General features: G+C 62.4%; 47 protein-coding genes (2 of these 47 only partly in view). 35 read left to right on the top strand and 12 right to left on the bottom strand.

Features of this window, described 5'->3' with window-relative positions; translation table 11 throughout:
* On the bottom strand, positions 1–1,595 hold the 5' portion of the coding sequence (gene glnE / locus PSH86_RS02695) for a bifunctional [glutamate--ammonia ligase]-adenylyl-L-tyrosine phosphorylase/[glutamate--ammonia-ligase] adenylyltransferase (RefSeq protein WP_109752106.1). It extends 1,345 nt beyond the left edge of the window; the window shows 1,595 of its 2,940 coding nt (coding positions 1–1,595); its start codon is at positions 1,593–1,595; the stop codon falls past the left edge of the window.
* 382 nt (positions 1,596–1,977) lie between these two features.
* Between glnE and aceE the strand changes: the two genes are divergently transcribed.
* From aceE to msrA, 5 genes are all read left to right on the top strand, one after another.
* Entirely contained in the window at positions 1,978–4,623 is a 2,646-nt protein-coding gene (gene aceE, locus PSH86_RS02690; RefSeq protein ID WP_063323231.1) for a pyruvate dehydrogenase (acetyl-transferring), homodimeric type, read from the top strand.
* 11 nt (positions 4,624–4,634) lie between these two features.
* A complete protein-coding gene (aceF, locus tag PSH86_RS02685) occupies positions 4,635–6,275 on the top strand; it encodes a dihydrolipoyllysine-residue acetyltransferase (protein ID WP_109752105.1) in 1,641 nt (546 codons plus the stop codon).
* Between the two features lie 350 nt (positions 6,276–6,625).
* Positions 6,626–8,017: an alkaline phosphatase D family protein gene (locus tag PSH86_RS02680; RefSeq protein WP_305487652.1), complete on the top strand. Its 1,392-nt coding sequence runs from the start codon at positions 6,626–6,628 to the stop codon at positions 8,015–8,017.
* A 194-nt stretch (positions 8,018–8,211) separates the two neighbouring features.
* Positions 8,212–10,905 (top strand): bifunctional diguanylate cyclase/phosphodiesterase, encoded by a 2,694-nt coding sequence (locus tag PSH86_RS02675; RefSeq protein ID WP_109752103.1) that lies wholly within the window; start codon positions 8,212–8,214, stop codon positions 10,903–10,905.
* 118 nt (positions 10,906–11,023) lie between these two features.
* The gene (gene msrA, locus PSH86_RS02670; RefSeq protein WP_109752361.1) at positions 11,024–11,671 is read left to right on the top strand and encodes a peptide-methionine (S)-S-oxide reductase MsrA; all 648 of its coding nucleotides are present in this window, start codon (positions 11,024–11,026) and stop codon (positions 11,669–11,671) included.
* A 122-nt stretch (positions 11,672–11,793) separates the two neighbouring features.
* Here the strand turns inward: msrA and PSH86_RS02665 are convergent, their stop codons facing one another.
* From PSH86_RS02665 to tssI, 3 genes are all read right to left on the bottom strand, one after another.
* The gene (locus PSH86_RS02665; RefSeq protein WP_116834017.1) at positions 11,794–12,633 is read right to left on the bottom strand and encodes a 23S rRNA (adenine(2030)-N(6))-methyltransferase RlmJ; all 840 of its coding nucleotides are present in this window, start codon (positions 12,631–12,633) and stop codon (positions 11,794–11,796) included.
* A gap of 81 nt (positions 12,634–12,714) precedes the next feature.
* Positions 12,715–13,446 carry a DUF4123 domain-containing protein gene (locus PSH86_RS02660; RefSeq protein ID WP_305487647.1) on the bottom strand — a complete coding sequence of 244 codons (732 nt, stop codon included), beginning with the start codon at positions 13,444–13,446 and terminating at the stop codon, positions 12,715–12,717.
* The gene (gene tssI, locus PSH86_RS02655; protein WP_305487644.1) at positions 13,443–15,497 is read right to left on the bottom strand and encodes a type VI secretion system tip protein TssI/VgrG; all 2,055 of its coding nucleotides are present in this window, start codon (positions 15,495–15,497) and stop codon (positions 13,443–13,445) included. Before tssI ends, PSH86_RS02660 begins: the two co-directional genes overlap by 4 nt.
* Positions 15,498–15,763: 266 nt before the next feature.
* Between tssI and PSH86_RS02650 the strand changes: the two genes are divergently transcribed.
* Positions 15,764–16,258 carry a DUF2165 family protein gene (locus PSH86_RS02650; protein WP_109752100.1) on the top strand — a complete coding sequence of 165 codons (495 nt, stop codon included), beginning with the start codon at positions 15,764–15,766 and terminating at the stop codon, positions 16,256–16,258.
* A gap of 220 nt (positions 16,259–16,478) precedes the next feature.
* Here the strand turns inward: PSH86_RS02650 and putP are convergent, their stop codons facing one another.
* A complete protein-coding gene (gene putP, locus PSH86_RS02645) occupies positions 16,479–17,963 on the bottom strand; it encodes a sodium/proline symporter PutP (protein ID WP_109752099.1) in 1,485 nt (494 codons plus the stop codon).
* Between the two features lie 463 nt (positions 17,964–18,426).
* Here putP and putA point away from each other — a divergent pair, with 463 nt between their 5' ends.
* Together putA and PSH86_RS02635 are read left to right on the top strand one after the other, a co-directional pair.
* The gene (gene putA, locus PSH86_RS02640; RefSeq protein ID WP_305487642.1) at positions 18,427–22,380 is read left to right on the top strand and encodes a trifunctional transcriptional regulator/proline dehydrogenase/L-glutamate gamma-semialdehyde dehydrogenase; all 3,954 of its coding nucleotides are present in this window, start codon (positions 18,427–18,429) and stop codon (positions 22,378–22,380) included.
* Between the two features lie 268 nt (positions 22,381–22,648).
* Positions 22,649–24,451, top strand: a complete 1,803-nt coding sequence (locus PSH86_RS02635; protein WP_109752097.1) for an acyl-CoA dehydrogenase — start codon at positions 22,649–22,651, stop codon at positions 24,449–24,451.
* Positions 24,452–24,613: 162 nt separating this feature from the next.
* Here the strand turns inward: PSH86_RS02635 and PSH86_RS02630 are convergent, their stop codons facing one another.
* Together PSH86_RS02630 and PSH86_RS02625 are read right to left on the bottom strand one after the other, a co-directional pair.
* Entirely contained in the window at positions 24,614–24,916 is a 303-nt protein-coding gene (locus PSH86_RS02630; protein ID WP_109752096.1) for a cell division protein ZapA, read from the bottom strand.
* Positions 24,913–25,143, bottom strand: coding sequence for a hypothetical protein (locus tag PSH86_RS02625; RefSeq protein WP_109752095.1), 231 nt, complete (start codon positions 25,141–25,143; stop codon positions 24,913–24,915). The genes PSH86_RS02630 and PSH86_RS02625 overlap by 4 nt, the downstream gene beginning before the upstream one ends.
* A gap of 258 nt (positions 25,144–25,401) precedes the next feature.
* On the opposite strand from PSH86_RS02625, the gene PSH86_RS02620 reads away from it, so the two are divergent.
* The 4 genes from PSH86_RS02620 to selO all read left to right on the top strand — a co-directional run bounded on the left by PSH86_RS02620 (position 25,402) and on the right by selO (position 33,942).
* A complete protein-coding gene (locus PSH86_RS02620; RefSeq protein WP_232201277.1) occupies positions 25,402–27,027 on the top strand; it encodes a methyl-accepting chemotaxis protein in 1,626 nt (541 codons plus the stop codon).
* A gap of 275 nt (positions 27,028–27,302) precedes the next feature.
* On the top strand, positions 27,303–29,045 hold the full coding sequence (locus tag PSH86_RS02615; RefSeq protein ID WP_109752093.1) for a potassium/proton antiporter: 1,743 nt from the start codon (positions 27,303–27,305) through the stop codon (positions 29,043–29,045).
* A gap of 34 nt (positions 29,046–29,079) precedes the next feature.
* Complete coding sequence (gene mscK / locus PSH86_RS02610) at positions 29,080–32,442, top strand: mechanosensitive channel MscK (protein WP_109752092.1); 3,363 nt, start codon at positions 29,080–29,082, stop codon at positions 32,440–32,442.
* Between the two features lie 36 nt (positions 32,443–32,478).
* Complete coding sequence (gene selO, locus PSH86_RS02605; protein ID WP_176688742.1) at positions 32,479–33,942, top strand: protein adenylyltransferase SelO; 1,464 nt, start codon at positions 32,479–32,481, stop codon at positions 33,940–33,942.
* A gap of 224 nt (positions 33,943–34,166) precedes the next feature.
* Here selO and PSH86_RS02600 read toward each other — a convergent pair whose 3' ends face one another.
* Together PSH86_RS02600 and PSH86_RS02595 are read right to left on the bottom strand one after the other, a co-directional pair.
* On the bottom strand, positions 34,167–34,445 hold the full coding sequence (locus tag PSH86_RS02600) for a hypothetical protein (protein WP_109752088.1): 279 nt from the start codon (positions 34,443–34,445) through the stop codon (positions 34,167–34,169).
* 250 nt (positions 34,446–34,695) lie between these two features.
* The gene (locus tag PSH86_RS02595) at positions 34,696–35,601 is read right to left on the bottom strand and encodes a LysR family transcriptional regulator (protein WP_204334279.1); all 906 of its coding nucleotides are present in this window, start codon (positions 35,599–35,601) and stop codon (positions 34,696–34,698) included.
* Between the two features lie 207 nt (positions 35,602–35,808).
* On the opposite strand from PSH86_RS02595, the gene ycaC reads away from it, so the two are divergent.
* Both ycaC and trxC read left to right on the top strand, forming a co-directional pair.
* Positions 35,809–36,435 (top strand): isochorismate family cysteine hydrolase YcaC, encoded by a 627-nt coding sequence (gene ycaC, locus PSH86_RS02590; protein ID WP_109752086.1) that lies wholly within the window; start codon positions 35,809–35,811, stop codon positions 36,433–36,435.
* 175 nt (positions 36,436–36,610) lie between these two features.
* On the top strand, positions 36,611–37,033 hold the full coding sequence (gene trxC / locus PSH86_RS02585; protein WP_232201278.1) for a thioredoxin TrxC: 423 nt from the start codon (positions 36,611–36,613) through the stop codon (positions 37,031–37,033).
* Positions 37,034–37,185: 152 nt separating this feature from the next.
* On the opposite strand, the gene PSH86_RS02580 is transcribed toward trxC, so the two are convergent.
* Positions 37,186–37,956, bottom strand: a complete 771-nt coding sequence (locus PSH86_RS02580) for a ParA family protein (RefSeq protein ID WP_109752084.1) — start codon at positions 37,954–37,956, stop codon at positions 37,186–37,188.
* 340 nt (positions 37,957–38,296) lie between these two features.
* Here PSH86_RS02580 and PSH86_RS02575 point away from each other — a divergent pair, with 340 nt between their 5' ends.
* From PSH86_RS02575 to PSH86_RS02475, 21 genes are all read left to right on the top strand, one after another.
* Positions 38,297–39,025 (top strand): beta-ketoacyl synthase chain length factor, encoded by a 729-nt coding sequence (locus PSH86_RS02575; protein ID WP_109752083.1) that lies wholly within the window; start codon positions 38,297–38,299, stop codon positions 39,023–39,025.
* Positions 39,001–39,810, top strand: coding sequence for a 1-acyl-sn-glycerol-3-phosphate acyltransferase (locus PSH86_RS02570; RefSeq protein WP_109752082.1), 810 nt, complete (start codon positions 39,001–39,003; stop codon positions 39,808–39,810). Before PSH86_RS02575 ends, PSH86_RS02570 begins: the two co-directional genes overlap by 25 nt.
* The gene (locus tag PSH86_RS02565; protein WP_109752081.1) at positions 39,791–40,048 is read left to right on the top strand and encodes a phosphopantetheine-binding protein; all 258 of its coding nucleotides are present in this window, start codon (positions 39,791–39,793) and stop codon (positions 40,046–40,048) included. The genes PSH86_RS02570 and PSH86_RS02565 overlap by 20 nt, the downstream gene beginning before the upstream one ends.
* A 9-nt stretch (positions 40,049–40,057) precedes the next feature.
* On the top strand, positions 40,058–40,312 hold the full coding sequence (locus tag PSH86_RS02560; RefSeq protein ID WP_030140951.1) for an acyl carrier protein: 255 nt from the start codon (positions 40,058–40,060) through the stop codon (positions 40,310–40,312).
* Complete coding sequence (locus PSH86_RS02555) at positions 40,309–40,854, top strand: hypothetical protein (RefSeq protein ID WP_109752080.1); 546 nt, start codon at positions 40,309–40,311, stop codon at positions 40,852–40,854. The genes PSH86_RS02560 and PSH86_RS02555 overlap by 4 nt, the downstream gene beginning before the upstream one ends.
* Positions 40,851–42,530, top strand: a complete 1,680-nt coding sequence (locus PSH86_RS02550; protein ID WP_109752079.1) for an AMP-binding protein — start codon at positions 40,851–40,853, stop codon at positions 42,528–42,530. The genes PSH86_RS02555 and PSH86_RS02550 overlap by 4 nt, the downstream gene beginning before the upstream one ends.
* A gap of 146 nt (positions 42,531–42,676) precedes the next feature.
* Positions 42,677–43,411 (top strand): glycosyltransferase family 2 protein, encoded by a 735-nt coding sequence (locus PSH86_RS02545; protein ID WP_109752078.1) that lies wholly within the window; start codon positions 42,677–42,679, stop codon positions 43,409–43,411.
* Positions 43,408–44,352, top strand: a complete 945-nt coding sequence (locus PSH86_RS02540) for a glycosyl transferase (protein ID WP_109752077.1) — start codon at positions 43,408–43,410, stop codon at positions 44,350–44,352. Before PSH86_RS02545 ends, PSH86_RS02540 begins: the two co-directional genes overlap by 4 nt.
* A complete protein-coding gene (gene hutH, locus PSH86_RS02535) occupies positions 44,333–45,877 on the top strand; it encodes a histidine ammonia-lyase (protein WP_109752076.1) in 1,545 nt (514 codons plus the stop codon). Before PSH86_RS02540 ends, hutH begins: the two co-directional genes overlap by 20 nt.
* Positions 45,870–46,295 (top strand): thioesterase family protein, encoded by a 426-nt coding sequence (locus tag PSH86_RS02530; protein WP_109752075.1) that lies wholly within the window; start codon positions 45,870–45,872, stop codon positions 46,293–46,295. Before hutH ends, PSH86_RS02530 begins: the two co-directional genes overlap by 8 nt.
* Positions 46,292–46,885 (top strand): outer membrane lipoprotein carrier protein LolA, encoded by a 594-nt coding sequence (locus tag PSH86_RS02525; protein ID WP_109752074.1) that lies wholly within the window; start codon positions 46,292–46,294, stop codon positions 46,883–46,885. Before PSH86_RS02530 ends, PSH86_RS02525 begins: the two co-directional genes overlap by 4 nt.
* Positions 46,869–49,208: an MMPL family transporter gene (locus PSH86_RS02520; RefSeq protein WP_305487547.1), complete on the top strand. Its 2,340-nt coding sequence runs from the start codon at positions 46,869–46,871 to the stop codon at positions 49,206–49,208. The genes PSH86_RS02525 and PSH86_RS02520 overlap by 17 nt, the downstream gene beginning before the upstream one ends.
* Positions 49,205–50,362 (top strand): sodium:proton antiporter, encoded by a 1,158-nt coding sequence (locus PSH86_RS02515; RefSeq protein WP_305487544.1) that lies wholly within the window; start codon positions 49,205–49,207, stop codon positions 50,360–50,362. Before PSH86_RS02520 ends, PSH86_RS02515 begins: the two co-directional genes overlap by 4 nt.
* Positions 50,349–51,596, top strand: coding sequence for an NAD(P)/FAD-dependent oxidoreductase (locus PSH86_RS02510; protein ID WP_163855617.1), 1,248 nt, complete (start codon positions 50,349–50,351; stop codon positions 51,594–51,596). Before PSH86_RS02515 ends, PSH86_RS02510 begins: the two co-directional genes overlap by 14 nt.
* Before the next feature lie 10 nt (positions 51,597–51,606).
* Entirely contained in the window at positions 51,607–52,335 is a 729-nt protein-coding gene (locus tag PSH86_RS02505) for a class I SAM-dependent methyltransferase (RefSeq protein ID WP_305487541.1), read from the top strand.
* Positions 52,332–52,814, top strand: a complete 483-nt coding sequence (locus tag PSH86_RS02500) for a DUF3261 domain-containing protein (RefSeq protein WP_109752069.1) — start codon at positions 52,332–52,334, stop codon at positions 52,812–52,814. Before PSH86_RS02505 ends, PSH86_RS02500 begins: the two co-directional genes overlap by 4 nt.
* A complete protein-coding gene (locus PSH86_RS02495) occupies positions 52,811–54,007 on the top strand; it encodes a beta-ketoacyl-[acyl-carrier-protein] synthase family protein (protein ID WP_163855622.1) in 1,197 nt (398 codons plus the stop codon). The genes PSH86_RS02500 and PSH86_RS02495 overlap by 4 nt, the downstream gene beginning before the upstream one ends.
* Positions 54,004–54,471, top strand: a complete 468-nt coding sequence (locus PSH86_RS02490; RefSeq protein ID WP_109752067.1) for a hotdog family protein — start codon at positions 54,004–54,006, stop codon at positions 54,469–54,471. Before PSH86_RS02495 ends, PSH86_RS02490 begins: the two co-directional genes overlap by 4 nt.
* The gene (gene fabG / locus PSH86_RS02485) at positions 54,468–55,196 is read left to right on the top strand and encodes a 3-oxoacyl-ACP reductase FabG (RefSeq protein WP_109752066.1); all 729 of its coding nucleotides are present in this window, start codon (positions 54,468–54,470) and stop codon (positions 55,194–55,196) included. Before PSH86_RS02490 ends, fabG begins: the two co-directional genes overlap by 4 nt.
* Positions 55,196–56,422, top strand: coding sequence for a beta-ketoacyl-ACP synthase (locus tag PSH86_RS02480; RefSeq protein ID WP_109752065.1), 1,227 nt, complete (start codon positions 55,196–55,198; stop codon positions 56,420–56,422). Before fabG ends, PSH86_RS02480 begins: the two co-directional genes overlap by 1 nt.
* 42 nt (positions 56,423–56,464) lie before the next feature.
* A complete protein-coding gene (locus tag PSH86_RS02475; protein WP_003197008.1) occupies positions 56,465–56,911 on the top strand; it encodes a hypothetical protein in 447 nt (148 codons plus the stop codon).
* 150 nt (positions 56,912–57,061) lie between these two features.
* On the opposite strand, the gene PSH86_RS02470 is transcribed toward PSH86_RS02475, so the two are convergent.
* The gene (locus PSH86_RS02470) at positions 57,062–57,337 is read right to left on the bottom strand and encodes a PAAR domain-containing protein (protein WP_109752064.1); all 276 of its coding nucleotides are present in this window, start codon (positions 57,335–57,337) and stop codon (positions 57,062–57,064) included.
* Positions 57,334–57,671: the 3' portion of a PAAR domain-containing protein gene (locus PSH86_RS02465; protein WP_109752063.1), read on the bottom strand. It continues 196 nt past the right edge of the window; the window shows 338 of its 534 coding nt (coding positions 197–534); the start codon falls outside the window, past its right edge; the stop codon is at positions 57,334–57,336. Before PSH86_RS02465 ends, PSH86_RS02470 begins: the two co-directional genes overlap by 4 nt.

Raw genomic sequence — 57,671 nt, 5'->3', positions numbered from 1 at the left:
AGGCGTGGAATGAAGGCATCCAGACGCTCGCGCCCCAGGCGCTGCATGGCGCGCAGTTGCGGGCTCGCGCGCAAGGCAGCCAGTGCCTTGAGGGCCTTGGGTGCATCGACGAAGCCACCGTCCTGCAACTGACGACATGCCGCCTCTTCATCCTGGCTGTCTTCCCACAAGGGCAACCATTCGCCACCCACCACCACTTCGCTTTCCCCGCCCTCCTCTTCATCCGGGTCGGCGATGACCTGGCCGAAATGCCAGGCCACACGCCCGCGCCAGTACATCAATTGCTCGTGAAAGGCCGACCAGTCGGCAAAACCCAGCATGAATGCAATGCGCGCCTGATCCTGTGGGCTGTCCGGCAACATCTGGGTCTGGCGGTCGGCGATGGCCTGGATAGCGTGCTCGGTATAACGCAGGAACTCATACCCCTGGCGCAACTCGTCGACCACCTTGGCCGGCAGATAGCCCTGGCCTTCCAGGGTGCCCAGCACTTTGAGCAACGGCCGCTGCTGCAAGCTCAAGTCGCGACCGCCGTGGATCAGTTGGAACGCCTGGGCAATGAATTCCACCTCGCGAATGCCGCCCGAACCCAGCTTGATGTTGTCGGCCATGCCCTTGCGCCGCACCTCCTGCTGGATCAGTTGCTTCATGGTGCGCAGCGCTTCGATGGCGGAAAAATCCAGGTAACGGCGATAGACGAACGGGCGCAACATGTCGAGCAATTGCGTACCGGCCACCTGATCGCCCGCCACCACCCGCGCCTTGATCATGGCGTAGCGTTCCCAATCGCGGCCCTGGTCCTGGTAATACTGCTCCAGGGCATTGAAGCTCAGCACCAGCGCGCCGGCCGAGCCGTAGGGGCGCAGGCGCATGTCGACGCGAAAGACAAAACCGTCGACGGTCATCGGGTCCAGGGCCTTGATCAGGCGCTGGCCGACACGGATGAAAAACTCCTGGTTATCCAGCGGTCGCTTGACGCCAACGGTTTCGCCGCCCTCGGGGTAGGCGAAAATAAGGTCGATGTCCGACGACAGGTTCAGCTCCACGGCGCCAAGCTTGCCCATGCCCAGGATGACCATCTGCTGCGGCTCGCCGCTGCGCCGTCCGGTGGGCGTGCCGAATTGCTGACTGAGGCGCTGGTACAACCATTGATAGGCTTGGTCGATGCAGGTGTCGGCCATGTCCGAGAGATCGCGACAGGTCTGGACCAGGTCGGCCTGGCGGGTCAGGTCGCGCCAGATGATCCGCACCTGCTGGCGCGTACGCTGACGGCGCAGGACGCGTCCCAGTTCATCCTCGGTCTCGGCGGCCTGTACTGCGGCACCGATCTGTGCGCACATTTCACCGGGAGCCAGGCTGCGGTCCAGTTCGCCGCTGCGCACCAGCTCCAGCAGCATCGCCGGGTCACGGAGACTCTGCTCGATGAAAAAATCACTGGCGGCGGCAACGCGCTTGAACGCATCCCAACGCTCGGGCGTCCAGGCAGACAACCCGTGGTCGTCGTCGAACAAGGCGACCGCGGCACGGAACGACTGCTCGGCCCGACTGACCAATGACTGGAGAATGGCCGGTACTTCGGCAAGCGAGGGCAGGCTCATGGTCTATCCTTGATCGGCGCGGGAGAGGCTGGATGTAGTGTTTTTTCAGAAGACACTACCTGATCGACTGTCGAACAAAGATGATAAATAGCTGAAAATCTGATTTTATTGGCAGCCGGCATCAAGTTTTTACCTGTTCGAGTTGGCTAAAGACCAACAGTAACGATTATTCTCACAACGAAACGAGCGGCCATAAGCCGCTCATGTGTAGTTTTACTACTCGTCTATACATTCGAAAGGCTGAAACGGCCAACGATTTGTAGTAAAACTACACGCCGCCGAAACAACCTTCGGCAATCCAAGAATTTATATCGTCTGCCCACAAGGCCAGTCGCAAACTCAGGCAACCGATTCTGGTAGCCTTTCCGCCCTGGAGCAAGCCATGCAAGACCTCGATCCCGTCGAAACCCAGGAATGGCTGGACGCCCTGGAATCGGTTCTCGACAAAGAAGGCGAAGACCGTGCTCATTATCTGATGACCCGTATGGGCGAACTCGCGACCCGCAGCGGTTCGCAACTGCCCTACGCCATCACCACGCCGTACCGCAACACGATCCCCGTTACCCACGAAGCACGCATGCCTGGCGACCTGTTCATGGAACGCCGCATTCGCTCGCTGGTACGTTGGAACGCGTTGGCCATGGTCATGCGTACCAACCTGAAAGATTCTGACCTGGGCGGTCACATCTCCAGCTTCGCCTCCAGCGCGACGCTGTATGACATCGGTTTCAACTACTTCTTCCAGGCCCCGACCGACGAACACGGCGGCGACCTGATCTACTTCCAGGGCCACGCATCGCCAGGCGTCTACGCCCGTGCGTTCATGGAAGGCCGCATCTCCGAAGACCAGATGAACAACTTCCGCCAGGAAGTGGACGGCAACGGCCTGTCCTCGTACCCGCACCCTTGGCTGATGCCAGACTTCTGGCAGTTCCCGACCGTATCCATGGGCCTGGGCCCGATCCAGGCGATCTACCAGGCGCGCTTCATGAAGTACCTGGAAGCCCGTGGTTTCATCCAGCCAGGCAAGCAGAAAGTCTGGTGCTTCATGGGTGACGGCGAGTGCGACGAGCCGGAATCCCTGGGCGCGATCTCCCTGGCCGGCCGCGAGAAGCTGGACAACCTGATCTTCGTCATCAACTGCAACCTGCAGCGCCTCGACGGCCCGGTTCGCGGCAATGGCAAGATCATCCAGGAACTCGAAGGCGTGTTCCGTGGCGCCCAGTGGAACGTCAACAAAGTCATCTGGGGCCGTTTCTGGGACCCACTGCTGGCCAAGGACGTCGACGGCATCCTGCAACGTCGCATGGACGAAGTCATCGACGGCGAGTACCAGAACTACAAGGCCAAGGACGGCGCGTTCGTCCGTGAGCACTTCTTCAACACGCCTGAACTCAAGGCAATGGTTGCCGACTTGTCCGACGACGAGATCTGGAAACTCAACCGTGGCGGCCACGACCCGTACAAGGTCTATGCGGCGTACCACGAAGCGGTCAACCACAAAGAGCAGCCGACCGTCATCCTGGCCAAGACCATCAAGGGTTATGGCACCGGTGCCGGCGAAGCGAAGAACACCGCGCACAACACCAAGAAGGTCGATGTCGACAGCCTGAAGCTGTTCCGCGACCGCTTCGACATTCCGGTCAAGGACAGCGAGCTGGAAAACCTGCCGTTCTTCAAGCCGGAAGAAGGCAGCGCCGAAGCCCGTTACCTGGCCGAGCGCCGTGCCGCGCTGGGCGGTTTCGTACCACAGCGCCGCGCCAAGAGCTTCAGCGTCCCGACCCCGCCACTGGAGACCCTCAAGGCGATCCTGGACGGCTCGGGCGACCGTGAAATCTCCACCACCATGGCCTTCGTGCGGATCCTCGCGCAATTGGTCAAGGACAAGGAAATCGGCCAGCGCATCGTCCCGATCATCCCGGACGAAGCCCGTACCTTCGGTATGGAAGGCATGTTCCGTCAGTTGGGCATCTACTCCTCCGTCGGCCAGCTCTACGAGCCAGTCGATAAAGACCAGGTGATGTTCTACCGCGAAGACAAGAAGGGCCAGATCCTCGAAGAAGGCATCAACGAAGCGGGCGCCATGAGCTCCTTCATTGCCGCCGGTACTTCGTACTCCAGCCACAACCAGCCGATGCTGCCGTTCTACATCTTCTACTCGATGTTCGGCTTCCAGCGTATCGGCGACCTGGCCTGGGCGGCCGGCGACAGCCGTACCCGTGGCTTCCTGATCGGCGGTACCGCTGGCCGGACCACGCTGAACGGCGAAGGCCTGCAACACGAAGATGGCCACAGCCACATGCTGGCCGGGACCATCCCGAACTGCCGCACCTATGATCCGACCTATGGCTATGAGCTGGCGGTGATCATCCAGGACGGCATGAAGAAGATGACCGAAGAGCAACAGGACGTCTTCTACTACATCACCGTGATGAACGAGTCCTACCAGCAGCCAGCCATGCCGGCCGGTGTCGAGGCAGGCATCGTCAAGGGCATGTACCTGCTCGAGGAAGACACCCGCGAAGCGGCGCACCACGTCCAGCTGATGGGCTCCGGTACCATCCTGCGCGAAGTGCGTGAAGCAGCGAAGATCCTGCGTGAAGAGTTCAACGTCGGTGCCGACGTGTGGAGCGTCACCAGCTTCAACGAACTGCGTCGCGACGGCCTGGCCGTAGAGCGCAGCAACCGCCTGCACCCTGGCCAGAAGCCTAAGCTGAGCTACGTCGAAGAATGCCTGAACGGCCGTAAAGGTCCGGTCATCGCCTCTACCGACTACATGAAGCTGTTCGCCGAGCAGATCCGCCAGTGGGTTCCTTCCAAGGAATTCAAAGTGCTGGGCACCGACGGTTTCGGCCGTAGCGACAGCCGCAAGAAGCTGCGTCACTTCTTCGAAGTCGACCGTAAGTTCGTTGTGTTGGCAGCCCTGGAAGCCCTGGCTGACCGTGGCGATATCGAACCGAAAGTGGTGGCCGAAGCCATCGTCAAGTTCGGCATCGATCCGGAAAAACGCAACCCACTGGACTGCTGAGGAGAATTTTCGTGAGCGAACTCATTCGCGTACCTGACATCGGCAGCGGTGAAGGTGAAGTAATTGAACTGTTTGTGAAGGTCGGCGACCGCATCGAAGCCGACCAGAGCATCCTGACACTTGAATCGGACAAGGCCAGCATGGAAGTGCCTGCGCCGAAGGCCGGTGTGATCAAGAGCCTGAAAGTGAAGCTGGGCGACCGCCTGAAAGAAGGCGACGAGTTGCTGGAGCTGGAAGTCGAGGGCGCCGCCGCGGCGCCTGAAGCGGCCGCACCCGCTGCTGCCCCGGCCGCGGCTGAAAAGCCTGCCGCCGCACCGGCTGCCGAGGCGGCTCCCGCACCCGCTGCTGCGCCTGCCGCTGCCACGGTCCAGGACATTCATGTCCCGGACATCGGTTCGTCGGGCAAGGCCAAGATCATCGAAGTGCTGGTCAAGGCTGGCGACACCGTCGAAGCCGACCAGTCGCTGATCACCCTGGAATCCGACAAAGCCAGCATGGAAATCCCATCGCCGGCCGCCGGTGTGGTGGAAAGCGTCGAGGTCAAGCTGGACGACGAAGTCGGCACTGGCGACCTGATCCTGAAGCTGAAAGTAGCGGGCGCCTCGGCACCTGCCGCGCCAGCCCCAGCCGCTGCGCCTGCCGCCAAGGCTGAAGCAGCTCCAGCGCCAGCCGCCGCGCCTGCGGCCAAGGCCGAAGCGGCTCCTGCGCCTGTTGCCGCCGCGCCTGCGCCAAGCGGTGCCAAAGTGCATGCCGGTCCTGCGGTGCGTCAGTTGGCCCGTGAATTCGGCGTCGAGCTGTCTGCCGTTGGCCCGAGTGGTCCACACGGTCGCGTGCTGAAGGAAGATGTGCAGGCCTACGTCAAGGCCATGATGCAGAAGGCCAAGAACGCACCGGCCGAAGGCGCCACTGGCGGCGCGGGCATTCCGCCGATCCCGGCGGTGGACTTCAGCCGCTTCGGCGAAACCGAAGAAGTGGCCATGACTCGCCTGATGCAGATCGGCGCGTCGAGCCTGCATCGCAGCTGGCTGAACATTCCCCACGTGACTCAGTTCGACCAGGCCGACATCACCGAGCTGGAAGCCTTCCGCGTCGCCCAGAAAGCCGTGGCGGAAAAGGCCGGTGTGAAGCTGACCGTGCTGCCGCTGTTGCTCAAGGCCTGTGCGCACCTGCTCAAGGAACTGCCGGATTTCAACAGCTCCCTGGCGCCAAGCGGCAAGGCAGTGATCCGCAAGAAATACGTACACATCGGCTTTGCCGTCGACACCCCGGAAGGCCTGCTGGTACCGGTCATCCGCAACGTCGACCAGAAGAGCCTGCTGCAACTGGCTGGCGAAGCCGCTGCCCTGGCCGAAAAAGCCCGGAACAAAAAGCTCACCGCCGACGACATGCAGGGCGCCTGCTTCACCATCTCCAGCCTCGGCCACATTGGCGGCACCGGCTTCACGCCGATCGTCAACGCGCCGGAAGTGGCGATCCTGGGTGTTTCCAAGGCCACCATCCAGCCTGTCTGGGATGGTAAAGCCTTCCAGCCGAAGCTGATGCTGCCACTGTCGCTGTCCTACGATCACCGTGTGATCAACGGCGCCGCCGCCGCACGCTTCACCAAGCGTCTGAGCGACCTGCTGGGCGACATCCGTACCATCCTGCTGTAACACCGGGCGGCCCTCCCTTTGCGGAGGGCCATCCGGACCGCTGTTTTCCGAGCGCCACGCTCGTACCTCAACCCCGCCCGTTTGGCGGGGCTTTTTTTGCCTGCCATTCAAGCCAGTCAGCAGGCCGGGCGCTTCTGTGGGAGCGAGCCTGCTCGCGATAGCGGTATGCCAGACATCCCAGCACTTTTCCTACCCCGCAAGTTTTAAATGACTACGCCCCCTATTAGTCATTACCCACAACCTGTGCCCCCTCCCCTCTCGATATTTATGACGCGCGGCGCTTTAGCATCAAACCGCCAAGGCAACTTGATGCTTACCCCCACCGATTACAACTTCGAATGGATTCGAACATGTTCAAACCTACCGTCGGCCCCATCGTCGGCCACACGACAACGGATCACGCTCGGATATTCCTGCGAGGCGATCTCGACAACAACCTGGTATTCGCCGGAGTTCGCCACAGGCGCCAAGGTGATCCCCACTGGTCGAAAGGGCATTTCGTCCAACTGAAGGCCTACCGCGACATGTCCGATGTCATCGTGTTGAAAGGCCTGCAACCCGACACCGCCTACGAATACCAGGCCGGCTGGTTCAGCCCCCTGAGCCCCACCCATACTGTGGAAACCGTCCAGGAACTGCCGCTGCAATGGCCCCGCAACACTTACTGCTTCCGAACGCCGGCCAGCAGAACCAACGCACCGCGCGCTTACATCGTGGGTTCTTGTCGCTACTTGCGAATCGCCGCCCGCACCCCGTTGTTACCCGGGCTTGGGGACCGCACCTTTGCCGGTATCAATCGCATCGTGGCACAGGCCAACCCGCCGATCAGCGCAGTGTTAATGATCGGTGACCAGGTTTATCTCGATGACCTTAACGTCATCGGCCCGGACCGAATCTATAAGAACATTCTCTTCAGGTACCGTGCGGTGTTTACCCAGCCGCACATCAGGAAGTTAATGTCGCGTATCCCTACCTACATGATCCTCGACGACCATGAAATCGAAGACAACTGGCCCGCCAGGAAAACCGTCAACGACGACGTTCTATACGCAAATGCCATGGACGCTTATGGGCTTTATCAGGCCAGCCATGGGCCCGCCCATGAACTGTCGGGCGACGGAAGATTAAACAAGTCGTTAACGCACTACTGGTACGTCCTCACCCACGGCGATATCCAATGGTTCGTCACCGACAGCCGGACGCAACGCAATCTGTCGGCGGACGACCGACGCATCCTCGACGAGGAACAGGAACAGTCTTTGCTCCAATGGCTCATCGACAGCCCCGCCCGGGTCAAACTCATCGTGACCAGCGTCATGTTCTTCCCTGACAGCAAGCACAATGACGGCGATGCCTGGCAAGCCTTCCCCGAACAACGCCTGCGCCTGCTGGAAACCATTCGCCGCCATCGGATCAAAAACGTGGTTTTCGTCTCGGGCGATGTCCACGGCTCCATGACCAGCCGATTGCGTCACAGCGAGGATCCTGATTTCGAGGTCAACACCGTGGTTTCCTCGCCGTTCTACAACAGCAAATTGCTGCCTTTTGCAAAAGCCTCGGATTTTATTTTCCACAGGCCCATGGCCCGCACCAAAAGCGGTCAGTATCGCTATGAACTGACCAGCAAAGTGGTGAGCCAAGACAACTTCGCCCGCCTGCATGTCACGGCGCAGAGCCTTCAAGTCACTTTCCACGACCGGGACGGCGCCCCCTTGCAGAGCGTCGATATACCACTGCAATGACAGGCACTGGTACCTTCCATGGCCTCTGATCGGTCGGCGACTGGAGAAATCCCCTCGTCGGCCGATAAAAGGTTTATAGCACTTGGCCTTCATCTCTCTTGTCAGCCAGTGCCGCAATGATGCAACCTTGCGCCAATCCGTAATAACGAGGGCGTCAGCCCGGCGCGATCAGCATTTTCGAAGCGAGTTTCCCCATGAAAAGCCAACCCGATGCCGCCAGCCGTATGGCGGCCGAGGTAGTGACGCAGTTACCGGTGCCCTCGCGGCTCGGTATGCTGCGTTTCGAACGGCTGAATGAAGCAAGCTGGGCGCTGTTGTTCCTCGACCCCAACTGCGAGCGATACTTCGGCCTGCCGGCGGTAGAGCTGTGCTCGCTGGTCAGTGCGCCCTATGCCAGCCTGATGGAGCCCGAAGCGCGCTATCAGTTGCATGACGCCATCCAGCAGCAACTGGCCCAGGCCTCGCATTACCAGATTCGCTACACGCTACACACCGCCAAAGGCCCGATGAACGTGCTGGAAACCGGTGAGGCCTATAAGCAACACAATCGTCATCTGCTGCGCGGTTTCCTGCTGGCGGTGGACAATTTGCTGCAAGGCGAACCCTCCATGCCGGCCCTGGACCTGGAAACCCAGAATTCACGCTTGCAGATCGCCCTGGAACTGAACCAGCGCGCCCAGCAAGAACAGCTCCAGCATCTGGACCGGGTGCGAGCCCAGCAAGACCTGATTCTGCTGCTGACCCGTCAACGCTACAGCGCCAACAATTCCCTGCTCGAAGCGGCCGAACTCATCACCCGCAGCGCCTGTGACATCTACCAGATCGACTGCGCCAGTATCTGGAACCTGGACGACGGCAAACTGGTACCGATCTCCGCCTACAACCGCGCTTCCCAGGAGTATTTCCTGCCGGAGGTGATCGACGCCAACGACTTTCCCGACTACATGGAGGCGTTGCAGACCTGCCGCGCCATCGACGCTCACAACGCGATGCGCGACCCGCGCACCCGGGAAATGGCCGAGAGCCTGCGCGCCCGCGACGTCAACGCCATTCTCGACGCCAGCATTCGTATCGACGGCCAGGTAGTCGGCGTACTGTGCCTGGAACAGGTCGGCGTCACCCGAGCCTGGCAATCGGACGAAATCGCCTTCGCCGGTGAACTGGCCGACCAGTTCGCCCAGGTCATCAACAACCACAATCGACGAACCGCGACCAGCGCCCTGCACTTGTTCCAGCGCGCCGTGGAACAGAGCGCCAATGCGTTCCTGCTGGTCAATTGCGACGGTGTGGTGGAGTACGTCAACCCAAGCTTCACCGCGATCACCCAGTACACCACCGAGGAAGTCCACGGCCAACGCCTCTCGGAACTGCCGGCCCTGGAGAACCTCAGCGAACTGCTGTTCGACGCGCCATCGGCGCTGGCCCAGAGCAACAGTTGGCAGGGCGAATTCAAGAGCCGGCGCAAGAACCTGGAACCCTACTGGGGCCAGTTGTCGATTTCCAAGGTCTACGGCGACAACCGCGAACTGACGCACTACATCGGCATCTACGAAGACATCACCCAGACCAAGTTGGCCCAGCAGCGCATCGAGCGCCTGGCCTACACCGACAACCTGACCAACCTGGGCAACCGTCCGGCGTTCATCCGCAACCTCGATGAGCGCTTCGCCCGGGACAGTGATTCGCCCATCAGCCTGCTGCTGGTGGACATCGACAACTTCAAGCGCATCAACGACAGCCTTGGCCACCAGACCGGTGACAAGCTGCTGATCAGCCTGGCTCGGCGCCTGCGCAACAGCCTGAGCCCCAGCGGCAGCCTGGCGCGATTCGCCAGTAACGAATTCGCGGTCCTGCTGGACGACACTGACCTGGAAGCCGGGCAGCAGATCGCCAGCCAATTGCTGATGACCCTCGACAAACCCATGTTCGTCGACAACCAACTGATCAGCGTGACCGGCTCCGTGGGCCTGGCCTGCGCTCCGCTGCACGGCCGCGATCCACAGACCCTGATGCGCAACGCCGGCCTTGCCCTGCACAAGGCCAAGGCCAACGGCAAACATCAGGTCCAGGTATTCACCGAGGCGCTGAATGCCGAGGCCAGCTACAAGCTGTTCGTGGAAAACAACCTGCGCCGCGCCTTGACCCAGAACGAACTGGACGTGTTCTACCAACCCAAGTTGTGCTTGCGCAGCGGCCGTCTGCTGGGCATGGAGGCGTTGCTGCGCTGGAACCATCCGGAAAAGGGCATGATCCGCCCGGACCAGTTCATCAGCGTGGCCGAAGAAACCGGGCTGATCATCCCTATCGGTAAATGGATCGCCCGCCAGGCCTGCCGCATGAGCAAGCAATTGACCGCCGCCGGCCTGGGCAACCTGCAAGTGGCGATCAACCTGTCGCCCAAGCAGTTCTCCGACCCCGACCTGGTCGCCTCCATCGCCAGTATCCTCAAGGAGGAACAGCTGCCGGCCCGGCTGCTGGAACTGGAGCTGACCGAAGGCCTGTTGCTGGAAGCCACCGAAGACACCCACTTGCAGCTCGACCAGCTCAAGCGCCTGGGGCTGACCCTGGCGATGGACGACTTCGGCACCGGTTACTCGTCCCTGAGCTACCTGAAGAAATTCCCGATCGACATCATCAAGATCGATCGCAGCTTCATCCATGAGATCCCGGACAACCAGGACGACATGGAAATCACCTCGGCGGTGATCGCCATGGCCCACAACCTGAAACTCAAGGTCGTGGCCGAAGGCATCGAAACCGCCCAGCAGTTGACATTCCTAAGGCGTCACCGCTGCGATGTCGGCCAGGGCTACCTGTTCGACCGCCCGATCCCCGGCGCCGAGCTGATCGAAAAGCTCAAGCGCTACCCCCGCGGGCCGCTCGTCTGACGGCCTTGCCTGCCCCTACGTCCATCCCCTCGTCAACGCTGTGTCTTTCTTAACTAACCGGCATTGGGCACACTGACGGTCTATTTCGCTCAACCCAATCTGACTGAGAGGACTGATGATGGTCTTGCGCTCGGAAATCCTGGTGAACAAAAACGTGCTCCCTACTCAAGAACAAGCCCTGCCTGGCCGTGAAACCCCAATGACCGTGCCGGAAAAACACTTCGTACTCGACGCGCCGCTGCTGGGCCCGTTTGCCATGGACGTGGATTTCGCGATCTTTGGCCTGGGCTGCTTCTGGGGTGCGGAACGCAAGTTCTGGCAGCGCGAAGGCGTGGTCAGCACGGCGGTGGGTTACGCCGGCGGCTTCACGCCAAACCCGACGTATGAAGAAGTCTGTTCGGGCCTTACCGGCCACAGCGAGGTGGTACTGGTGGTCTATGAGCCGGCAAAAGTCAGCTACGACCAGCTTCTGAAAATGTTCTGGGAACTGCACAACCCGACCCAGGGCATGCGCCAGGGCAATGACATCGGTACCCAATACCGCTCGGTGATCTATGCCACCAACCCGGCTCAACTGGCGGCGGCCAAACACAGCGAGCAAGTATTCCAGGCTGAGTTGACCAAGGCAGGCAAAGGCACCATCACGACCGAAATCGAAGAAGCACCGACGTTCTACTTCGCCGAGGCCTACCACCAGCAGTATCTGGCGAAAAACCCGGAAGGCTATTGCGGGATTGGCGGGACCGGCGTGACGTGCCCGATCTGAACCCTCTGTCCTGAAAAAAAGCTTCGCGAGCAAGCTCGGCTCCCACAGGGATTGGTGGCAGTGCGTCCACATGTGGGAGCGAGCCTGCTCGCGATGGCGGCCTTCCAGACGCCATAGGTGCATCAGCTTTCAGCGATCAACCAATCCATCTGCCACCCACCCTGGGTCTGCCCCAGTTTTTTCGACAGCCACGGCAGCAGTTCACGCAACTCCTCCTCCAGCCCCCACGGCGGATTGGCAATCGCCAGGCCGGAGCCATTCAGGCTGTTGGGCGTCGCCAGTGGGTGCACCAGCAGCTCCACGCGTAACAGCTTCGGTGCCCCCGTGCCGGCCAGGTCCTGGTAGAAGCGGCGCAACATCCGCTGGTCCTTCACCGGATACCAGATCGCGGCCACTGTCTGGCGCATCCGGCCAATGGCCTCCTTGAGCGAAGCGGCGCAGCGCTGCATTTCGTCAAGCTGTTCGAAGGGCGGATCGATCAGCATCAGGGCACGCTTCTCCGCCACCGGCAGCAGTGCTCGCGACACATGCCAACCTTCACCCAGGTGTACCGCCACGCGACGGTCGCCTTTCATGTTGTCCTTGAGCAATACACCGTCTTCAGGGTGTTTCTCATTGAGCAGCACACGGTCCTGCGACCGGGTCAGGCGCCGCGCCAGCTCCGGCGAGCCTGGGTAGTAGCGCAACTGCCCGTCCGGGTTCATCTCGTGCAGCACCTTCATGTAATCGGCGGTCAATGGCGGCAGATCGCTCTCGCCCCACAACCGCGCGATGCCTTCCAGGTACTCACCGGTACGGTTGGCCTGGTCACCCTGCAAGTCGTACAACCCGATGCCCGCATGGGTATCGAGGTAAGCGAAGGGTTGCTCCTTGCGCGACATCAAGGCGATGAGGCGGGTCAAGGTCAGGTGTTTGAACACATCGGCGTGATTGCCGGCGTGGAAGGCGTGGCGATAATTCATGGCGGCTCCTGCGAAGGGCGACGAGTTTACCTCGAAGCGCGTCGGACGTCAGGCGTTCGCAGCCCGGCGGACAGGCCACAATCAGCCCAGCTCTCGCACCAGATACGCCAGCAATGGCGCCTTTGATGCTTCAACCGACTCCGATCGCTCAAGAAAGTAGGCAATCTTGCTGCGCAGGACGCTGTCGTCGACGCGCTCGAACAAATACGGATGCTCTTCGCCCAGCCAAGTGAGCAAGTTATCCAACAGACAGTCCGTCGGGACCTCGGCCATTGTCTCCAACAGCGCGACGGGTACCTGCCACCATGGAAAAGCCCGGGCCGCCCGCTGGGCATTTCCCATGATCTCAAGGGATTGCCCGTTGATCAGGCAGCGCGTGATGACTGGCAAGAGTTGCCCGGCCTCCACCTCCGTCGATTGCAGGATCGACCGCACAAAGCGCCCATCCCAAAAACGCAGGAAGACCGGCTTGCCACCCGGCAACAGCACCTGCGTGAGCCCCCGCAAATGTTCGGCAAGGGTCTGCTGGTTCACACACGAAACCGCCAGCCAGCCCCAATCGAGCGAGTCGGTGGCGGCTATCCAATCAAGAAATCCGTTGTCCACGCCGACAAGCCCTACATAGGGCATGACCGATTCCCACTCGGCGTATGGCGTGTCGGCCCAGATCGGACTCGCCTCCGAGCTCATCGAGCGCTTCCAGGCCGACAACACCCCGGCGCTACTGGCGTTGCTGAAGATGGCGAAAAGTTGCTCGCTGGCCTGCAGAGGATGGTCCTCAAGCCAGGCGCGGGGAGATTGACCGCAGCTCATGGTCGCTCCTGGATATCGACAGGTTTGCGAAAGACCGATGGCGCTACGCAGACGCCGCTTCTGCAACGTTCACACTCCTCGCAGAACGGCGCCGAGCCCTGGAAACTGAGGATTTGCGCGAGGGAAAGCGCAGGCGCCGCAGCGACCCGCTTCTCGGCACTGCCTGGCGTACCGGATGCCGCGCTCAAGACCGCCATCGGCGCCCCACCGACCTCGATCGGCACGCTGCTGGAGATCCCGCCGGCCCCGATGCTGATCCAATGGCCGCCGGCCTGGAGGGTCACACTGGCACCCGCTTCCAATACTACGTGTTGGCCGGCGCTGACATGAAACTGCTGGCTCGCACTCAGCACCTGACTGGTGACACGAATATGCCGTTCGCCACTCACCAGCAGATGATCATCCTGCCGGACTTCAGCCCGGCGCCGACCATGGGTAAGGCGCTGTTCATCGGCCTTGAGCTCGTGTCGCGCCGTACCGGTGACGACAATGCTGCGCTCATGATCGACCTGCACCCGCTGGTCATGCAGCACATGCTGGGTCCAGTTTCGCTGGGCCCGCAGGTAGATCTCCTCGGCGCCCTTGCGATCCTCGATGCGCAGTTCGTTGTAACCTCCCCCGCCAGGGCTGCTCCGACTGCGCAACAGGCTGCGGGTCTTGTCCGCCGGCAAGTCCAGCGGCACCGGGTTGGCGCCATTGGGCAGACAACCCACCACCATCGGCTTGTCCACGTCGCCATCGATGAACCCGACCAGGACTTCCATGCCAACCCGGGGGATCATCACCACGCCATAGTGATCGTGGGCCCAACCGGAGGCCACACGCAGCCAGCAGCTGGAATGTTCGTCGTGTTTACCGTCGCGATCCCAGACCAACTGCACCTTGACCCGCCCGAACTCATCGCAATGGATCTCGCTGTCGACCGGCCCGGTCACCACCGCCGACTGATAACCATGGGCCCGCGGCTTTTCGTGATGCAGGGGTGGCCGAAAGAACACGTCCCATGGCGTGGCGAGAAAGGTATTTTTGTAATCCTGGAATTCATCCGGGCCGGCACTGGCGACTTCTTCCAGCACCTGCGGTTGACGACCATGATGGTCGACATGCGTCAAGAGCCAGAGATCATTGAACTGCTCACGAGGATGCTCCTTCATGCACATGAAATGTCCGCTGACGAAGGCGCTTTCATCGCTGCCGCCCTCTGCCACGCGCTGGTCGGCACCATGACGCTCAAGGGCGCGCCGGGTCAGATGCTTGCCGTCGTCACGGGCAGAGAATCCGCCGGGATAGCGATAGTCTTCCAGGGCAGGACGCTGCCGATTATCCAAATGGGTTTCCAATAACAAGCCGGGCTTGCGGAAGTCGTAATCGCGCAACGTTACGGCAGTGGTGCAGGTCTGGAGCCGCACCGCCAGGCGCTTGATCGCCGACTCGTCGGCGACCATGCCGCTGTCCGGCAGGTACAGCGTCGATTCGGGCAGGCGGGGAAACACCGTCTGGTCGTCACCGAACACCAGCAGATGGCCGTCAGGGCGGTGCCTGAAGTGATAATGGATACCGACTTCGGCGCAAATCCGCTCGATGAAGGCCAGGTCGCTTTCGCCATACTGCACACAATATTCGCGTTCGGGGTACTGCCCGCCAAGCGTGAACTGGCAGGCATCCGCCAGGATTCCGTGTTCCTTCAACACCCGGGCGACGATATCGGGCACGCTCAGGTGCTGGAAAATCCGCTGGTTGATGCGATGGCGCAAGTAGGCCAGGCGAGGCACCAGGCTGATCTGGTAACGGGTCAGGCGTTTGCCCGAATCCCCCTGGGCCACGCTGTAGACCTGACCGTGTATGCCACCCTTCCCGCCATCGAAACCCAGAAATGCCTGGCGATGCAGGAGTTCTTCCAGTGCCAGGTCAGACCGCTCACTGACCAGCTCCAGGTCAAAACGATAGGGCTGACTGATGGCTTCCGTGCCCTTGAACTCAAGCACCTTGAGGTCATTCGGTCCGCTGTCGAGCGTCAGCGTGAAAAGCGGTGGGTTGGCAGGCGGGAACATCCGATGTGCCTCTGCAAAATGGAGGTGGGCGATTGTGCATGAGCCCTACGCAAAGCTGATCGACCCTCATTAAAAACAGATTTGCCTTACACCCAAGAAGATAAAGGCATGCGGCATGCGCTGTATTTTCCGACAGACATTCCTTGCGTGACGGCAAACTGAAATCGCCGCACGAACAATCAGCAACTTCCTACAAAGTGACGGGCCTCGGGACTGCAACTGGCCGTGCTAACGTTCTTTCGTCGCAAAAAGCAAAGGACGTACCGATGACGATCCGTTACGCAAAAATCGCAATGATCCTGGCGCTCGCCGCCTTCGCCTTCCTGACCGTGTTCAACAACATCACGGACTACAGCTCCAACTTCAATTTCGTCCATCACGTGCTGAGCATGGACACCACCTTCCCCGACAATGCCGCCCGATACCGGGCCATCGATCAGCCCTGGATGTGGCATGGCGCCTATTGGCTGATCATCGTCGGCGAAGCGCTGACAGCAGGGCTTTTGGGTTACGGCACACTGAAACTGTGGCAGGCACGCCGGGCCGAGGCCTCGGTGTTCGCCCGCGCCAAGGGGTGGGCCGTTGCCGGTCTGACGGTGGGTTTCTTCGTCTGGTTCTTCGGTTTCATGGTCGTCGGCGGCGAGTGGTTCCTGATGTGGCAATCAGAAGTCTGGAACGGCCAGGATGCCGCGTTCAGGTTCTATATGGCGATTTTGGGCGTGTTGATCTTTCTCAACCAGCCTGACACCGAGGTGAAGTGATGCGCGTCCTTTGAAGATCCAGCGTGGGAGCGAACCTGCTCGCGATAGCGGCGTACCAGCTTGCCTGGATGCTGAATGTGACACCTCATCGCGAGCAGGCTCGCTCCCACAGGTAACAGCCGTGGTCGATAAATTCCGCGCATAAAAAACGGCCCGTTTCCATTGGAGACGGGCCGTTTTCATGTTCTTCAAGCGCGCCGTCAAGGCCGCGCTGAAGGTCTTACTGATTCAGACGGAAATCTTTCTCGGCCGCTTCGAAGCGCTGCAGCATACCGGCGGTAGGCGAGCCCATCTTGCTGACAACGTAGATGGCCAGGCTGGCGAAGATGAAGCCCGGGATGATTTCGTACAGGCCCAGCAGCTCGAAATGCTTCCAGACGATCACGGTGATCGCACCGACCAGGATGCCGGCCAGCGCGCCGTTACGGGTCATGTTCTTCCAGATCACCGAGATCAGCACAACCGGGCCGAACGCGGCACCGAAACCGGCCCAGGCGTAGCTCACCAGGCCCAGTACGCGGTTTTCCGGGTTGGCGGCCAGGGCGATGGCGACCAAGGCCACCAGCAACACCATGGCGCGGCCGACCCAGACCAGTTCCAGCTGGGAAGCGTTCTTGCGCAGGAAGGTCTTGTAGAAGTCTTCGGTCAGGGCACTGGAGCACACCAGCAACTGGCAGCTCAGGGTGCTCATTACCGCCGCCAGGATGGCCGACAGCAGGACACCGGCGATCCACGGGTTGAACAGCAGTTTCGCCAGCTCGATGAACACGCGCTCATGGTTTTCGGTCACCGGACCGGCCACTTCAGGGTGCGCCGAGAAGTAAGCGATACCGAAGAAGCCGACAGCCACGGTGCCGCCCAGGCACAGGATCATCCAGGTCATGGAGATACGACGGGCGTTGGCGATGGACTTGACCGAATCAGCCGCCATGAAGCGCGCCAGGATGTGCGGTTGACCGAAGTAGCCCAGGCCCCAGCCCATCAGCGAAATGATGCCGATGAAGGTGGTGTTTTTCAGCATGTCGAAGGACGAAGGATCTTTCGCTTCGATGGCCAGGAACGTGGTGTCCACGCCACCGGTGGCCAGCAGCACGATGATCGGCGTGAGGATCAGCGCGAAGATCATCAGGGTGGCTTGTACGGTGTCGGTCCAGCTCACGGCCAGGAAACCACCGACGAAGGTGTAGGCGATGGTCGCGGCGGCACCGGCCCACAGCGCGGTCTCGTAGGACATGCCGAAAGTGCTTTCGAACAGACGGGCGCCGGCGACGATGCCGGAAGCGCAGTAGATGGTGAAGAACACCAGGATGACCACCGCGGAGATGATCCGCAGCAGGCCGCTGTGGTCCTCGAAACGGCTGGAGAAATAGTCTGGCAGCGTCAGCGCGTCACCGTTGTGCTCGGTCTGCACCCGCAGGCGCCCTGCCACGAACAGCCAGTTGAGGTAGGCACCGACGATCAGGCCAATGGCGATCCAGCTTTCCGACAGGCCAGACATGTAGATGGCACCCGGCAAACCCATCAACAACCAGCCGCTCATGTCGGAAGCACCGGCGGACAATGCCGTGACCACGCTGCCCAGGCTACGACCGCCCAGGATGTAATCGGAAAGGTTATTGGTGGAGCGGTAAGCCATCAGACCGATCAGGACCATGGCTGCGATGTAGATCACGAAAGTGATCAAGGTGGGATTACTAACACTCATGAGTTACGCCCTGGCTTTGTTTTTATGTAGCGGTGGCAGTTGAAAGCGTCGACAACGCGGACGTTGTAGCGACGATTTGCAGTCCCGCGAATTTATGACTGATGTTTCCCCAGGAAAGCCATCAGCCGATGCCCCTCGACTTTCAAGCCGGTTGCACCTTGGCCGCGAATGCTATTCAACAAATGAAATAAGGTGCAACCTGTTTCGCTCGAATAAGTTGCACCTGATCGGTTTTATCGCAGAATCTGTACTTTTTGCTCCTTTTTAGTGCAGTCCATAGCGGTCCGCTAGAAGCCAAAGCACTAAGCCGGTGCAGGATTGACGGGGCAGAATTTGCTTCCAGATGAACTGCCTGTCATTTCAAGAAAAAAAGGGTTGCACCCGGTTGCACCTCAATCATCGCGCAGCTAATCTTGCCGCCAGCTGATGCCACGCCATACGTGGTAAACATGAGGATAAAAATATGGCTACCACCACCCTTGGGGTCAAACTCGATGACCCGACCCGCGAACGCCTCAAGGCGGCCGCAACCTCGATTGATCGCACACCACACTGGCTGATCAAGCAGGCAATTTTCAATTACCTGGAAAAACTCGAGGGTGGTGCAACCCTGACCGAGCTGAACGGTTCACCCCGCGCCGACAGCGATGATGCCGGCGATGTACAGGTCGACCACGCTCACCAATGCTTCCTCGAATTCGCCGAGAGCATCCTGCCGCAATCGGTCCTGCGTGCCTCCATCACCGCCGCTTACCGTCGCCCCGAGCCGGAAGTGGTGCCGATGCTGATCGAGCAGGCCCGCCTGCCGGCGCAAATGGCCGAAGCCACCAACAAGCTGGCCGCCTCGATTGCTGAAAAGCTGCGCAACCAGAAAAGTGCCGGCGGCCGTGCCGGTATTGTCCAGGGACTGCTGCAGGAGTTTTCCCTGTCATCCCAGGAAGGCGTGGCGCTGATGTGCCTGGCCGAGGCGCTGCTGCGTATCCCGGACAAAGGCACCCGTGATGCACTGATCCGCGACAAGATCAGTACCGGTAACTGGCAACCGCATTTGGGCAACAGCCCATCGCTGTTCGTCAACGCTGCCACCTGGGGCCTGCTGCTGACCGGCAAACTGGTCGCCACCCACAACGAAGCCGGCCTGACTTCCTCCCTGAGCCGCATCATCGGCAAGAGCGGCGAGCCGATGATCCGCAAGGGCGTCGACATGGCCATGCGCCTGATGGGTGAACAGTTCGTCACCGGCGAAACCATCGCCGAGGCCCTGGCCAACGCCAGCAAGTTCGAATCCAAGGGCTTCCGCTATTCCTACGACATGCTGGGTGAAGCCGCGCTCACCGAACATGACGCCCAGAAGTACCTGGCCTCGTACGAGCAAGCCATCCACTCGATCGGCAAAGCGTCCCATGGCCGTGGGATTTATGAAGGCCCGGGCATTTCCATCAAACTGTCCGCATTGCACCCGCGCTACAGCCGCGCCCAGTACGAACGCGTCATGGACGAGCTGTACCCGCGCCTGCTGTCGCTGACCTTGCTGGCCAAGCAATACGACATCGGCCTGAACATCGACGCCGAGGAAGCCGACCGCCTCGAGTTGTCCCTGGACCTGCTGGAACGCCTGTGCTTCGAGCCGCAACTGACCGGCTGGAACGGCATCGGCTTCGTGATCCAGGCGTACCAGAAGCGTTGCCCGTATGTGATCGACTACGTTATCGACCTGGCTCGCCGCAGCCGTCATCGCCTGATGATCCGCCTGGTGAAAGGCGCGTACTGGGACAGCGAAATCAAGCGCGCCCAGGTCGAAGGCCTGGAAGGCTATCCGGTCTATACCCGCAAGGTGTACACCGACGTGTCCTACATCGCTTGCGCCCGCAAGTTGCTGTCGGTGCCGGAAGTCATCTACCCACAGTTCGCCACGCACAACGCCCATACCCTGTCGGCGATTTATCACATCGCCGGTCAGAACTATTACCCGGGCCAGTACGAATTCCAGTGCCTCCACGGCATGGGTGAACCGCTGTACGAACAGGTTGTAGGCAAGGTCTCCGAAGGTAAGCTGAACCGTCCGTGCCGCGTGTACGCTCCGGTAGGTACTCACGAAACCCTGCTGGCGTACCTCGTACGTCGTTTGCTGGAAAACGGCGCGAACACCTCGTTCGTCAACCGCATCGCCGACCAGTCCATTTCGATCCAGGAGCTGGTGGCCGATCCAGTGGCCAGCATCGAGCAGTTGGCAACCCTGGAAGGCGGCTTCGGCCTGCCGCATCCGCGCATCCCACTGCCACGCGACCTGTATGGCAGCGAGCGCGCCAACTCCAGCGGCATCGACCTGGCCAACGAGCATCGCCTGGCGTCGCTGTCCTGTGCCCTGCTGGCCACCGCTCATAACGACTGGAAAGCCACGCCGATGCTCGGTTGCGCCGCCAGCGAAGAAGCACCGGCAGCAGTGCTGAACCCGGCCGATCACCGTGACGTGGTCGGTCATGTGCAGGAAGCCACGATCAGCGACGTCGACAATGCCATCCAGTGCGCCCTCAACGCCGCGCCTATCTGGCAGGCCACGCCGCCAGCCGAACGCGCCGCGATCCTCGAGCGCGCCGCCGACCTGATGGAAGGCGAGATCCAGCCGCTGATGGGCCTGCTGGCCCGCGAAGCCGGCAAGACCTTCGCCAACGCCATCGCCGAAGTACGTGAAGCCGTGGACTTCCTGCGCTACTACGCAGTGCAGGCACGCAACGATTTCACCAATGACGCCCACCGTCCTTTGGGTCCGGTGGTTTGCATCAGCCCGTGGAACTTCCCCCTGGCGATTTTCAGCGGCCAGGTCGCCGCCGCCCTGGCCGCCGGCAACCCGGTACTGGCCAAGCCCGCCGAGCAGACGCCATTGGTGGCGGCCCAAGCGGTGCGCCTGATGCTCGAAGCCGGCATTCCGGAAGGCGTGCTGCAACTGCTGCCGGGCCGTGGCGAAACCGTCGGCGCCCGTCTGGTGGGTGACGAGCGGGTCAAAGGCGTGATGTTCACCGGCTCCACCGAGGTCGCGCGCCTGCTGCAACGCAACATCGCCGGTCGCCTGGACAACCAGGGCCGTCCGATCCCACTGATCGCCGAAACCGGTGGCCAGAACGCCATGATCGTCGACTCCTCGGCGCTGACCGAACAAGTGGTCATCGACGTAGTGTCTTCGGCCTTCGACAGCGCCGGCCAGCGTTGCTCGGCCCTGCGGGTGCTGTGCTTGCAGGAAGATTCCGCCGACCGTGTCATCGAAATGCTCAAGGGCGCCATGGCCGAATCGCGCCTCGGCAATCCTGAACGCCTGTCGGTAGACATCGGCCCGGTGATCGACGCCGAAGCCAAGGCCGGCATCGAGAAACACATCCAGGCCATGCGCGATAAAGGTCGCACCGTGTACCAGATGGCAATCGCCGACAGTGACGAGTGCAAGCGCGGCACCTTTGTGATGCCGACCCTGATCGAACTGGAAAGCTTCGACGAGCTGCAACGGGAGATCTTCGGACCGGTGCTGCACGTAGTGCGCTACAAGCGCAAGGAGCTGGATCAGTTGATCAGCCAGATCAACGCTTCCGGTTATGGCCTGACCCTCGGCGTGCACACCCGTATCGACGAGACCATCGCCAAAGTGGTCGATAACGTCCATGCCGGCAACGTCTACGTGAACCGCAACATTGTCGGGGCCGTGGTCGGCGTGCAGCCGTTCGGTGGCGAAGGCCTGTCGGGCACCGGTCCCAAGGCCGGCGGTCCGCTGTACTTGTACCGCCTGCTGTCGACCCGTCCTACCGATGCAATCCAGCAATCCTTCGTGCGTGGCGATGCCCTCACTGCGCCAGACCTGCGTTTACGTGAAGCCCTGAGCAAACCGCTGACCGCCCTGCAAGCCTGGGCCGACAGCCAGAAACTCGCCGAGCTGAGCGCCCTGTGCGTGCAGTTCGCCGCCCAGTCGCAAAGCGGTATTACCCGCCAGCTGACCGGCCCGACCGGCGAACGCAACAGCTACGCCATCCTGCCGCGCGAGCACGTGTTGTGCCTGGCGGACGTGGAAGGCGATCTGCTGACGCAACTGGCGGCGGTACTGGCTGTGGGCGGCTCGGCCGTGTGGCCGGAAACCGACACCAGCAAGGCTTTGTTCGCACGTTTGCCGAAGGAGATTCAGGCACGCATCCAACGGGTTGCCGACTGGACCAAGGACGACGTGCTGTTCGACGCCGTGCTGCATCACGGCGATTCGGACCAACTGCGCGGCGTTTGCCAGCAAGTGGCCAAGCGGGCCGGTGCTATCGTCGGGGTGCACGGTTTGTCCCAGGGCGAGACCAACATTGCGTTGGAGCGTTTGGTGATCGAGCGGGCGTTGAGCGTGAACACGGCTGCCGCGGGTGGTAACGCCAGTCTGATGACCATTGGCTAAACCGTTGTAGACCAGGCACCTGCAATGGGTGCCTGGTCATAGAAACCCTGTGTGCGAGCTTGGTGGGAGCAAAGCTTGCTCGCGACCCAGGCGCTGCGGTCCTCAAGAGACCGCGGCGCTTTCATCGCGGGCAAGCCTTGCTCCCACAAAACTCGCTCCCATATTGAATTAGTGTCGCCCTAACCTCTGCATCACTGCCATCAATCATCCTGTTCAGCCTCTATTCCCACGCCTAGACTCGGCCCATTCCAAAAAAAGGTAGGCCGCCATGTCCGAGACGTTGCTCAGTTCCCGCAATCTGGCTTTCGAGCTGTATGAAGTCCTCGATGCCGAGGGCCTGACCCAGCGCGAGCGGTTTGCCGAGCACAATCGCGAAACCTTCGACGCAGCCCTCGCTACGGCCCGCAGCATCGCCGAGAAATTTTTCGCGCCCCACAACCGCAAGAACGATGAAAACGAACCGCGCTACGAGAACGGCGAGGCGATTCTGATTCCCGAGGTGAAACCGGCGGTGGATGCCTTCCTCGAGGCTGGCTTTCTCAATGCCGCACGCAGCTTCGAGGCTGGCGGTATGCAACTGCCGACGTTGTTGTCCCAGGCCTGCTTCGCGCATTTCCAATCGGCCAACGCCGCTTCGACCTCTTACCCGTTCCTGACCATGGGCGCGGCGAATCTGATCGAGAGCTTCGGCAGCGAGGAGCAAAAGCAACGCTTCCTGCAACCGATGATCGACGGCCGCTTCTTCGGCACCATGGCCCTGACCGAGCCACATGCAGGTTCTTCGCTGTCGGATATTCGTACACGCGCGGAGCCGGCGTCCGACGGCACCTACCGACTCAAGGGCAACAAGATCTTCATCTCCGGCGGCGATCATCCGCTATCGGAAAACATCGTGCACATGGTGCTGGCGAAACTGCCGGATGCACCGCCTGGCGTGAAAGGCATTTCGCTGTTTATCGTGCCCAAGTTCCTGGTCAACGACGACGGCAGCCTCGGCCCGCGCAACGATGTGCTGCTGGCGGGGCTGTTCCACAAAATGGGCTGGCGTGGCACCACCTCTACCGCGCTGAACTTCGGCGACAACGGCGAATGTGTCGGTTACCTCGTAGGCAAACCGCACCACGGCCTGAGCTACATGTTCCAGATGATGAACGAGGCACGGATCGGCGTCGGCATGGGCGCGGTGATGCTGGGTTACGCCGGCTACCTGTATTCACTTGAATACGCCCGCGAGCGCCCGCAGGGCCGGGTACCCGACAGCAAGGACCCGACTACGCCGCCGGTGGCGATCATCCAGCACGCCGACGTACGCCGCATGCTGCTGACCCAGAAGGCCTACGTTGAAGGTTCATTTGACCTGGGCCTGTACGCCGCGCGGCTGTTCGACGACACCACCACCCTGGAAAGCGAAGCCGAGCGCCGGCGCGCCCATGAGCTGCTGGATTTGCTGACCCCTATCGTCAAATCCTGGCCCTCGGAGTTCTGCCTGAAGGCCAACGAGCTGGCGATTCAGATTCTTGGCGGCCACGGCTACACCCGCGAATACCCGGTGGAGCAGTATTACCGCGACAACCGCCTGAACCCGATCCATGAAGGCACCCACGGCATCCAGTCCCTGGACCTGCTGGGGCGCAAGCTGGCGCAGAACGGCGGCGCTGGCCTCAAGCAATTGATCCGGCTGGTGGCCGACACCACTGAGCGCGCCCAGGCCCACGCATCACTGACGCCATTGCGCCAACCACTGGAAGCGCTGGTAGCACGCCTGCAAACGGTTACCCTCGGCCTGCTGACGGACCTGGCCCAAGGCAAGGTCAACAGCAGTCTCGCCAACTCGGCGCTGTACCTCAAGGTGTTTGGTCACATGGTGATTGGCTGGCGCTGGCTGGAACAGGCGATTCGGGCCGAGGAAGGTTTGGCCAAGGGGAACGAGGCGGACAGCGACTTCTATAAGGGCAAGCTGCAAGCGGCGCGGTACTTCCTGACCTGGGAAGTGCCGGGGTGTCACCATGAGCTGGAGCTGCTCGAGACGCGGGATGATACGTGCCTGGGGATGCGGGATGAGTGGTTCTGAGCCTGCTCTTGTGCGGGGCTGAAAACCGATCGCGAGCAGGCTCGCTCCCACAGTGGAACGGGGTGAACACAGATTTTATGTCCACTTAGCCCCTATGTGGGAGCGAGCCTGCTCGCGATGACTCAGGTGCAGACAACACTGCTGCACAAGCCCGTCGCAGGTTCAGGCCTGCTGAATGGTCTTGGCAATCACCTCGACCGTGGCGCTGACTTGCTCTTGGTAACGGTCGAGTTCCGCTTGATGAGCCTTTTGCATTTCCATCTGTTGCGAACACAGGTTCATCGCCGCCAGTACCAGCAGGCGATCACCGATCAGCGTCGGGTATTTCCTCTTGGTATCGGCCAGGGCGGCCTTGAGCATGGCAGCGGCGTCCAGCAGGGCCTGCTCCTGCCCGGCCGGGGCCTTGATTGAATAGTCTTCTCCCAGGATCGAGATGACTGTCACCCCATCGGCGCCGTGCTTCATGCGCTGACAGGACCGGCGCTGGCGCGCTCGATCAACGCCTGGATGCGGGCAGCGGTAGCGCCGTGCAGTTCTTCCTGTTCCATCAGGCTCAGTTGCAGGCTCTCGTTTTCATCCTTGGCCCTGGCAAGTTCCGCGCTCAGGGTTTCGTTCAGGCCGGTGAGGTGACGGTTCTGTTGCACCAGGTCGTTGACCAGTTGCTCCAGCTGGCTGAGGGATGTTTCCAACATATTGATTTCCAGGCATTTTCAAGGGGCGCGTACGATAAAGAAAAGTCACCGCCGATGCCACGGTTACACGGCGGCGGTGCTTCGCTCGCGAGCTGTAGAGACTGCGATTCGGGAATCTGGTTCCTACCCTTCGTCGCACGGTAGGTGTTGCCCTGCGACAAAAGCACGCGTCGGCCTCAAGACTTCAGTCGTATGACCGATAAGTCAGGGAACAGCAGTCACAGCCCCGCACGGACGCGTCTTCTTCCGGTACTTCCCATGTCTCTACGTAATATGAACATCGCGCCGCGGGCGTTCCTGGGGTTTGCCCTGATAGGCACCCTGATGCTGGCCCTCGGGGTGTTTGCCCTGGCCCAGATGAGCAACATCCGCACCTCTGGCGAAAGCATCGCCCGCAACAGCGTGCCCAGCATCAAGGCCCTGGATGAGTTCACCCAGCTCACCCTGCGTCTGCGGGTGCTGTCCTATCGCTTGCTGACCAACCGCGAACCGGACATCCAGCAGAAAACCTACGATCTGTTCGAGCAACGCAACCAACAGATCCGCGCCGCCCAGACGGCCTACGAAAAACTCATCAGCGCCCCGGAAGAACGGGCCGCCTACGATCAGTATGTACAACTGCTGGGTCAGTACCGTCAGCTCGAAGAGCGGATGAAAACCCTGTCGCGCAATAATCAGATCGAGGAACTGCGGGTATTGCTCAACACCGAACTGCTGAGCAACTCCGAAGCCATCAACGCAATCCTGGGCCGCCTGCTGGAAATCAATAACCACCAGGCCGAGGCTTTCAACCAGAGCGCTGAGCAGCAATATTCAAAAGCCTTCATGCTGGTCGTCACGCTGCTGGTCATCGCCACCGGCCTGACCCTGCTGTTCGCCTGGCTGCTGACCAATAGCATTACCAAGCCGATTGCCAATGCCCTGGACGCCGCCGAGGAAATCGCCAAGGGCAACCTGACCCGGCCAATCACCGTCGATGGCACCGATGAGGCCGGTCGCCTGCTCAAAGCGATGGCGACCATGCAGGAGAAACTGCGCGACACCTTGCAGCGGATTTCTGGCTCGGCCACACAACTTGCGTCGGCGGCCGAAGAGCTCAACGCCGTCACTGACGAAAGCGCCCGTGGCCTGACCCAGCAGAACAACGAAATCGAACAGGCCGCCACGGCAGTCAACGAAATGACCAGTGCCGTGGAAGAAGTGGCGCGCAATGCGGTCAGCACCTCCGAAGCATCGAAAGACGCCACGACTTCCGCCGGTGATGGCCGTGACCTGGTGCAGGAAACCGTCAGCGCCATCGAACGCATGAGCGCCGACGTGCAAAGCACTGCCACGCTGATTGGCAACCTGGCCAATGAGTCCCGCGATATCGGCAAGGTGCTGGACGTGATCCGCGGCCTGGCCGACCAGACCAACCTGCTGGCGCTGAACGCCGCTATCGAGGCGGCCCGTGCCGGTGAGGCCGGTCGTGGTTTTGCCGTGGTCGCCGACGAAGTCCGCGCCCTGGCTCACCGCACGCAGCAATCGACCAGCGAGATCGAACGCATGATCGGCAGTATCCAGAACGGCACCGAACAGGCCGTGGATTCGATGCGCAACAGCACCGAACGCGCCGAGTCGACGCTGAACATCGCTCGCGGCGCCGGCATGTCCCTGGACACCATCAACACCGCCATCGTCGAGATCAACGAACGCAACCTGGTGATTGCCAGCGCCGCCGAGGAGCAGGCCCAAGTGGCCCGCGAAGTGGACCGCAACCTGGTGAACATCCGCGACCTGTCGGTGCAATCGGCCACCGGCGCCAACCAGACCAGCGCCGCCAGTGCCGAACTGTCGCGCCTGGCCGTGGACCTGAACAGCATGGTTGGACGGTTCAGCCTTTAACCGCAAACCCATTGATCGCTCACAATCCATGAGCGATCAATGCTGTTGTGGCGAGGGAGCTTGCTCCCGCTGGGCTGCGAAGCGGCCCAAAACTTCAAAAGCGACGACTGCTTCGCAGCCGAGCGGGAGCAAGCTCCCTCGCCACAAGGGCTGCGCCCAGAACCCGATCCCCCAACCTTTTTTGACAGCATCACATTTCAACAGGTTAGAATCGCTGGCACGCAGACTGCATGGTCAGTCTGTGCCCGCCCTTCAGTTTTCCCGGAGTAACGCCTTTGACTGCGACGACCATCAACAGCCTGTTCTTGATCGGCGCGTTGCTGGTAGGTGCGAGCATCCTGGTGAGTTCTCTTTCGTCCCGCCTGGGTATCCCGATCCTGGTGATCATCCTGGCCGTGGGCATGGTGGCCGGTGTCGATGGCGCCGGTATTCTTTTCGATAACTACGCCACGGCCTACCTGGTCGGCAATCTCGCATTGGCTGTCATTCTGCTCGACGGCGGCTTGCGCACGCGGGTGTCGAGCTTTCGCGTGGCGCTGTGGCCGGCGTTGTCGCTGGCCACGGTCGGGGTATTGATCACCACTGGACTGACCGGCCTGGCGGCGGCGTGGCTGTTCAACCTGAACCTGATCCAGGGCCTGCTGATCGGCGCCATCGTCGGCTCGACGGATGCGGCGGCAGTGTTTTCACTACTGGGCGGCAAGGGCCTGAACGAGCGGGTCAGCGCCACCCTCGAGATCGAGTCCGGCAGTAACGACCCCATGGCGGTGTTCCTCACCGTCACCCTGATCGGCATGCTCGCCAGTGGCGAAACCGGCCTGCACTGGAGCCTGCTGGGACATCTGGTGCGCGAGTTCGGCATTGGCTCGGTGCTTGGCCTGGGCGGTGGCTGGCTGATGCTGCAACTGGTCAATCGCATCAACCTGGCCAACGGCCTCTACCCGATCCTGGTCATCAGCGGCGGCCTGGCCGTGTTCGCCCTGACCAACGCCCTGCACGGCAGTGGTTTCCTGGCGGTGTACCTGTGTGGCCTGGTGCTGGGCAACCGTCCGGTACGCAGCCGCCACGGCATCCTGCACATGCTCGATGGCATGGCCTGGCTGGCGCAGATCGGCATGTTCCTGGTGCTGGGGCTGCTGGTCACGCCCCACGACCTGCTGCCCATTGCCCTGCCGGCCCTGGGCCTGGCGCTGTGGATGATCCTGTTCGCGCGCCCGCTGTCGGTCATGGTGGGCCTGCTGCCATTCAAGGCGTTCCATGGTCGCGAAAAAGCCTTTATTTCCTGGGTCGGCCTGCGCGGCGCGGTGCCGATCATTCTCGCCGTGTTCCCGCTGATGGCCGGCCTGCCCCACGCCCAACTCTATTTCAACCTGGCGTTCTTCATCGTGCTGGTCTCGCTGCTGGTGCAGGGCACGAGCCTGCCGTGGGTCGCCAAGTTGCTGCACGTGACCGTCCCGCCCGAGCCGCTGCCGATTTCCCGGGCGGCGCTGGAAGTGCACGTCACCAGCGAATGGGAGCTGTTCATCTATCGCCTGGGCGCGGAAAAATGGTGCATCGGCTCGCCCCTGCGGGACCTGAAAATGCCCGAAGGCACGCGCATCGCCGCACTGTTTCGCGGCCAACAACTGCTCCATCCGTCGGGTAGTACGGTGTTGGAAGTCGATGATTTGCTCTGTGTTATCGGCCACGAACATGATTTGCCGGCCCTTGGAAAACTGTTCAGCCAAGCGCCGCAACGGGGCCTTGATTTGCGCTTTTTCGGCGACTTCGTACTCGAAGGAGACGCCCAGTTGGCCGCGGTTGCCGCCCTGTACGGATTGCAACTGGATGGCATCGATCCGGACATGTCCCTGGGGCGCTTCATTGCCCAGAAAGTCGGCGGCGCGCCGGTGGTCGGCGACCAGGTGGATTGGAACAACACCCTGTGGACCGTCGCGGCCATGGACGGGAACAAGATCGGCAAAGTGGGCGTCAGATTCCCCGAAGGAAGTCGCCCGGGTCCCGGCTTGTTCCTCTAAACTGCTCCCACTCTCACTTGCTCGACCGGTCTCTATGCCTACCCTGCGCTCCTTTTTCGCCATCGCCCTGCTGGGCTTGAGTCTCTCCGTCTGCACACTGCAAGCCGCTGATCTTCCCTCCAGTGCTTCGGTGCAGGCCAGCCTGGACAAGATCGCCGACCGCAAACTGCCGGAAGCCGACCAGAAAGCCCTGCAGGCCGTCTTGCAGAACACGCTGACCCAGCTCAGCAACAAGGCCGACTACGAACAGAAGTTGCAGGCGCTCAAACAGCAACTGGCCACCGCGCCCAAGCAGAACATCGAGAACCAGCGCGAACTGGCGCGGCTCAAGGGCACCACGGTGGTGCCGGTGGCGCAACGCTATGCCAACCTGCCGATTCCCCAGCTTGAGCAAATGCTCTCGGATCGCTCCACCCAGCAGGGTGATCTGCAAAAAGCCCTGGCCGACGCCAACAGCCTGATCATCACCGCCCAGACCCGTCCCGAGCGTGCCCAGGCGGAAATCTCCAGCAGCCAGACCCGCATCCAGCAAATCAACACCATCCTCAAGGCCGGTCGAGACGCCGGCAAAACCCTGAGCGCCGAGCAACGCGACCAGCTCAACGCCGAGTTGGCGGCGCTCAACGCGCTGATTCCGCTACGCCGCCAGGAGCTGGCCGGCAACAGCCAACTGCAGGATCTGGGCAACGGTCAACACGATTTGCTGATGGAAAAAATCGCCCGCACGGAGCAGGAAATCCAGGACCTGCAAAACCTGATAAACCAGAAGCGCCTGGCCCAGTCCCAGGAGACGGTGACCCAGCAATCCATCGAAGCCCAGAAGGCCGGTGGCAGCAGCTTGCTGGCGACCGAAAGCGCGGCCAACCTGAAGCTCTCCGACTACCTGCTCAAAAGCACCGACCGCCTCAACGAGGTGACCCAGCAGAACTTGCAGACCAAGCAACTGCTGGACAGCGTCACCCAGACCGACGCCGCCCTGGACGAGCAGATCAGCGTGCTCAAGGGCAGCCTGCTGCTCTCCAAGATCCTCTACAAGCAGCGCCAGACCCTGCCGCGCCTCAAGCTGGACCAGAACCTGGCCGACCAGATCGCCGACATCCGCCTGTACCAGTTCGAAGTCAGCCAACAACGTGAGCTGCTGAACAATCCCAGTGCCTATGTCGACAACCTGCTGGCCTCCCAGCCATCGGAACAGGCCACGCCGCAACTGCGCAAGACCTTGCTGGAACTGGCACTGACCCGCGTCGACCTGCTGGAACGGCTGAACCGCGAATTGAGCGCAGTGCTCAACGAATCCATCACCCTGCAGCTCAACCAGAAGCAACTGCTCAGCACCGCCCAGAACCTGCGGGCGACGCTTGAAGAGCAGATGTTCTGGATTCCCAGCAACAAGCCGCTGGATTTCGAATGGATGCGCGGCGTGCCGATGCGCCTGGAAAAACAGATCGATTCGCTGCCCTGGGCTTCGAGCCTCAGTGAGCTGGCCGATGGCCTGACCCAGCGTCCGCTGCTGTTCCTGCCCCTGGCGCTGCTGATTGGGGCACTGCTGTGGCGGCGCAAGAATCTTTATGCGCGCTTGAACAAGGTTCACCAGGACGTTGGTCACTTCAAGCGCGACAGCCAGTGGCACACGCCCCAGGCGATCCTGATCAATATCCTCCTGGCAATGCCGGTGGCCCTGGCGCTGACCCTCTGCGGCTATGCCTTGCAGATCGACGCCCGCGGCCAGAACGCCAACCTCGGCGCGGCGCTGCTGCAGATCGGCCAGGCCTGGCTGGTGTTCTACACCGCCTATCGGGTGTTGGCCCCGGGCGGCGTGGCCGAATTGCATTTCCGCTGGGAGAAACCCCAGGTCGAATTCCTCCAGGGCTGGATCCGCCGGCTTGGGCTGGTGGTGCTGGCGTTGGTGGCCGTGGTGGCCGTGGCCGAGTTGCAGCCCTCGACCCTGGCCGATGACGTGCTCGGCATGCCGGTGGTACTGACCTGCTACGCGCTGATGGCGTGGTTGCTCAGCCGCCTGTTGCTGAGTAGCCCGACACACAAGAACACCTCGCTGTTCCGCAAGGCCGTCGGGGTGCTGTTCACCGCGCTGCCGATCGCGCTGTTCGTGGCGGTGTGCTTCGGCTACTACTACACCGCACTGAAGCTCAGCGACCGGTTGATCAATACCCTGTACCTGCTGATGTTCTGGCTGGTGATCGAGGCGACCTTCGTGCGCGGCCTGTCGGTGGCGGCGCGGCGCCTGGCCTACCAGCGTGCCTTGGCCAAGCGCCAGGCCGCCAAGGAAGCCGGCGACGGCGAAGCGGTGGTCGAGGAGCCGACCCTGGACATCGAGAAGGTCAACGAGCAGTCCCTGCGCCTGATCCGCCTGGCCTTGCTCGGCGGCTTCATCGCCGCGTTGTACTGGGTCTGGTCGGACCTGATCAGCGTGTTCTCGTACCTGGACAACATCACCCTCTACGAATACACCAGCGGCACCGGCGTCAACATGAGCATGGTGCCGATCAGTATCGGCGACATGCTCGGCGCGTTGATCATCATCGGCATCACCTTCGCCCTGGCACGCAACCTGCCGGGCCTGTTGGAAGTGTTCGTACTGTCGAAACTGAACCTGGCCCAGGGCAGTGCCTATGCCACCACCACGCTGCTGTCCTATGTGATCGCCGGTGTCGGCTTCGTCACCACGCTGTCCACCCTGGGCGTGAGCTGGGACAAACTGCAATGGCTGGTGGCCGCACTGTCGGTGGGCCTGGGTTTCGGCATGCAGGAGATCTTCGCCAACTTCATCTCCGGGATCATGATCCTGTTCGAGCGTCCGGTGCGCATCGGCGACACCATCACCATCGGCAACCTGTCGGGCACCGTCAGCAAGATCCGCATCCGCGCGACCACCATCACCGACTTCGACCGCAAGGACATCATCGTCCCGAACAAGACCTTCATCACCGGGCAACTGATCAACTGGTCGTTGACCGACACCGTGACCCGGGTGACCCTGAAACTGGGCGTGGACTACGGCTCGGACCTGGATCGGGTGCGCGAACTGCTGCTCAAGGCCGCCCGTGAAAACCCACGGGTACTGAAGGAGCCGGAACCGATCGTGTACTTCCTGAACTTCGGTGAAAGCACCCTGGACCATGAGCTACGCATGCACGTGCGCGACCTCGGTGACCGCAACCCGGTACTGGACGAGATCAACCGCTTCATCAACCGAGAGTTCAAGAAGGAGCACATCAACATCTCCTTCCGGCAGATGGAAATCTATCTGAAGAACATGCAAGGCCAGGAATACAAACTGGTGCCTGCCGAGCCCGACAAAAAGACCATCGCACCCGTGCCTTCGGCTGTTGCCAGCATCAAGCCGGTACCCGAGCCGCCGCAAGAAACACTCGACTGATGCGCGCTGCCTGAAGGCCTCGCGCCGGAGACGGCCATGAAAACGCTGGAAACGTTGACCTTCGATAACCGTTTCGCCCGCCTGGGCGACGGGTTATCGACCCACGTGCTGCCCGAGCCCATCGACAATCCGCGACTGGTGGTCGCCAGCCCGGCCGCCATGGCGTTACTGGACCTGGATCCGGCCGAAGCCGAGGCTCCGCTGTTTGCCGAGATCTTCGGCGGCCATAAGCTCTGGGCCGAAACCGAGCCCCGGGCGATGGTGTATTCGGGGCATCAGTTCGGTCACTACAACCCGCAATTGGGCGATGGCCGTGGGTTGCTGCTGGGCGAGGTGTACAACGAGGCCGGCGAGCATTGGGACCTGCACCTCAAGGGTGCCGGCCAGACGCCGTTCTCACGGATGGGCGATGGGCGGGCAGTGCTGCGTTCCTCGATCCGCGAATTCCTCGCCTCCGAATCCCTGCACGCCCTGGGCATCCCCACCACCCGCGCCTTGTGCGTGATCGGTTCGGACACCCCGGTGTGGCGCGAAAAACAGGAGCGCGCCGCCATGGTGCTGCGCCTGGCACCCAGCCACGTGCGCTTCGGCCATTTCGAATATTTCTACTACACCAAGAAGCCCGAGCTGCACGCGGCCCTCGCCGAGCACGTGTTGAACCTGCATTTTGCCGAGTGCCGCGAGCAGCCGGAGCCGTACCTGGCGATGTTCCGCGAGATCGTCGAGCGCAACGCCGAGCTGATTGCCAAATGGCAGGCCTACGGTTTCTGCCACGGCGTGATGAACACCGACAACATGTCGATCCTGGGCATCACCTTCGACTTCGGGCCGTTCGCCTTCCTCGACGACTTCGACGCCAATTTCATCTGCAACCACTCCGATGACCAGGGCCGCTACTCATTCAGCAACCAAGTGCCCATCGGTCAGTGGAACCTCAGCGCCCTGGCCCAGGCCCTGACGCCGTTCATCAGCGTCGAAGCCCTGCGCGAAACCCTCGGCCTGTACTTGCCACTGTTCCAGGCCCACTACCTGGACCTGATGCGCCGCCGCCTCGGCCTGACCCTTGCCGAAGAAGATGACCAGAAACTGGTGGAGCGCCTGCTGCAACTGATGCAGAACAGCGGCGTCGACTACAGCCTGTTCTTCCGTCGGCTGGGCGATCGATCACCCGAACTGGCCATTGCCAACCTGCGCGACGACTTCGTCGACCTCAAGGGTTTCGATGCCTGGGGCGAGCTGTATATTGCCCGCGTCAACCGCGAAGGCGTTGTCGATCAGGACCTGCGCCGAGCCCGCATGCATGCCGTCAACCCACTGTATGTGCTGCGTAACTACCTCGCGCAGAAAGCCATCGACGCCGCCGAATCAGGCGACTACGAAGAAGTCCGCCGCCTGCACACAGTGCTGAGCAAGCCGTTCGAAGAACAACCGGGCATGGACAGCTACGCGCAACGTCCGCCGGAATGGGGCAAGCACCTGGAGATCAGCTGTTCGTCGTAACCTTCCCGCCAAACACATAACCCTGTGGCGAGGGGATTTATCCCCGCTGGGCTGCGCAGCAGCCCCAAGAACCAGGCAGCGCGGTGCAACAGATAAACCGCGTCAGCCGGATTACGACTGCTTCGCAGCCGAGCGGGGCGGTGCGACGTTTCGCTAAATCCCCTCGCCACAATGTTTCTGACTGGCTTTGAGTGGTTCATCGCCCGCCCAAACCGTCTGCCTGCTCATCCAACCTTATCGTTCCCCTGCTCAGGCGTCTCGATCCCCGACTCTGCCTCTTCAACCCCCTTCTCCTTGGGGTTGGCCGGTGGTTTTTCCTCGGGATAGCCGGGCATGCCGCGGGCGTCTTCAGGGGTCAGTTCATCCCGGTCGTGGCGGCGGTCGGTGGCGTAGGACGGGGCGGCGTTGGGGTCTTCATCGCGGCCGGCGGTGCCGAGGACGAAGCCGTCGTCGTTAGGGTTGTCCACTGCCTGGGGCGTGGTTGGGTCTTGAGGATGGCTCATGGGACCTCCTGAGTCTGCAAACAGGTACGTGGTGTCTTTTTGAGGCCGTGACACCTTCTCAGTGCGGCGCACCTGATGAATGGCAGCCTTGGATAACTTTGGCGAAACTCGGAAGGAAGATCAGTGAAAAGCCTGTGGGAGCTGAGCCTGCTCGCGATGAAGGCACCACGATCTACCGGAAGATCGCGTTATCGTTCATCGCGAGCAAGCTTGGCTCCCACAGAAGCACGCTCACTCAAGAGCGCCCGCCCTACGCCATATCACTGTGGCTGAATTCCTCGGCCAGAAAATCAATCAACGTACGCACCGACGGCAGCAACCCCCGTCGCGAAGCAAAGATCGCATGGACGATGCCGCACTTGGGCGTCCAGCCCGGCACCAGCTCCACCAACCGCCCGGCTGCGATATCTTCGCGCACCACCACGGTGGGCAGGTGAGCGACGCCGATGCCGGCCAGCACGGCGTGACGCAGGGCCAGCAGGTCGTCGGTGACCATGCGCGGTTCATGACGGATCAGCGCGCGGGTGCCGTCGGGGCCGAACAATTCCCACTGGTATTCACGTTGTGCCGCCCCCCAGTGCACGCTCGGCAAGCCGTTGAGGTCCGCCGGGGAAGCCGGTGCAGACAAACGCTCCAGGAACGCCGGGCTGCCCACCAGGCATTGGGTGCTGTTGCTCAACACCTTCATGACCATGTCGGTGTTTTCCAGCGGCGGAAAGCGCACCCGCAAGGCGATGTCGAACCCTTCGTGGATCAGGTCGACCCGGCGGTTGGTGCTCTCGATGAACAACTCCACCCGTGGGTACTTGAGCATGTAGCGGGTCAGCATCGGTCCGACCCAACTGTTGAGCAGCGCCGTCGGACAACTGATGCGCACCAGCCCCTGGGGTTCGGAGCGGTTGCGCTCGATCACTTCCGCCGCGCTCTCGGCCTCGACCCGCATCGCCAGGCAGCGCTGGTAATAGGCCTGGCCGATCTCCGTCAGCGTGCAATGGCGGCTGGTGCGGTGGAGCAGCCGCACCCCGAGTCGCTCTTCCAGTTGGGCGATACGTCGGCTGAGTTTCGACTTGGGCATGTCCAGCGCGCGACCGGCGGCGGCGAAACCACGGTGCTCCACGACCTGGGTGAAGTAGTACAGCGTGTTGAGGTCTTCGATGATCGTTCTCCAAATAGAACGCTAAGGCTGATTTTCGCAGTCTAGCGCATCAAAGGTGCCAGTTTTAATCTACACCCATCGAAACGCAACACGGTTTGAAGCCGAAGCGCTTCGACCGGATGAGTCACCGATCAATCGCTACACCGACATTAAAAACCTTAACCACGCCGAAACCTTCGGCAACCAAAACTTAATGAGGGCTACGCCATGACTACTTCCTACAACCGTCTCGACAAAGATAACGCCGCCGTTCTGCTGGTGGACCACCAGGCTGGCCTGCTCTCGCTGGTGCGTGACATCGACCCGGACCGTTTCAAGAACAACGTGCTGGCCCTGGCCGACCTGGCCAAATACTTCAAGCTGCCAACCATCCTCACCACCAGTTTCGAAACCGGCCCCAACGGCCCGCTGATGCCAGAACTCAAGACCCTGTTCCCGGACGCGCCGTACATCGCCCGTCCCGGCCAGATCAACGCCTGGGACAACGAAGATTTCGTCAAGGCCATCAAGGCCACCGGCAAGAAGCAACTGATCATCGCCGGCGTGGTGACTGAAGTCTGCGTGGCCTTCCCGGCACTCTCGGCCCTGGCCGAAGGTTTCGAGGTGTTCGTGGTCACCGATGCCTCAGGCACGTTCAACGAACTGACCCGTCAATCGGCCTGGGACCGCATGTCCTCCTCCGGTGCGCAACTGATGACCTGGTTCGGCCTGGCCTGTGAACTGCACCGCGACTGGCGCAATGATGTGGAAGGGCTGGCGACCTTGTTCTCCAACCACATCCCGGACTACCGCAACCTGATGACCAGCTACAACACGCTGACCAACGCCAAGTAACAGCCACACCGATCCACCTTTGTGGGAGCGAGCCTGCTCGCGATGACGGCAGGACAGTCAATGATGTATTGACTGTCAGGTCGCAATCGCGAGCAGGCTCGCTCCAACAAAGGTTTGCGGTGCGCTTTGCACGGTGTTCAAATCTTCGCCAATGATTTTTCTGGAGACGGCCCCGATGCTGATCCCCTGCCCCCATTGCAACGGGCTCAACCGCATCCCCGCCGAACGCCTGGGCGACCAGCCCAAGTGCGGGCGCTGCAAGGCCCCAGTGCTATTGAACAAACCGTTCGAACTCAAGCAAGGCGACTACGCCAGCCAGATCAAGGGCGACCTGCCGTTGCTGGTGGATGTCTGGGCCGATTGGTGCGGACCGTGCAAGTCCTTCGCGCCGGTGTTCGAACAGGCCGCTGCGCAACTGACGGGTAAATGTCGGTTGGCCAAGCTCGACAGCGAGGCTAATCAGCAGTTATCGGCGCAGTTGGGGATCCGCTCGATTCCCAGCCTGATTCTGTTCAAGGACGGTCGGGAGGTGGCGCGTCAGAGTGGGGCGTTTCCCTTGCCTCAGTTGATGAGCTGGTTGCGCAGCCAGGGGATTTGAAGCCATGAGATAACTGTGGGAGCGGGCTGTTTGTGGGAGCAAAGCTTGCTCGCGATCCAGGCGCTGCGGTCCTCAAGAGACCGCGGCGTTTTCATCGCGGGCAAGCCTTGCTCCCACACAGTTGCTCCCACAGGGTTTTGCACAGGCCAGAATCAGGCGCCTTCCAGCAGGCTATGCAATTCCATGAACTGCTGGGTCAGCTTGTGCCGTGGGTCCAGGTGGATCAGCGGCAAACTGGCCTGGTGGGATTCGCGCATGCGCACCGAACTGCTCAGGTACACCGGCAGTACCGGCAGGCCTTCGGCGATCAGTTCGTCGAGGATCTGCTGGGGCAGGCTGGCGCGAGCCTGGAACTGGTTGACCACGATGCCTTCGACTTCCAGGCCCTCGTTATGGTCGTCCTTGAGCTCTTCGATTTCCGCCAGCAGGCCATACAGGGCCTGACGGGAGAAGCTGTCACAGTCGAAGGGGATCAGCACCCGATCGGCGGCGATCAACGCTGAAACCGCATAGAAATTCAGCGCTGGCGGGGTATCCAGGTAAATCCGGTCGTAATCTTCCTCCAGTTCTTCAAGCAGTTTGCGCAGCTTGTTGATCTTGTGCTTGGCCTCAAGCTTGGGCTGCAGATCCGTCAGCTCCGCCGTGGCGGTGATCACGTGCAAGTTGTCGAACGGCGTTTCGTAGATATCCACCTTGTTCTTTTTCGAAAAGGGCCCGGATGACAGGGTTTGCTTGAAGAAATCGGCAATGCCCATGGGGATGTCATCGCCGGTCAGGCCCGTCAGGTATTGCGTGGAGTTGGCCTGGGCATCCAGATCCACCAACAGCGTGCGATAGCCTTCGCTGGCGCTGACTGCCGCCAGGTTGCAGGCGATGCTGGATTTGCCCACGCCACCTTTCTGATTGAACACCACACGCCGCATGTCAAAACCTCCGTGTATCAAAGATCCCCGAGTGTAGTAGGCCGCGACACCGCTTAGCTACCTTCTGCGTAGAAGGACTACGGCAACAGTGGCTTTTCCAACAATCGAAGCGTCAATTCGCCCGGAAAATGACAGAAAGAACCGACAGACAGGCGAGCAATGATCGCGACAATAGTTTGCAACTGAACCAAGTCGTACATTTCGCTGGACAAAATGTAACCAGTATTTGCTACAAGCCAACCGCACCGGGATAATGCGCGCCACTTGGGTCGCAAGGCCATGCAGGGTTGGACGCGGGTCAAACCACTGAGCCGTGACAATAAAAGCCCGCAGGGGTGGGATGAATTTTGTGATCAATTTCAATATCGCCCAATGGCGCGCGTGGGCCCCTGGGCTCGAAAGCGTGGACGACTGGCAGGCCTGGAGCCGACAGCCGGTCGTATTGCCGCCCAGCGATGCCTCCCCTGACGTATCGTTCCTGCCGGCCATGCAGCGTCGGCGCCTCAGCCGCCTGGCGCGGATGGCCTTCAGTGTTGGCTGGCCGCTGGCCGAGGATCGGCCGGACCTACCGTTGGTCTTTATTTCCCGCCACGGCGAAACCCCACGCACTTTCGAGATTCTCAAGGACCTGGCAGCCGACCAGCCCTTGTCGCCGACCCAATTCAGCCTGTCGGTGCACAACGCAGTGATTGGCCTGTGGTCGATCATGCGAGGCGAAACCAGCGAAATGACTGCCCTGGCCGCTACCGGCGACGGGTTGGAGCACGGTGTGCTGGAAGCCGCCGCACTGTTGAACGAAGGCTCGCCGGCGGTGTTGCTGGTGATCACCGAGGAGCAACCCCCGCAGGTCTACGCGCCGTGGGTCAATGACGTGCCGTTTCCCTATGCCATGGGCTTGCTGCTAACCCCGGGCGACGACTGGCAACTGGACCTGTGTGCGCAAACCGGCCAATTGCCTGGCAGCGACTGGCCCCATGCCCTGGATCTGTTGCGTACCCTGCTGAACAACGAAACCACCTGCCAACATGCCTGGAAGAATCGTGTATGGACCTGGCAACGCAACCGGTGACCGGTAAACATCGCGACGCTTATTACTGGCGCCTGATCGCGACCGCCGCAAGCTTCGCCCTGTTCGGGCTGGGCGGGCTGTGCCTGCGTTTGCTGGTGTTTCCGTTGCTGGCCTGGTGGCCCGGCGATGCCCAGGCCCATCGGCAACGGGCCCGTCGCACGGTCGGGCGGTTGTTCTGGTTCTTCATCCGGTTCATGGCCCGCACCGGGGTGCTGACCTACCGGATCGACGGCGCCGAACGGCTCGGCCGCCCCGGACAAATGATCATCGCCAATCACCCGTCGCTGATCGACGTGGTGTTCCTGATCGGGCTGGTGCCCAACGCCAACTGCGTGGTCAAGCAAAGCCTGTGGGACAACCCCTTCACCCGCGGCCCGCTGCGCTCGACCCAATACATCAGCAACGACGGCAGCATGGACATGCTTGATGCCGCCAGCGATGCCCTGCAGGATGGCCAGACCCTGATCGTCTTCCCCGAAGGCACGCGCACCCAGCCCGGCCAGGCACCGGCCTTTCATCGGGGGGCGGCGGCCATTGCCCTGCGGGGTGCGAAAATCCTCACGCCCGTCACCATCAAGGTTTGCCCCACTACTCTGACCAAGGCCGAACCCTGGTATCGCATTCCCCAGCGCCGCGTGCACTTCAGTTTTCGCGTGGGGGCCGATATAGACCCACAGGCCTTCGCCGCGCTCGGCCCACCACCCCAGGCTTCGCGCAGGCTCAACGATTTTTTGCATCACTATTTCATCAAGGAGCTCGCCGAAGATGAGCGATCTGCACCGTGACATCAAACAGCTGATCATCGATGCCCTCGGCCTGGAGGACATAAGCATCGACGATATCGGCGACCACCAGACCCTGTTCGGCGAAGGCCTGGGCCTGGACTCGGTGGATGCCCTGGAGCTAGGCCTGGCGATCCAGAAGAAGTACGGCATCAAGATCGATGCCGACGCCAAGGACACCCGTAACCATTTCAGCAATGTGGCAAGCCTTGCGGCCTTCGTCACTGCAAAAAGCGCCTGAGACCAGACCATGCAAACTCGTGACGACATCTTCAACACCCTGCGCGATGCTCTGGTCGAGCTCTTCGAGCTGGACCCCGAGCGCGTGACGCTGGAATCGAACCTGTACCAGGACCTGGAAATCGACAGCATCGATGCGGTCGACCTGATCGACCACATCAAGCGTCAGACCGGCAAGAAAATCGCCGCCGAAGAATTCAAGTCGGTGCGCACCGTCAATGACGTGGTCGAGGCGGTCTATCGACTGGTCCAACCGGCCGCATGACCCGGCTGATTGGCCTCGGCCTGCTGCTGGCGGGCCTGCTGTACCCCTTTGCGGTGTATTTCGGCATGGAGCACTTCGCCCCGTGGCAGTTCGGGTTGCTGCTCGGCAGCCTGTGGCTGGCCCGGGCATTGCTTGGCAAGGGCGGGCCCGGCAGCCGCTGGATGGCGGCCACGGCGATCGTGTTTTGCGTACTGCTGGCGCTGTTCGACAGCCCGCTCCTGCTGCGCTGGTACCCGGTGCTGATCAGCGCGTTCATGCTCGGGCTGTTCGTCCTGAGCCTGAAATACGGCCCGCCGATGATCGAACGCCTGGCCCGCCTGCGCGAACCGCAGCTACCTGCCAAGGCGGTGGTGTATACCCGCCAGGTCACAGTGGCCTGGAGTGTGTTTTTCCTGTGTAACGGTTTGCTCGCCGCCGCCCTGACCCTCTGGGCGCCGCTGAGCTGGTGGATGTTGTACACCGGCCTGATTTCCTACGGATTGATGGGGCTGCTGTTTGCCATTGAATGGCTCATACGACAACGGGTAAGAGGCCGCCCATGAATTGGATAACACTTGAGCAGATTCTGCTCAGGACTGAACCGGAACGCGCCGTCGCGCTCGATCCGGCGCTCAGTCACACGCAACTGCGGGGCGCGGCGTTGAGCCTGGCGGCCGGCCTGCAAGCCCGTGGCGTGCGGCATGTGGCGGTGCACCTGGAAGACGCCGCCGACCTGGCCATCGCCCTGCTCGGCGCCTGGCGCGCCGGAGTCCGGGTCTTGCTTCCCGCCGACCTGCAGGTGCAGACGCGCCAGCGCTGGGCGGCGGACGTGGACCTGTGGCTGACCGACCAGCCCGGCGACACGCATCCCAACGACGTGCAACAGGCGCCGATGGACGCCGCCGAACTGGACCTCGATCACTGCTGGCTGAGCCTGTGCACCTCCGGCTCCAGCGGCGAGCCCAAGCGCATCGAGAAAACCCTGCGCCAGTTGAGTAACGAAGTCCACGCCCTGGAGCACTTGTGGGGCGCCGACCTGGGGCCGGCCTGCATGATCGGCAGCGTTGCCGCCCAGCATATCTACGGGTTGCTGTTCCGGGTGCTGTGGCCGCTGTGCGCCGGGCGCCCGTTCGTGCGTCGGCAATTGGCGTTTCCCGAGGACCTGCAACGCGCCAGCCGCGAACAACCGGCCTTCGCCTGGGTCGCCAGCCCGGCGCTGCTCAAGCGCATGGGCGATAACCTCGATTGGCCGGCCCTGAGCAGCGTGCGCCGGGTGTTCTCCTCTGGCGGCGCCTTGCCCCCCGAGGCTGCACAAAGCTTGCAGCAACGTCTGGGACAATGGCCGACGGAAATTTTCGGCAGTTCGGAAACTGGCGGTATCGCCTGGCGTCAGGGTGACGGATTGTGGCAGCCCTTTGCCGGCGTCGAGCTCAGCCAGGACAGCGACGGCGCCTTGCTGATCGCTTCGCCCTATCTGCCGGCCGGGCATGTGGAACACACCGCCGACGCGGCGCGAATCGCCACAGATGGACGCTTTGAGCTGCTCGGGAGACTGGATCGCATCGTCAAGCTCGAAGAAAAACGCATCTCCCTGCCGATGCTGGAACAAGCGCTGATGGCCCACGACTGGGTCAGCGAAGCGCGGCTGGGGGTGGTGCAGGAGAAGCGCGCCTCCCTTGGCGCACTGGTGGTGCTCAGCGAAAACGGCCTGCACGCCTTGCGCAACCTGGGCCGGCGCGCCGTTACCGAAGGCCTGCGTCGGCACCTGAGCGAACATTGCGAAACCCTTGCCCTGCCCCGGCGCTGGCGCTGGCTGCGGCAGTTGCCGCTCAACGCCCAGGGCAAGTTGCCCCAGGCCGAGGTCGAGGCGTTGCTGATGGCGCCACGTCCCAAAACCCCTGACGTGCTGGAGCAAGTCGAAACCGACGGTGAGTGGAACCTGCAACTGGTCGTGCCTGCGGACCTTGCATACTTCAGCGGCCACTTCCCCACCGCGCCAGTGTTGCCAGGCGTAGTGCAGGTCGACTGGGCCTTGAGCCTGGGCCGGCAATTGATGGACCTGCCGCCCCGGTTCGTCGGCATGGAGGTGCTGAAGTTCCAGCAACTGGTTCGCCCTGGCGATGAAGTCCAACTGCACCTGCGCTTCGACCGCGAGCGCGGCAAGCTGTACTTTGCCTACCGCAATGACACGGCGGCCTGTTCCAGTGGGCGGATTGTGTTGGGGGAAAACAATGCCTAGGCACCTGTACAAATCACTGTGGCGAGGGAGCTTGCTCCCGTTGGGCTGCGAAGCAGCCCCTGGTATTTCAAGAGCGAGTGCTTCGCACTTGAGCGGGAGCAAGCTCCCTCGCCACAAAATGCTCCTTGGCCACCGAGACATGCCGCATGCATAACCCCTGCGCCGTCATCCCGGTCTACAACCACGAAACCGCCATCTCGGCCGTGGTGCAGGCGTTGCTCGCCAACGGCCTGCCTTGTGTGCTGGTGGATGACGCCAGCAGCCCGGCGTGCGCCGCCGTGCTGGAGCGGTTGGCCGAAGACGAGCGGGTTCATCTGGTCAGGCTGGCGATCAACCAGGGCAAGGGTGGCGCGGTGATGACCGGCCTGCGGGAAGCGGCGCGCCTGGGTTTCAGCCACGCCTTGCAGGTGGACGCCGACGGACAGCACGATCTTGGCGACGTGAAGACTTTCATCGAGCAATCCCGCGCCCACCCGGACGCGGTGATCTGTGGTTATCCGCACTACGACGCCAGCGTGCCGAAAGGTCGTCTGTACGCGCGCTACCTGACTCACATCATGGTCTGGATCAACAGCCTGTCCCTGCAAATCCGCGACTCCATGTGCGGCTTTCGGGTCTATCCCCTGCCACCGACCCTGGCGCTGATCGACTCGGCCAACATCGGCAAGCGCATGGATTTCGATTCAGACATCCTCGTGCGCCTGGCCTGGCGCAATCAACCGATGCACTGGCTGCACACCCGGGTCCATTACCCCCAGGACGGGGTCTCGCACTTTCGCCTGTTCCACGACAACGTGCTGATTTCCAGCATGCACACCCGGTTGTTCTTCGGCATGCTGGTGCGCTTTCCCCTGATTCTCTGGCGACGGTGGCGGGCATGAGCCTTCAGGCAGACAAGCAACATTGGGCCGACCGCCAGGAGCGCGGCAGTTTCTGGCTGATGAAACTCACCGCAGTCGCCGCCAAGGTGCTCGGCCGGCGCTTATTGACCCCGGTGCTGTACGGCATCGTCCTGTACTTCTTCATTTTCGGCCGCAGCGCCCGCCAGGCCGCCTGGCAATACCAGCAGCGCCTGGCCGAATGGAGCGAGCGCCCCGAACTGCGCCCGACCCACCGGCGGGTGTTCGGCCAGTTCATGGCGTTTGCCGATTCCCTGTTGGACAAGCTCGATGTCTGGAACGGCAAGCTGAGCATCGACCAGATCGAAATCGTCGACCCGGCGCTACTGCGCAATCACTTGCGTGACGCCCGCGGGCAGATGCTGGTGGGCGCGCATCTTGGCAACCTGGAAATGTGCCGGGCCCTGGCCGAGCTGGGCGAGAAGGTGACCATGAACGTGCTGGTGCACACCAAGCACGCCGAGCAGTTCAACCGCTTGCTCGGTGAAGCCGGCGCCACGCACCTGCGGCTGATCCAGGTCAGCGAGCTGGACCCGGTGATCATGTTGCAACTGAGTGAACGCCTGGAGCGTGGCGAGTGGCTGGCGATTGCCGGCGACCGCGTACCGCTGCACGGCGGACGCAGTGTGACCGTGGATTTCATGGGCCACCCGGCGGCATTCCCCCAGGGGCCCTGGTTGCTGGCTGGCCTGCTGAAATGCCCGGTCAACCTGCTGATGTGCCTCAAGCACGAGGGACGCTATCGCGTCACCCTGGAACCCTTCGCCGATGCCGTGGCGTGGAAACGCAACGACCGCGAGCAAGTGATCGCCCACTGGGCCGGCCGCTATGCCGAGCGCCTGGCGCAGTATTGCCTCCAGGGCCCCCAACAGTGGTTCAACTTTTACCCTTTCTGGAAGACCGATGACGATGCCCACTCTTGAGCCGGTAACCTTCGGCGAATGCCCCTTGCGCATTGAAGATGTGCTGGCCCTGGCCAACCGCCGGGCGCCGACGCAGTTGCAGGATGACCCGGCGTTCCGCCAACGGATTGCCAAGGGTGCGCAATTCCTCGATTCCCTGCTGGACAAGGAAGGCGTGATCTACGGCGTGACCACCGGTTACGGCGACTCTTGCGTGGTGGCCGTGCCGTTGCACCACGTCGAGGCCCTGCCGCGTCACCTGTACACGTTCCATGGCTGCGGCCTGGGCAAGTTGCTCGACGCCCAGGCCACCCGTGCGGTGCTGGCGGCGCGTTTGCAGTCGCTGTGCCACGGCGTGTCGGGGGTGCGGGTGGAACTGCTGGAACGCCTGCAGGCCTTCCTTGAACACGACATCCTGCCGCTGATTCCGGAAGAAGGCTCGGTGGGCGCCAGTGGCGACCTGACCCCGCTGTCCTACGTCGCCGCGACCCTGTCCGGCGAGCGGGAAGTGATGTTCCGTGGCGAGCGGCGCCTGGCTGCGGACGTGCACCATGAACTGGGCTGGACCCCGCTGGTGCTGCGGCCCAAGGAAGCCCTGGCGCTGATGAACGGCACCGCCGTGATGACCGGCCTGGCCTGCCTGGCCTTCGCCCGCGCGGACTATCTGCTGCAACTGGCGACCCGCATCACCGCGCTAAACGTTGTCGCCCTGCAAGGCAACCCGGAACACTTCGACGAGCGCCTGTTCGCCGCCAAGCCACACCCGGGGCAGATGCAAGTCGCCGCGTGGCTGCGCAAGGACCTGGCGATCGACGCGCCGACCGCGCCGCTGCATCGCCTGCAGGATCGCTATTCCCTGCGCTGCGCCCCTCACGTGCTCGGCGTACTGGCGGACAGCCTGGGCTGGTTGCGTTCGTTCATCGAAACCGAACTCAACAGCGCCAACGACAACCCGATCATCGACGCCGAAGCCGAGCGCGTACTGCACGGCGGGCATTTCTACGGCGGGCATATCGCCTTCGCCATGGACAGCCTGAAGAACCTGGTGGCCAACGTCGCCGACTTGCTGGATCGCCAGCTCGCGCTGCTGGTGGACGAGCGTTACAACCACGGCCTGCCGAGCAACCTGTCCGGCGCCAGCGCCGAGCGGGCGATGCTCAACCATGGCTTCAAGGCCGTGCAGATCGGCACCAGTGCCTGGACCGCCGAAGCCCTGAAAAACACCATGCCGGCCAGCGTGTTCTCGCGCTCCACCGAATGCCACAACCAGGACAAGGTGAGCATGGGCACCATCGCCGCCCGGGACGCGATCCGCGTGCTGGAGCTGACTGAGCAAGTGGCCGCCGCAACGCTGCTGGCCGCCAACCAGGGCGTGTGGCTACGCAGCCGCGCCGAAGACGCGCGACCGCTGCCCCCGGCCCTGGCCGCCATGCACCAGCAACTGGCCGAGGATTTCGCCCCAGTCATCGAAGACCGCGCCCTGGAAGGCGAACTGCGACTGTGCCTGCAACGCATCGCCGACCAACACTGGAGGCTGCATGCGTAACCAAGGTGTTTTGCACGTCGACACGCAGATCGTGGTGCCATTTTTCGATGTCGATTCGATGAACGTGGTCTGGCACGGCCACTACGTCAAATACCTGGAAGTGGCCCGCTGCGCCTTGCTCGACCTGATCGGCCACAACTACAACGACATGCTCGAATCCGGCCATGCGTGGCCGATCATCGACCTGCAACTGCGCTACGTGCGCAGCGCCGTGTTCGGCCAGGCGCTGACCGTGCGTGCCAGCCTGGTGGAATGGGAAAACCGACTGAAGATCAACTACCTGATCAGCGACGCCGCCACAGGCGAACGCTTGACCCGCGCCAGTTCGGTACAAGTGGCCGTGGACCTCGCCAGTCGCGAAATGCTGTTGGCCTCGCCTCGGGTCTTTGTCCAAGCCGTTGAAAGGAAACTGCCATGAAGCGCCTGTCAGTCTGGCTGTTGCTGTGCTGCCTGGCGCCCCTGGCCCAGGCGTTCGACTTGCAACAGCTGAGCGACCAACTGGCCCGCCCGGAAGTGATCCACGGGCAGTTCATCCAGGAAAAACACCTGCGCGCCCTGCCCCAGCCACTCACCAGCAAGGGACGCTTCGTGCTGGCGAAAAAACACGGCCTGCTGTGGCTGCTGCAAACCCCGCTGCAACAGGACTACCGCATCACCCCCCAGGGCATCGCCCGGCGGGACGGCAACGCCTGGCAGATGTTGCCGAACAAGAGCGCCGGGGCCGAGCAGAACCGCTTGTTCCTGGCGGTATTGCAGGGCGACAGCAGTGGCTTGCTGCGGGACTTCGAATTGAGCCTGTCGGGCGAGCCACAACAGTGGAAACTCACCCTGACCCCACGCTCGGTGCTGCTCAAGCAGGTCTTCAACCAGATCAACATCGACGGCGGCGAACTGGTGCAGCGCATCGAACTGCTGGAAACCCAGGGCGACAGCACCGTGCTGCGCATGCAGGACAGCATCAGCACGCAACCCTTGAGCGAAGCGGAGCAACATGATTTTGCCGAGTGAACGGATGCTGCCCCGGCTGTTCCTGGTCCTGCTGCTGGCAGTGCTGGCGCTCGCCGGTTGGCAATGGCGCAATGGCGCACCGCTGTCGGCCAATCTCATGGAGCTGGTGCCGGGCACGTCGCCCGATGCCCTGGAGCTGATCGCCGAGCAACGCATGCAGGAGCCGCTCAATCGTGAAGTGCTGGTGTTGGTCGGCCACACCGACCGCCAGCAAGCCATCGCCCTGGCACAGACCCTGGGTGAGCAATGGCAGGCCAGCGGCCTGTTCGACAAGGTCCAGTGGACGTTGCAGGCCGACTTGCCGGCGCTGCGCACGCAATTGCTCAACGGGCGGTTGGCGATGCTCTCGGCGGCGGACCGCCAGCAATTGATCGAGCAGCCCCAAGCGTTTATCCAACAACGGGTGCAGGCCCTGTTCGATCCATTCAGCGGCTTCAGCCTGGTGCCGAACCAGGATGACTGGCTGGGCCTGACCGGGCGCATCCAGAACAGCCAGCCACAACGCGGCGCGATCAAATTCGATATTGGCAGCGGTGCGTTGGTCGCCGATGCCGACGGTAAGAGCTGGGTGATGCTGCGGGCTCGCGCCCAGGGCAACGCCTTCGACATGAACCTGCCGTTGCAAGTGGCCGAACTGCTGCAGCGCAGCCGCGACCAGGCGGGCCAGGCCCAAGGGCAACTGCTGGCGGCCAGCGGCCTGCTGTACGCCGCCAGCGGCCAGCAACAGGCCTCGCGGGAAATCACCTGGGTCGGCGGTGGCGCGACGGTCGGCATCTTGCTGCTGTTGTTACTGGCCTTCCGGCGTTTGCGCGTGTGGCTGGCGTTCGTGCCAGTGCTGGTGGGCATGCTGTTCGGCGCGGTGGCGTGCGTGGCCTTGTTCGGGCGCATGCATGTGATGACCCTGGTCCTGGGGTCCAGCCTGATCGGCGTCGCGGTGGACTACCCGCTGCACTACCTGTCCAAGAGCTGGAGCCTCAAGCCCTGGCGCAGCTGGCCGGCCTTGCGCCTGACTCTGCCGGGGCTGAGCCTGAGCCTGGCGACCACCTGCATCGGCTACCTGGCCCTGGCCTGGACGCCGTTCCCGGCCCTGACCCAGATCGCGATATTTTCCGCCGCCGGGCTGGTAGGCGCCTACTTGACCGCCGTCTGCCTGCTGCCAGCGTTGCTCAAGGGTGCCGATTTGCGCCCGGCCCAGTGGCCGCTGCGGCTGTGCGAATGCCTGCTCCAGACCCGCCAGGCGCTGTTGGCGCGGGTGCCCACGCCAGTGCTGCTGGTGTTGCTGCTGAGTTTTTGCGCAGGCGGTCTATGGCACCTGACCACCAAAAACGACATTCGCCAGTGGATCGGCACGCCCCAGCACCTTACCGACGAAGCCCGCGACATCGCGCGCATCACCGGCTTCCAGCCCACCAGCCAGTTCTTCCTGATCCGCGCCGGCGACCAGGCACAACTGCTGGAGCGCCAGACCGCCCTCAACGAACGGCTGGATCAGTTGATCGGCCTGGAGAAACTCCAGGGCTACCTGTCGCTTAACCAACTGGTCAGCCCACCCGCCGAACAGCAGAAAGTGCGTGAGGCCCTGGCCCGCCTGCCAGCCTTCTGGCAACCGCTGTTGGACCTGGGCGTGCCGGTCGCCGCGCTGCAAACGGAGCTGGCGCAACTGCAAGCCTTGCCGGTGGAAGACATCAATGCAGCGTTGACCGGCCCCTTGGCCGAGCCCTATCGCACACTCTGGCTCGGCCCGACAGAACAAGGCGTGGCCGCCATGATCAGCCTGCAAGGCTTGAACGATGCCGCGCTGCTGCGGGTGCAGGCGGTGGATTTGCCAGGCGTGCAACTGGTGGATCGCCTGGGCGACCTGAACCGGGTCTTCGCCGCCACGCAGGTCAGCGCCGCCGAGTTGAAACTGGCCTCCTGCGTGCTGATTGTGCTGGTGCTGATCTGGCCGTTTGGCGTCGGCGGCGCCTTGCGCATCGTGGCACTGCCGCTGCTGGCTGCGCTGTGCAGCCTGGCGAGCCTCGGCTGGCTGGGGCAGCCACTGACCTTGTTCAGCCTGTTCGGCCTGTTGCTGGTGACGGCCATCGGCGTCGACTACGCGATCCTGATGCGCGAGCAGATCGGCGGTGCCGCCGTGAGCCTGCTGGGCACGTTCCTGGCGGCGGTCACCACCTGGCTGTCGTTCGGCCTGCTGGCGCTGTCCAGCACCCCGGCGGTGAGTAACTTCGGCCTGGCAGTGAGCCTGGGGCTGGCCTTCAGCTTCATGCTGGCGCCGTGGGCCGGGCATCAGGCCCACGCGGCTGCCGTCGCGGAGCCCGCCCCATGATGACCCTGCTGTTCTGGCTCATGGCCCTGGGCTTGTTCGCTGTCGCAACCCGCATAGGCTGTCGCTTCGGGTTGATCCCGATTGTCAGCCAGTTGTTGCTGGCGACCTTCGGCCTGCCCCTGCTGATGTATTTCTGGATCGAGCCGGGCTGGCAGCTCAGCGGCGCGCAACTGGTGTCGCCGGTGTGGCTGAAGAACCTCTACAGCCTCGCGTTCGCGCTGTTGCTGGGGCACATTCTCAGCGACGTGATCGACCTGCGCCTGGATCGCCAGAGCGTGAAGATCGCCCTGCCCAGCTTCGTCGTTCCGTTTGCCTGCGGCCTGGCGACAGCGTTCTGGCTGCTGCCGCCCCAACCCTGGATCAGTTCCCTGGCGGTGGGGCTGCTGTTTGCGATCACCGCGATCCCGGTGCTGTACCTGTACCTGCGTCACATCGACTATCCGCCCGCCGCCACGCGGCGATTGGTGCAAACGGCGATCCTGATCGACCTGGCCTGCTGGAGCCTGTTCGGCCTGGCCCAGGGCAGCCTCCACTTGAGCAGCCTGTTGCTGTCGCTGGCCTGCGCCGGCGTGCCGCTGCTGTTGCGCCTGCTCGGCCTGCGCCAGCCGTTGCTGTACAGCGGCGTGTTCTTTGCGCTGTTGGTGGTGGCCGAGCACTACCGGCTCAATGCACTGATCGTCGGCATCGGCTATCTGCTGTGCATGGCCGCGCTCAAAGTGCCCTTGCGGCTGCCGCTCGATGCCGCCTGGATGCAGGGTTTGCAGACGTACCTGGCGATCCCGCTGATCCTCACGTTCGGCATTGTGCAGATCAACGTCCACAGCGCCATGAACAGCCTCGACTGGGTGCAATTGACGGCGTTGCTGCTGTTGCCCATCGCCAGCAAACTGCTGGGCAACTGGCTGGGGCTGGGATGGGCCGCCGCTCCCTTCGCCGGCGCCAGTCGTTGGCGCGAAAGTGTCTTGCTGAATATTCGCGGCTTGAGTGAAATCGTCTTCCTCAATCTGCTCTTGCAACAACAGCTCATCAGCCCCGCGCTGTACTTCATGCTGATGCTGATGGGACTGATCGCGACATTGCTGCCGGCCTTGGCCGGTTTCCACCGTATTCCCTCGATTGCCGTCCCGGCCAGGAGCTCCAGTGCCAACAGTTGAAATGGAACGTCGGCAGGTCGTCGTCATCGGCGCAGGCCCTTCCGGCGCTATCGCGGCGGCGCTGCTCAAGCGCAAGGGCCACGATGTGCTGGTCATCGAGCGCCAGCATTTCCCCCGGTTCTCCATCGGCGAGAGCCTGTTGTCCCATTGCCTGGATTTCGTCGAAGAAGCCGGCATGCTCGACGCGGTGAATGCCGCTGGATTCCAGCGCAAGAACGGCGCCGCGTTCGCCTGGGGTGAGCGCTACAGCGCCTTCGATTTCGGCGACACCTTCAGCAACGGCAAGCCCACGACCTTCCAGGTGCAACGCGCCGACTTCGACAAACTGCTGGCCGACCAGGCTGCGCTGCAAGGCGTGGAGATCCGCTACGGCCAAGCCATTGCCAGCGCCGATTTCACTCTCGCCAAGCCGCAACTGGGCGTGCAGCGCGAAGACGGCAGCGAGTACCGGGTCGAAGCCGACTTCGTGCTCGATGCCAGCGGCTATGGCCGAGTCCTGCCGCGCCTGCTGGACCTTGAGGCACCGTCGAACTTCCCGGTGCGCCAGGCCGTGTTCACCCATATTGAAGATCGCATCGACGCGGCGACTTTCGACCGCGAAAAAATCCTCATCACCACCCATCCGAGCAAGCGCGACGTGTGGTTCTGGACCATTCCGTTCAGCGGCGGGCGTTGCTCGGTGGGCGTGGTCGCCGCCGCGGAACATTTCGCTGGCCGCACCGACGACCTCGATGCCTGCCTGCGCGGCTTCATCGACGAAACCCCAAGCCTGGCCGGCGTGCTGCGCAACGCCGTGTGGGACACCCCGGCGCGGACCATCGGCGGCTACTCGGCCAACGTCAAGACCCTGCATGGTCCTGGCTTCGCCCTGCTGGGCAACGCCGCGGAATTCCTCGACCCGGTATTCTCCTCCGGCGTGACCATCGCCATGCGTTCGGCGAGCATGGCCGCCGACGTACTCCACCGTCAGTTGCAAGGCCAAAGCGTGGACTGGCAAAGCGAGTTCGCCGAACCCCTCAAGCGCGGCGTCGACACCTTCCGCTGCTATGTCGAGGGCTGGTACGCCGGCACCTTCCAGGACGTGATTTTCTATACCGAGGGTTCGGACGACATCCGTCGCATGATCAGCTCGATCCTGGCCGGCTACGCCTGGGATCAGCGCAACCCGTTCGTCAGCGAACCCAAGCGGCGCCTGCGCATGCTTTCGGAAATCTGTGCGAGCCCGGCACCATGAGTCAGCAACCATGAGCTACCTGAGCGACAACTACGTCGAAGAAACCCGCTTCGGCTTCTGGTTCCTGCGCAGCCACACCTGGCAGCACCATGTGTTGCGCGTGGCGATCAACGACCTGCGCAGCCTGTTCAGCACCCCGCTGCCGGCCAACCCGGTGCTGCTGGACGCTGGCTGCGGCCAGGGCAAGTCGTTCCAGTACCTGCGCCAGGTGTTCACGCCGCAACGCCTGATCGGCGTGGATGCCGACCCCCACAGTCTGGATCTGAGCCGTGAGGAAGCCGCGCGCCAGGGCATCACCGTGGAGCTGATCGGCAGCGACTGCGCGACATTGACGGTGCCCGATGCCAGCGTCGACCTGCTGTTCTGCCACCAGACCTTCCATCACCTGGTGGAGCAGGAAAAGGCCCTCGCCGAGTTCTATCGCGTACTCAAGCCCGGCGGCTACTTGATGTTCGCCGAATCCACCGAAGCCTACATCGACACCTGGGTGATTCGCTGGCTGTTCCGCCATCCCATGCACGTGCAGAAAAGCGCCGCGCAATACCTGGAGATGATCCGCGAACAGGGTTTCCAGTTCGAGGCCCGCAACGTGTCCTACCCGTACCTGTGGTGGAGCCGTGCCAAGGATTTCGGCCTGCTGGAACGCTTTGGCCTGCGTCGTCCCAAGCCATTTGGCGAGCGGGAGGAAACCCTGGTCAACGTGGTGGCTCGCAAACCTCTCGAAGGGGCTGCCGGATGATCCGTGGCCTGCTGATCGCCTGTGTGTTGCTGCTCAGTGCCTGCGCCAGCCACGCGCCGCTGCCCGCGCGCATGCCGACCCTGGCGTTGCCGATGCAACTGCACATCGAGCGGACAATGGCCGGCCAACGCCAGGACTGGTTGCTGGTGATCCAGCGCGAAGACGCCAGCATCCGTTGGTCGATGATGGACCCGCTGGGCATTCCAGCGGCCCGTCAGCGCCTGGTCGCTGGCCAGTGGCAGGCCGACGGTCTGCTGCCGCCCAACGCCGAGGCCCGGGAGTTGTTCGCCGCGCTGCTGTTCGCCCTGACCCCCGAAGCCGAACTGCCCGACAACTACCCGGCCGCCCGGCAACAGGCGTCGCAACGGAGCCTCGATAGTCGCTGGCTGGTGCGCTACAAGCAGCCGCTGGATTTTGAACTGAGCCTGCCCCAAGGCCCCCGCTACCGCATCACACCGTTGACCGAGAACGCCCCATGACCGCCTATTTGAATGCCCTCGGGGTGATCTGCGCCCTGGGCCGCGACAGACATAGCGTCGCGCGCAACCTGTTTGCCGGCGACTGCTCGGGCGTGCGCATCGAGGATGGCTGGGTGGCCGAACGCGCCTTGCCGGTCGCCTCGGTGCCGGGGGAACTCGCGCCCATCCCCCCTGTCCTTGCGGCGCAACGCAGCCGCAACAACCAACTGCTGCTGGAAGCCGGGTTGCAGATTCGCGCAGAGATCGACCAGGCCATCCAGGCCTACGGTCATGCCCGTATCGGCATCGTCCTGGGCACCAGCACGTCGGGCATCGATGAGGCCAGCCAGGGCATCGCCCACTACCTGCGCGAACAACGCTTCCCCGATGGCTACGACTATCAGCAACAGGAACTCAGCGCGCCGGCCAATTTTCTTTCCGACTGGCTCGGCCTGAGCGGTCCGTCCTACGTGATCTCCACGGCCTGCACCTCCAGCGCCCGCGCCTTGATGAGTGCCCGACGCCTGCTGGACCTGGGCCTGTGCGATGCCGTGCTGTGCGGTGGCGTGGACAGCCTGTGCAAACTGACCCTCAACGGTTTTTCCGCACTGGAAGCGGTATCGAGCGAACGCTGCAATCCGTTTTCGGTGAACCGCAGCGGCATCAACATCGGCGAAGCGGCGGTGCTGTTCCTGATGAGCAAGACCCCGGGAGACGGCCCCAGGATCGCCCTGCTGGGCGACGGCGCCAGTTCCGATGCCCATCATATTTCCGCCCCCGAGCCCAGCGGTCGCGGCGCCCGCCAGGCCATGGAAAAAGCCCTGCATTGCGCGGGCCTCGAAGCCAGCCAGATCGACTACCTGAACCTGCACGGCACCGCCACGCAGCACAACGACGCCATGGAGAGCCAGGCGGTGGCCGGGCTATTTCCGGCGGGCGTGCCCTGCTCGTCCACCAAACCCATGACCGGCCATACCCTCGGCGCGGCCGGGGCGCTGGAAGCGGCGTTCTGCTGGCTGGCCCTGAGCCCCCAAAACAGCGCCCAGGCCCTGCCACCGCATGTCTGGGACGGCCAGGCCGATCCTGCGTTGCCGGCGCTGGACTGGGTCACCGCCAGCACCCGCCTGAACCCGGCCATCCCGCGCCGCCTGATGAGCAATTCATTTGCCTTCGGCGGCAACAACGTCAGCCTGATTATCGGAGACGCCCCATGATTGACTGGCCGCTCGCCGAACTGCTGCCCCACGCAGGGGACATGATCCTCATCGACCGGATCCTGTCGTTCGATGACGAACAGATCCATACCCACACCACCGTCAAGCCTGGTGGTTTGTTCAACCGCGAAGACGGCGCGCTGCCGGCCTGGGTCGGCATCGAGCTGATGGCCCAGAGCGTCGCGGCGTTTGCCGGTTGCCATGCGCGCCGGCGCGGCGATGCCGTGGAGCTGGGCTTTTTGCTCGGCACCCGCAAGTTCGAATGCAACGTCGACTGTTTTCCCGTCGGTGCCGAGCTGAGCATCCACGGCGTGCGCTCCCTGGAAGACGACAACGGCATGGGCGTGTTCGAATGCCACATCCACGCCCCCGGCATCCATGCCACGGCCCGGCTCAACGTTTTCCGTCCGCCCAAGGCCGCCCATTACCTTCATGAACCGTCCGCAACAGGAAACCCGTCATGACTGAATCCGTACTGGTCACCGGCTCCAGCCGTGGCATCGGCCGCGCCATCGCCCTGCGCCTGGCCGAGGCCGGGCACGACATCGTGCTGCATTGCCGCAGCGGCCGCGCCGAGGCCGAAGCGGTCCAGGCAGAAATCCAGGCCCTGGGCCGCCAGGCGCGAGTACTGCAATTCGACGTGTCCGACCGCGCTGCCTGCAAAGCGACTCTCGAAGCCGACGTCGAAACCCACGGCGCCTATTACGGCGTGGTGCTCAATGCCGGCCTGACCCGCGATGGCGCCTTCCCGGCCCTGAGCGAAGACGACTGGGATGTGGTGATGCGCACCAACCTCGACGGTTTCTACAACGTGCTGCACCCGGTGATGATGCCGATGATCCGGCGTCGCGCCGCCGGGCGGATCGTCTGCATCACCTCGGTCTCCGGGCTGATCGGTAATCGCGGGCAGGTCAACTACAGTGCTTCGAAGGCCGGTTTGATCGGTGCGGCGAAGGCGTTGGCAATCGAGCTGGGCAAGCGCAAGATCACCGTCAATTGCGTCGCGCCCGGCCTGATCGACACCGCCATGCTCGATGAAAACGTACCCGTGGAAGAACTGATGAAAATGATCCCCGCCCAGCGCATGGGCACTGCGCAAGAAGTGGCGGGTGCGGTGAATTTCCTGATGTCCGCCGAAGCCGGCTACATCACCCGGCAAGTCCTGGCCGTCAACGGAGGCTTGTGCTGATGAAGCGCGTTGTCGTCACCGGCATGGCCGGTATCACCTCCATAGGCAGCGACTGGGAAACCATCGCCGCCAACTTCGCCGCCAATCGCAGCGGCATCCGGCGCATGGATGAGTGGGACCGCTTCAGCGAACTGAACACGCGGCTGGCCGGCCCCATCGACGACTTCCAGGTCCCGGCCCACTGGACCCGCAAGCAATTGCGCAGCATGGGCCGCGTCTCGCGCCTGGCGGTCGCCGCGGCGGAACAGGCCCTGGCCGACGCAGGCCTGTTGGGCGATGAGTCGATCAAGGACGGGCGCATGGGCGTGTCCTGTGGCTCGTCCACCGGCAGCACCGACGAAATCAAGGCGTTCGGCAACATGCTGCTCAACAGCGTGGCCGAAGGGCTGAACGCCAACTCCTACGTGCGGATGATGCCGCACACCACGGCAGCCAACATCAGCATCTTCTTTGGGCTGACCGGGCGCCTGATCCCCACCTCCAGCGCCTGCACCAGCGGCAGCCACGGCATCGGCTATGCCTACGAGGCCATCAAGTTCGGGCGCCTGCCGCTGATGCTGGCCGGCGGCGCCGAAGAGCTGTGCCCGACCGAAGCGATGGTCTTCGATGCGCTGTACGCCACCAGCCTGAAAAACGATGCGCCGCAAACCAGCCCACGTCCCTACGACAAGGGCCGCGATGGCCTGGTGATCGGCGAAGGCGCCGGCATACTGGTACTCGAAGAACTGGAACACGCCCTGGCCCGTGGCGCAAAAATCCATGCCGAGATCGTCGGCTTTGGCAGCAACGCCGACGGCCAGCACGCCACCCGACCCGAACTGAGCACCATGCGCCGGGCCATGGAGCTGGCCCTGGAAGACGCCGGCCTCGAACCCTCGGCCATCGGCTACGTCAACGGCCACGGCACCGCGACTGAGCAGGGCGACATCGCCGAGACCCTGGCCACCAGCAGCCTGTTTGGCGAACACATGCCCATCAGCTCGCAAAAGAGCTTCCTCGGCCACACCCTGGGTGCCTGCGGGGCGCTGGAGTCCTGGTTCAGCATCGAAATGATGAATCGCGACCTGTACGTGCACACCTTCAACCTCGATGAGGTCGATCCCCAGTGCGGCAAGCTCGATTACCTGCGCAACGAATTCCGGCCGATGAGCCACGAATACGTGATGAACAACAACTTCGCCTTTGGTGGGGTCAACACCTCGCTGATCTTCCGCCGCTGGCGCTGAATCGGATTCAAAACCCTGTTACCCCTCGTCAAGGAGACCCTGATGTCGTTGAAGAAAATCGCCGTAACCGCCGCCCTGTTGCTCAGCACCCTGCCAAGCCTCAGCCAGGCCCGTGATACCGCGCTGTTCCTGCCGTTCGACAAAGTCGTCGCCGAGGCCATCCGCACCGGCAAGATCGACGGCAGCGTGAAGTTCTACCTGGCCGGCAACAAACCGGCCGGCAACGTCACCGTGGTCAGCCCAGGAGCGGTGACCAACAAGAAAACCAACGCCTTCAACAAATCCGATGAAGTGGCCTGCGAATGGGTGCTGCAATCGGCACTGATCAGCCTGCACCAGGCCGCCAAGAACGCCGGCGCCAACGCCGTCACCAACATCGTCAGCTTCTACAAGAGCAACGAACGCAAGGACCCGACCACCTATGAATGCCACGCTGGCGCGATCATGGCGGGCGTTGCGTTGAAAGGGGATCTGGCGAAGGTGCAATAAACCCGGATCCGCCGCAATCGCGAGCAGGCTCGCTCCCACAGTCAGGGTGTACGCAATCTGGTATGCCACCAAATCCTGTGGGAGCGAGCCTGCTCGCGATTGCAGTGGGTCAGCACCGATGATGTTGGCTGGGCTACCGTCATCACCTCTTCATTTGTAGGTAGCCCAGAGCACCGAAGGGATCAGTCGCGCTTTGCAGGGGCAGGTACTGTGGCTATCCAGCGTGCCGGCCATATGCCTGCCATGACTGACCATATGCGCGATGCCGCCGCTGATCTGATAGGTTTTTCCATCCCGGCCACACGAGACGCGATCACCTTCGCGGGCATGCAGCAGGCCAAACATGTTGCCCCTGCTATCGCCTTCCAGCACTTTCCCACCACAAGTGGTCTTGTCACCCAAACCGATGAAGTACCCCTCTCTCATTGGATGTTCTCCTTCACCCCATTCGAGTGCAGGTAATGAACATCCGCCAGTTTGAGAGCGGGCAAAAAGTCCTCCGCCATCGGCACGCCTTCACGCACGATGATCAGAAAACGTCTCTGCGGCGTATTGATGATCTCGTCGCCATTGCTCAAGCGGCTGCCGACCAGGGCGATGTTGCTATTGGCGGCCCCGGCGGCGGTTACGATCCGCGCGGTGCTGCCATCGGCGTACACAACCTGGTCGCCTTTCTGCGCCGCTTGTACTTTCCAGCCATTATCCAGGGTGAACGTCAACGACGATGACACTTGCTGGATCGTTCCGCCGTAACGCGTCT

It is taken from the genome of Pseudomonas sp. FP2300 (genome assembly GCF_030687595.1).
GTDB classification, from domain to species: domain Bacteria; phylum Pseudomonadota; class Gammaproteobacteria; order Pseudomonadales; family Pseudomonadaceae; genus Aquipseudomonas; species Aquipseudomonas bijieensis.
Note: the sequence above shows the minus strand (reverse complement) of the source record. Positions and strands in the feature narration are given on the sequence as shown.

What these genes read in the sequence shown, in the direction of transcription:
- aceE (WP_063323231.1), top strand. Translation starts at nt 1,978, where the DNA reads ATGCAAGACCTCGATCCCGTCGAAACCCAGGAATGGCTGGACGCCCTG.
- PSH86_RS02680 (WP_305487652.1), top strand. Translation starts at nt 6,626, where the DNA reads ATGTTCAAACCTACCGTCGGCCCCATCGTCGGCCACACGACAACGGAT.
- PSH86_RS02675 (WP_109752103.1), top strand. Translation starts at nt 8,212, where the DNA reads ATGAAAAGCCAACCCGATGCCGCCAGCCGTATGGCGGCCGAGGTAGTG.
- msrA (WP_109752361.1), top strand. Translation starts at nt 11,024, where the DNA reads ATGGTCTTGCGCTCGGAAATCCTGGTGAACAAAAACGTGCTCCCTACT.
- PSH86_RS02665 (WP_116834017.1), bottom strand. Translation starts at nt 12,633, where the DNA reads ATGAATTATCGCCACGCCTTCCACGCCGGCAATCACGCCGATGTGTTC.
- PSH86_RS02660 (WP_305487647.1), bottom strand. Translation starts at nt 13,446, where the DNA reads ATGAGCTGCGGTCAATCTCCCCGCGCCTGGCTTGAGGACCATCCTCTG.
- tssI (WP_305487644.1), bottom strand. Translation starts at nt 15,497, where the DNA reads ATGTTCCCGCCTGCCAACCCACCGCTTTTCACGCTGACGCTCGACAGC.
- PSH86_RS02650 (WP_109752100.1), top strand. Translation starts at nt 15,764, where the DNA reads ATGACGATCCGTTACGCAAAAATCGCAATGATCCTGGCGCTCGCCGCC.
- putP (WP_109752099.1), bottom strand. Translation starts at nt 17,963, where the DNA reads ATGAGTGTTAGTAATCCCACCTTGATCACTTTCGTGATCTACATCGCA.
- putA (WP_305487642.1), top strand. Translation starts at nt 18,427, where the DNA reads ATGGCTACCACCACCCTTGGGGTCAAACTCGATGACCCGACCCGCGAA.
- PSH86_RS02635 (WP_109752097.1), top strand. Translation starts at nt 22,649, where the DNA reads ATGTCCGAGACGTTGCTCAGTTCCCGCAATCTGGCTTTCGAGCTGTAT.
- PSH86_RS02630 (WP_109752096.1), bottom strand. Translation starts at nt 24,916, where the DNA reads ATGAAGCACGGCGCCGATGGGGTGACAGTCATCTCGATCCTGGGAGAA.
- PSH86_RS02625 (WP_109752095.1), bottom strand. Translation starts at nt 25,143, where the DNA reads ATGTTGGAAACATCCCTCAGCCAGCTGGAGCAACTGGTCAACGACCTG.
- PSH86_RS02620 (WP_232201277.1), top strand. Translation starts at nt 25,402, where the DNA reads ATGTCTCTACGTAATATGAACATCGCGCCGCGGGCGTTCCTGGGGTTT.
- mscK (WP_109752092.1), top strand. Translation starts at nt 29,080, where the DNA reads ATGCCTACCCTGCGCTCCTTTTTCGCCATCGCCCTGCTGGGCTTGAGT.
- selO (WP_176688742.1), top strand. Translation starts at nt 32,479, where the DNA reads ATGAAAACGCTGGAAACGTTGACCTTCGATAACCGTTTCGCCCGCCTG.
- PSH86_RS02600 (WP_109752088.1), bottom strand. Translation starts at nt 34,445, where the DNA reads ATGAGCCATCCTCAAGACCCAACCACGCCCCAGGCAGTGGACAACCCT.
- ycaC (WP_109752086.1), top strand. Translation starts at nt 35,809, where the DNA reads ATGACTACTTCCTACAACCGTCTCGACAAAGATAACGCCGCCGTTCTG.
- trxC (WP_232201278.1), top strand. Translation starts at nt 36,611, where the DNA reads ATGCTGATCCCCTGCCCCCATTGCAACGGGCTCAACCGCATCCCCGCC.
- PSH86_RS02580 (WP_109752084.1), bottom strand. Translation starts at nt 37,956, where the DNA reads ATGCGGCGTGTGGTGTTCAATCAGAAAGGTGGCGTGGGCAAATCCAGC.
- PSH86_RS02575 (WP_109752083.1), top strand. Translation starts at nt 38,297, where the DNA reads ATGAATTTTGTGATCAATTTCAATATCGCCCAATGGCGCGCGTGGGCC.
- PSH86_RS02570 (WP_109752082.1), top strand. Translation starts at nt 39,001, where the DNA reads ATGGACCTGGCAACGCAACCGGTGACCGGTAAACATCGCGACGCTTAT.
- PSH86_RS02565 (WP_109752081.1), top strand. Translation starts at nt 39,791, where the DNA reads ATGAGCGATCTGCACCGTGACATCAAACAGCTGATCATCGATGCCCTC.
- PSH86_RS02560 (WP_030140951.1), top strand. Translation starts at nt 40,058, where the DNA reads ATGCAAACTCGTGACGACATCTTCAACACCCTGCGCGATGCTCTGGTC.
- PSH86_RS02555 (WP_109752080.1), top strand. Translation starts at nt 40,309, where the DNA reads ATGACCCGGCTGATTGGCCTCGGCCTGCTGCTGGCGGGCCTGCTGTAC.
- PSH86_RS02550 (WP_109752079.1), top strand. Translation starts at nt 40,851, where the DNA reads ATGAATTGGATAACACTTGAGCAGATTCTGCTCAGGACTGAACCGGAA.
- PSH86_RS02545 (WP_109752078.1), top strand. Translation starts at nt 42,677, where the DNA reads ATGCATAACCCCTGCGCCGTCATCCCGGTCTACAACCACGAAACCGCC.
- PSH86_RS02540 (WP_109752077.1), top strand. Translation starts at nt 43,408, where the DNA reads ATGAGCCTTCAGGCAGACAAGCAACATTGGGCCGACCGCCAGGAGCGC.
- hutH (WP_109752076.1), top strand. Translation starts at nt 44,333, where the DNA reads ATGACGATGCCCACTCTTGAGCCGGTAACCTTCGGCGAATGCCCCTTG.
- PSH86_RS02530 (WP_109752075.1), top strand. Translation starts at nt 45,870, where the DNA reads ATGCGTAACCAAGGTGTTTTGCACGTCGACACGCAGATCGTGGTGCCA.
- PSH86_RS02525 (WP_109752074.1), top strand. Translation starts at nt 46,292, where the DNA reads ATGAAGCGCCTGTCAGTCTGGCTGTTGCTGTGCTGCCTGGCGCCCCTG.
- PSH86_RS02520 (WP_305487547.1), top strand. Translation starts at nt 46,869, where the DNA reads ATGATTTTGCCGAGTGAACGGATGCTGCCCCGGCTGTTCCTGGTCCTG.
- PSH86_RS02515 (WP_305487544.1), top strand. Translation starts at nt 49,205, where the DNA reads ATGATGACCCTGCTGTTCTGGCTCATGGCCCTGGGCTTGTTCGCTGTC.
- PSH86_RS02505 (WP_305487541.1), top strand. Translation starts at nt 51,607, where the DNA reads ATGAGCTACCTGAGCGACAACTACGTCGAAGAAACCCGCTTCGGCTTC.
- PSH86_RS02500 (WP_109752069.1), top strand. Translation starts at nt 52,332, where the DNA reads ATGATCCGTGGCCTGCTGATCGCCTGTGTGTTGCTGCTCAGTGCCTGC.
- PSH86_RS02495 (WP_163855622.1), top strand. Translation starts at nt 52,811, where the DNA reads ATGACCGCCTATTTGAATGCCCTCGGGGTGATCTGCGCCCTGGGCCGC.
- PSH86_RS02490 (WP_109752067.1), top strand. Translation starts at nt 54,004, where the DNA reads ATGATTGACTGGCCGCTCGCCGAACTGCTGCCCCACGCAGGGGACATG.
- fabG (WP_109752066.1), top strand. Translation starts at nt 54,468, where the DNA reads ATGACTGAATCCGTACTGGTCACCGGCTCCAGCCGTGGCATCGGCCGC.
- PSH86_RS02480 (WP_109752065.1), top strand. Translation starts at nt 55,196, where the DNA reads ATGAAGCGCGTTGTCGTCACCGGCATGGCCGGTATCACCTCCATAGGC.
- PSH86_RS02475 (WP_003197008.1), top strand. Translation starts at nt 56,465, where the DNA reads ATGTCGTTGAAGAAAATCGCCGTAACCGCCGCCCTGTTGCTCAGCACC.
- PSH86_RS02470 (WP_109752064.1), bottom strand. Translation starts at nt 57,337, where the DNA reads ATGAGAGAGGGGTACTTCATCGGTTTGGGTGACAAGACCACTTGTGGT.